Consider the following 41,995-nt stretch of genomic DNA (forward strand, 5'->3'; position numbering starts at 1 on the left):
GCGGCGCAGCGATGCAAACCATGAGGAGAAGCTGTTGGCACGATCCATTCGCATTCCCCCATTTCTTCTATCATATCATGTAAATATCCGATGATTAGGAGGCTGTTCAAAAGTGCCATTTTTCCCAACCGAAGTGAATCTGTATCACACCCGCATACACAATCCTGATAATGGGTGCCGCATCCGTGTTGGCACGAATGTCGTCGTTGGCCTGTCCAACATGTCCAAAAAGACGCAAGGCTTCGGTCAGCAGTATGCCGATTTCGCCATAGTTGACCGACCTGAAGGCTTTATTGATGACAGTGATAAGATGGATTCGAATCGGACCAAGGGACCGCTGCCCTAATCGATAGGGATTTCCACCTGGGCTTCCAACTTGCGGACAATGTGGATTTCAAGCAGGCCATTCTCAAACTTAGCCGAAATTTTGGCTCCGCCGACCGATTCCGGCAATCGGATCGCTCGCTCGAAAGTTCCGCTGAAGCGTTCGGACGCAATCAATTGCATGTCCGAATAGAACGGGCGGGAAGTTCCTCTGACATACAGAGAATCTCCCGCTAGCGATAACTGGACATCTTCCTTCCGCACTCCAGGGATGTCGATTAAAATAATGAATTCCTGCGGGTTGCGGAAAATATCCGCCTTCGGATACAGCGTCTGTACATTACCTTGCCCCGCCTCGTTGAATTCGTTCATAAACTGCTTTGCATACTCCTGATCGAATACGCCGGACCAAAACGTTTTTCCTTGATATTTCTGCGCCATCTCGAACCATTGCCGCAGCTTGTCGAAATCCATAGGAGACAGCACCCTTTCCCAAACGGTTCATTGGTATATTCGGGATGGCCCCGTAGTACACTTTACAAAGCTTTGCGATGGGGGGGCTGAGGATGAATTCACCGAGTACAATAATTAATATTTATATTTTCAAAATTAATTCCTTTGAAAATGCATCGGCTGTCAACATCGGCCAAAACTTCCTGGCGGATTGGACGAATTCAGACAAGCGGAGCCAAGGTTATGGACAAAATTACGGGGACGGAAGCGCCTTTCATTCCCTTCGGTCTTTCATCGACGATAAAGATTGCATTGACTCTCCGGCTTTCAGTCATTCAGCTGTAAAAGCTCCGTAATTTGAGCAATGAAAAGGAGGACGCCAGGTGAACTTTGCCCCTATGGTTGTTAATTTGCTGGCCTTTAAGGTGAATGTACTCGATCGTGCCAGCCAGCTCAGCTTCGGACCCAGTCTACAGGTCGATACCTTTCTTTCGACAAAACGGAATATGGGCTTTGGCGAAGACAACGGCGATTTCTCGCCGATCTACTTTCCGCTAAATATTATATTGGATCAAGATCTGATCGAATCGAATGCGATAAAAACGAGTGCGATATAAAATGGTGTAAAACGCACAAAAAAAACGGCATTTCTGCCGTTTTTTGTGCGTTCAAATGCTTAATGTTTCGCCGAAGCTCTTCTTGATTTTCGAAGCATTTTGATCCCCCATCATTATGGATCTTCGCTTTCCTATTCCGGAATGACACCTATCGTCCCGGTCTGTGGTATGACAAAGGACCAATCGGCATCCTTATACAAATGATGTACGATGCTGCGTTTAAGAGTCAGTTGTTTGGGCATGATATCCAGATCATGGATGACAAAGTAATTATCGTTCAAATACACCGTACCTGCTTTATCGGCGGAGACACCGCCGCCAACAAGCACGGAATACTCTTTGCCGTTCTCGTCAATCGCCACCCAGGCATCCCTCGAAATGTCATTATTAACCATACCTCCGAGCGGAATAGTTGCCCGTACTTGATCCGGTAGGGAATTATCCGGATAAGGACCGATTTGTAGTCCCTGGAGCAGAAGCTTATCGCCTGAATCCTCAAATATGGCGGGATGTTCCGCCGTAGTTTGCGCAGGGTCAAACGTAACCGAAGCTGTATTATTCTCCCGTATCTCGTAGCTGTTAAGCACGAACCGGATCTTCTGCTTGTCGTAGTCGAAATGATTGAATTGATAGAACCACTGAGTCACTCCGCTCCAACGTTCCAGTTCGGACCGGCGGCGGAGTTCGAACAGGATGCTGTCTCCGATCACATTCCCTTGTTCATCCTCCAGATGAAAGTTAAGTTTATGGAATCCGCTTTGTCCGTCTACCGCTCTTCCGGCTGCATCCGGAGTCAGCTTCGTAGTAAATTCAAGCGATCCGCCACTCGGTGTCCGGGAAGCCCCCTGCATGTGGATCTCTATACCGCCTGGTGTCACATACGTTTGATTAATCGCGGTAAGCAGCGTTTGGGCTTTGGCTTCGGTTAGATCGATCCCCATCTTCATCGTCCAATCCCCCTGTATCTTTTTTATCGGAGGCCCCTCATTTAATTTATCCTTGTATAGGCTTAATTCCTTAATATGCACATTAAGCTGCAGTTTGTCGGCCAGAACAGGACGCATAAAGATGAACTCGATTTTGTTGGTCGTCCGATTCCCCCCCTGCCTCATATCATAGGAAACATCGGCAAAGTTGCCATTATCGATAAAATACACATTGAAATCGGCACTAGCGTAATCGATTTCTCCGATTTGGACATTTCCTTTATCGTCATATACATCGACTCCGATAATCAGTCGGGTTGAGTCGGCGATGACTTCGTTGACCTTCAACATATAACCGTGATCTGTGGCACTGACGCCCGAAATTTGCACAAGACCTGTTTCTTTAACATGCTTCATACCATTGTCCACAATGCTATCTTTCGCAAACAGCGACCGCACCATCTCGGCGAGGGTGGGCTGCGTATAGAGCAGCGTGCTGCCCGCAAGCACGACGACGGCAGCCGTCGCCCCCCAGAATTTGAGGTGTGAGCTGCGTTTTGCGGCGAGGCTGCGTTTTACCTGGGCGGCAATGGACGTATCGAAAGGGTTGATATTGCCGCTTTCCCTCGCCATAGAATGCGTACCGGCTCCCTGTGCCTGCTCGATTTCGGTTCCTTCCAACGCCAGCATCACCCGGTCGGTAAATTCGTCCGAAAGAGTATGCGGAAACAGTGCATCCTCCCAATTATTGTCCTCCCTCTGATTGCCGCCCTCCGCTTTACGATGGACTTTTTTCGTTTCGGTACGCTTCCAAATTGTCATAGCGTTGTCCCTCCTTGGTTACTACGATTTTTCGCAGACTGTTTTTGGCACGAAAGACAGCGTTGGTAACCTGCCGGATCGACATGCCGGTCATATCGGCGATTTCCTTATGACTGAGTTGATTGGTGTAGCGTAAAATCAGTACGAGCCTATAATGCTCGGGCAGCGTCTGCAGCAGACAGTCCAGCTCGGTACGGAGCTCCTTTTGCAGCAGCTTTGATTCCGGTGTTTCGCGTACGTAGCTATCTTCCCGCATCGAGTCCGGTTTTCTTCGGTACCCTTGATCCTTCTGCAAATTAATGGCGATCGTATAAATCCACCCTGCAAAGCTCTGTGCCGGATTATGCGCTGCCAGCTTGCGGTAAGCCTTGACCAGCGTCTCTTGGGTTAGGTCCTGAGCGTCCGCCTCGGATGACCCCATCTTGCGGAAAAGTCCGTAAAGCTTATTCTGATAGCGCCGGACGATGTCCGCATACGCCTGCTTATTGCCATTCAACACGGCTTCAATAATGGAATGATCGTCTGTCTGCTCCACGTATTCCCCTCCTCAATCAGTCTGACTTTCGGTATGTCCGTTCTAAGACCCCCCGTCCGCATCTTTTCTCTCACTTGATTTCAAATATTTTTGCCATGTCTCCCTCAGTAATTTCTTATAACGGGGGAGCAGTCCACAAAAGAAGGCCATACCGGGAAATTACCCCAGCCATGGCCCTATTGTTTATATATCCCAAGAAATCGGGGAAATGGCCGCTCTCTCAAAAATAAGCCGCCAGAAAACTCCTTCGGTTATTGCAAAAAGGAAGAAATCATCCCCTATATATTAAATAAAAGCATGAGACGAAGCAAATGAGGGCTGTCTAGTAATGCATGGCCGTTTTCTCACTTTAAATAGGTGCTTACTGATGCGCCGTTTTCCTTTGTGACTAAAGTTCACTTGCTAGGGGAATTGCTTCATTGTGCAATTTGACACATCAACATGAAGCTGTATCAAACATGACCGCTTACTTTAAAGTGAATAGCAATTCAGGCAAGCCTCCGAATAAACGAATCGATGATGCGAAACACCTGTTCCGGATCCTGCATATGAAGCGGATGGCCAACACCTGTCACCCTGACCGTTTCGGCCCGCTTCATAATCCGCAGCACCTTCTCGAGATCTTGGTCCGACATAAGGCCGCCTTGCTCAGGATCACCTTGAATGAACAGCACCGGACACTCGGCTTTTGAAAATTCAGGAAGCTTGTACGCCTCATACGTTTCGTCGAAACGGTGATTGATCGCATCAAGCATATACGGATCATTTTGACTTAAGCTTACAGCCATAAAATCGAACCAGACGTGATCTTCTCCAAATACTTCCGAGGCTGGAACCGGATCAGACCGGCCCGCTACGGGGATCGAAATTTTCTTGAGCTCAGCGGCAATCGCCGAAGCATCGCCTTTGGCTGCCAGAGTTCTCCAATGTTCCGTCATTTCGCGCTGGCCCAGTGTATGCTCCTTTAATACTTCTGTGGAAATCGGAGAATCACCGACCAGAATGGCCTTTACTCGTTCCGGATACCAGGCTCCAAGAAGCAAAGCTATCATCCCGCCCAAAGAATGACCATAAATGAGGGGCGGCTGTCCAATGACTTCATCTATGAACGCCGCGATATCCTCGACATAATCCTCCAAACGGTAACTCTTATCGGGGGCACGATCCGATTTCCCATGTCCGCGCAGATCAGGCGCAAAGACATGATAATCGCTTAAATAAGGTATGAGGCCTTCAAAGCTTTGCCAGCGCGAAGAACCGCCATGAAGCAGGAGCACCGGCTCTCCGGATGCGTTTCCACATTCTGCATAATGGAATTCCATCGCATGAAACACAAACTTATTTTCTTTGATCATCGGGACGATACCCCTTCCTAGTCGCAAATATGGTATGTAAAATACGAATGTACCTCGAACTCTACGAATTGCTCCGAACCCATTCCCAAACCTCGCCGTCATCCGGGTCCTGTACAGTCCCCGAGCATATAAAACCATTTTTCTTCAGAATCGATGTGGAAGCATTGAAATGAGGCAAGGTCCGTGCCGTTAACATAAGCTTCGGATCTTCCTTTCCCGCAATTTCGCATAAACGCTTACACATCAAAGTTCCAATGCCTTTAGCTTCATAGCCCGGAAAAGTAAAATAAGCAAGCTCCACTCTCCCATTGTGAGGGGAGCCCTTGAAAGAACAAACTCCACAAATGTTCCCGTCACCATTAGCAAAGTAGCTAATCCATGGCGGGTTAAATCCAATTTGATGGTAGTAAACTCTCTGGTGTTCTAAAACCATAGCTGCTTCCGAATTTTCTTGTAAACCGAGCCGTTCTACGGTATCCTCGGCGGTTATCGCTTGTAATATCAACTTCATCGTGAGTCCCTCCTATTTGTATTTCCCATATCCAAAACTGAACTTTACTAGTCAGGGTATCAAATCTCAGGGCACATCGCATAGTGCCCATTCGGGTACTTTTTGCTGTTCCGCTTCTGTCATTTCACCGCCGTTTAGAAGTAAAGCTTTTGAAATTCACCCGGCGACAGCCCCGTCGCTTCTTTAAATACCCGGGAAAAATATTTGGCGTCCTGATAGCCGACAAGCTCGGCTACTTCATAAGCCTTGAAGCGATTTTTCAGGAGCAGCTCTTTCGCCTTGTTGATTCGCTTTTCCTTGAGATATGCCGTAAACGATATTCCCATTTCCTTTTGAAACAACGAGCTCAAATATTCCGGAGTGATGCGCAGCGTATGCGCCAATTGCTCCAGCGTAATACCGCTGCTATATCGTTCGTGAATCAGGCTGAGTGCTTTATTGACAACGAGGCTGCCGGTGGCCGGTATCGTCCGGGAAGCTAAGTCTACGAAGCCCCCGCCACCTTCTTCATCGTCCCTGCTCGCGTGGGCAGGCATGTTTTTTTCAGCGTTACGAAGTACCTGCAGCACGTCATCGGCAGTCACCGGCTTCAGCAAATATTCGATGATGCCGCCGATTTGCAGTGCCTTCCGAGCGTATTCAAATTCGGAATACCCGCTCAAAATCACCGTCAAGGGAGCAATGCCTCCTTGCTTCAACGACTCGAGCATGTCGATTCCGCTCATCTTCGGCATCCGTATATCCGTAAAGACCAGATCCGGTCTCAGGCGCCGAATCGTTACCGCTCCCTCCTCCCCGTTCTCGCACTCTCCAACAACCTGATACGAGCCGCCCCATTTGCGGATCAACCGGACAATCCCTTGACGAACTTTAGGTTCGTCCTCCACGATGACGATTCTCATCGCTTCGCCCCCTTGACCTTGTCATGAATACGGGATTTGCAGAATGACCCTGGTACCCGTCCCAATCTCACTCTCGATGGTACAGCCTGCTTTGTCACCGTAGTACAGCTGCAGTCTATCTAGCACATTTCGAATGCCGATTCCTCGCCCTCCCGCCTCATGATCGGCACTCTCTCGCGAGAGCAGGCCGCTGAACACGGCCGGTTCCATCCCGCATCCGTTGTCCTCGATCTCCACATGTAGCGTATCCGGGCAAGTCAGCGTAAACCGGATATGCAGCTCTGCCCCCGTCTTTTTCCCGGCGAATCCGTGTACGATGGTATTCTCCACAAACGGCTGCAGCAGCAGCTTGTAAATCTTCGCTTCTGCCAGTTCCGGATCCAAATGAACGAAATAATTGAACGAGCCGTTAAAACGATACTGCTGCAAAAACAAATATTGCTCCAGCCAATCGAGCTCCTGTGCCAGCGTGACCAGCTTGTTGCTGTTGCTGATGCTGTACCGCAAAATGTGTGCCAGCTTTTTCAGCATCCGGCTGATCTCGTGCTCCTCTCGGTCTATGGCCATCCAGTTGATCGAATCCAGCGTGTTGTACAAAAAGTGCGGGTTGATTTGCGCTTCCAGCGAACGAATTTCCGACTCCTTTTGCTTCTCCAGCGCCGTCTTCGTACGCTCCATCCATTCATGAATCGTCTTCATCATCCGATTAAAGCCGGAGGCGATCAAGGCGATTTCATCTCCGGTACGGTCTTCGATGGTCACATCCAGATTGCCGTTCTCAGCCGCCTTCATTGCTTTCACGACCGTATGAATCGATTTCGTGAGCAGTCCGGAAAAATAGACGATAAGCAGCAGAGAGACGGCAAAAATGACGATCCCCGCCCATACCGTGAGCTTCTGCATGGCGTACATTTCCCCAAACATCTTCTTCTCGCTCGTCACATTGACGATCGTCCAGCCAGTCTTCGTATTCGTGTAGTAATTCAAGATAGACGGCTGGCCGAGGATGGACGCCGTTTTTGGAAGCAGCCCGTCTCTCCCGGTGCCGTTTGCATCCCAAATCCGGGAAACCGAACTCCCGATCCGCGACCTCTCTGGAAACGTAACGAGGTTCCTGCCGGAATCGATCAAAAAGTTCGTGCTGCCGATACCGTCGCGGTCCTCGTCCAGAAGCGAAAAGCTGCAGGCATCGGCCAGCACCGCTTCGTCCAAGGTCATGACCATGTAACCGAGCTTCTCCAGACGCTCCGAGGAAATGCTGTACATCATTCGCGCAATGTGAAACATGTAGGGAGTGTCTCCGTTGTCCGGATTCGGGCTCCCTTTTTCAGTCGTTGTAATGAGGGGAGGCCCCTTCTGCATGCCGTTTAATTTCATAATAAGCAGATAAGGAGCGACGCCGCTCTCCGTCCCCCATAACATTCCGGCTTGTTTATCGTATGTAGCGAGAATGTTGCCGTTGTTATCGAAGAAGGTGAACCCGCGGATCCCTGTTTTCGAATTCGTGTATCCGGTCATCAAGGATTGAAGCGCATCCGAATAAACGAGCTGATCGAAATCCGAGCCGTGCAGCAGTTTTTTGGTCGACCGGATGACCTCCTCATTCATGATGAATTGATAGAGCACGTTCTCATAATCGGACAGCACGGCGGTTAAATTTTTATCCGTTTGGATCAAGCTGTAATTGACCAGCTCGTCGATTTTCGCTTTCATCGCCTGCGTCGAATTCCAATATGTGATGTATTGCATGAAAATCGTCGGCAGGAAGGCGATCAAAACGAACGTGATGATCAATTTATTTTTGTAGGTCAGCTCGGGCTTCTTCAGAAGCCGCATGCGCATCACCCCTCGGACAGCCGCAGCCTTCAGCGGGTTCCCGCTTTTGTTTCCATAATGGACGATGGCGCATGCGATTGCATGCGCCGATCGTGCTTTTTTATACCGTTACCCGATCATCTTCCTCTTCGGGATCGAGAACCTATTGATACGGATTGGTTCCGCCCTGCTTTTCCAGCTCTTTCGCTTCTTGAATGTTTTTGTTCATGAGGTCGGCGGTCATCCGCAGCGCGGTGCGGCTGTCTTTGGATTCTTTGGAAATAAGATTCCACACCATATCGGAGTTCGTATCGATAAACGTGAGGCCCGGCTTGCGTAGTGTAGGCTTGGCGCTGTTTAAATAGAAGATGGACTGGGTATGCTTGTCTCTCCACTCGGGCAAATCTCTGCCGAACGCTTGCTGTACCGCCGGATCGTTCAGCGGCGAGATAACACCTTGCTTAGACAATTCAATTTGGAATTCGGTCGACAGCAGATAGGCGATCACCTGAAATGCCAGGTCCTTCTTGGTCGATTGATTCGTAATAAACATGCCGTTCGTATTCGGCTGAAATTTGACCTTCGGGGCATCCGGAAATACCGGAACCGAGGAAATGTCGAAGTTAATACTTTTGTTTTCGTTGATCAGCCTCGTTGCATTTTCCAGCGAATCGATGATCATCGCGACATTCCCCTTGGAGAATTGGTTCGTTTTGACAAGCTGGTTGCCGGGAATGTCGTAGAACCGCCGGATGTTGTCCACAAGCCTGGCCCAATTGTCGTTCGTCATCGCAGCCTTGTCCTCATTCGGGTCGAGCCCGGATTCGCCCAGCTGGTTGAATCTCATATAATGGGCGGGATTCATCTGAAACCCTTTGTAGGTGATGTCTCCCTCTTGACGGGTCAGCTTCTTGGTCAGTTCATAAGCTTCGTCCCAGGTCATGCCGTCCTTCGGATAATCGACGCCGAATTTATCGAAAATGTCCTTGTTATAAATGAGCACCCACTCGTTGTTGTTGTAGGGCAGCGAGTACAGCTTGCCTTCCGAGGCCGCGATCGAACGGTGCATCTCGGACGAATACAATTTGCCCGTATCGAAGTTGTATTTCTTGATCAAATCGGTCATATCGTATTCCATCTTGAACCTGCCTACATGCCGGTAGGAGTTGCGCCGAACCTCATCGAAAATAATGTCGGGGATCGTGCCCGCCGCGACCAGATCCTCATACCGCCTGCCCGGATTGTCCCATGCTACATGCTTGAAGGTGACGTCCGGGAATTTCTTCTTGAGAAACTGTCCGACCTGCTTCTCCCAAATATCTTCCTTAACGTAAAAGGCCGGCCACGCCGTAAAAATGAACAGTTCGTTGTCCGGGGCTTGCTTCGGCGGAGCCTCCTTGACCTCGGTGCTTTGCTCGCCGGGCGTACAGCCGGCAATGGCCATGGCGGCCATCGCCGTCGACAACAAAGCCTGAATCCAACGTTTCTTCACATCACTACCTCCTCGATCTTGGCTATGAGTTCATCATAAGGGACCAAGGACGGCGGTGATAATTCTAAATATTTAAGAAAGGTGGAGTGGTTTAATATCATTTTCGGCTTTCGATGATGTGCTGCATGCCTCAATGACTACAGGGGGAGCCCCTTTGCCGGCACGCACCGTAACGTAGGGCGGGCTTACCCGTTCACTGTTCATCGTGCACGACGTTACCCAATCCGGCAGCTTGACCACGATATCGGTATCCCGTTCGGCCATCAGCTCCGCACGGAGGATGCCGGCTTCCAAATCCCAATTCATGCTTACTTGGCCTGTATGGAATCTCCACCCGGCCAGACGTCCTTTCCGCAGCCGCGAAGGAAGCGCCGGAAGCAGCTTGACGAGGCTTGGCGACACCTGCAGCAGCATCTCCTGCACGGCGTTCACCCAGCCCAAATTAGCGTCGAGCTGAACCGGAGCCGCCGGCATATGCATCGATATGCCCATCCCTCTCCAGTCGTTATGAAGCGTAAACAAATTCGGCAGCAGGCAGGATCTGGACAAGATGTCCAAGCTTTCGAGCGCGGCGTCGCCATCCCCTAGTCTTGCATAGATGGCCGCCATATGCGCCAAAGACCAGCCGCTTTGCGCTCCGATCTCGCGCAGGCGGACCGCCTTATCGAAGGCCGCGAACAAAACCGGGTCGCTTTCGCGCGTCACTTCGGCCCCGGGAAATACCGGATACAAATGAGACAGATGGCGGTGGGCATAACGGTCCTCGAAATCCGGATGAATCCATTCGCTCACCGCTCCGTCCCGGTTGATCCGGTAATCCGGCAGCCTGCCTATCATTCGTCCCCATTCAACGATCTCTTCGCTGCCCCCGCCGGCCGCCTGCTTCGCTTCGATCAGATGCTTTAGCAGCTCCTTCAAGATCGCCACATCCATGGTCGCATTGATCGTCGTCGGCATCGGATGGGCGAGCGGCTTGCCGTCTGCCGGCATGTAGTTAAGCGGCGTATTCTCCGGAGATACGGAGGGGTAGATTTTGTACTGGCCATTGTCTTCGGTAACGAGAAAATCCTCGTATAATTGCAGCGCCTCGAGCATAAACGGCAGTGCCTGCCGCTTCAGAAACCCGAGATCGCCGGTAAACCGGTAATGCTCGTCGTAATGGCGCGCCAGCCAGCCGGCAGCCCCGATCCAGTTCAGGATAACGGGGACGATCTGATTCGGCACGCCGATGCCCGGCGTAGAGCCGGCCGGGATGTAGATGCCCCGGCAGCCGTACAGCTTGCGGGCGTTGTCGCGGAAATCGTCCATCAGCCCTTCGTAATAGCGAAAGAGCGAGGGAACGAGCTCCCCGAGACCTCCGACGTGAGCATGCCAATACATCATCTGAATGTTCTCGTTGGCCATATTATGGCTCCATACGAGACGGTAATCGCCGCCCCATAAGCCGTAAAGCCCGAATGGGCTCGCTTCCTCGTCGTCAGCGCTGCCGCTGATGAACAAGTATCTGCCGTACGCCCACATTTTGCGGATCAGCGCCGCGGGGGCTTCTCCGTCATAGGCTTCTAGCAGCAGCCTTTCATTGCTGAGACTGTGTTCCTCCGGACGGATGTCCAGCTCAAGCGCCGCCGAACGGAACAGCCGCCTGTGATGCGGGACGTGGCGCGCAAGCAGCCGTTCGTAGCCGGAGCCTTCGGAGCCGTCAGTACTCGCGGAGCCATCGGTATTACCGGAGACGTCGGAGCTGTACGCTACCTTAACAAGCTCATCGAGCTGGGGCTTGAGTCTCGCCCAATCTGTGCTGCGCTCGCCGAAGACGAACACTTTCACCAGGACCAGCACGCGTCTTGCCCCGGTAAACCGAATCGCGCCGTTTGCAGCATGGGCCTCGCCGTCTTCGGCGCCGACCCGCAGCACGGCTCCGAAATCCATACCGTCGTCATTCGCGCCGGCGTACCAGACATACGCTTCTGAAGAACCCGTCTGAACGGTGCTCTCGAGCTCCTTATATTCCGGCGTATCGGCCCAGCGGTCGCTTGGATGCAGGCCAAGGCTGATTTCGCCGGCAACCGCAGCATCCTCTTCGCTGCCCAGCTCCAGAACGACCGCTTGGTCTGCTCGTGAAACGAACAGCCTCCGCTTGAACCTTCGTGGGCCGTCCTCCCAACGTACTATGATCTCTCCCGTGTCCATATCGAGCGTACGGCTGTACTTCCGAAATGCTTCGCCGGACGGCATGATGAGCTTGATGGCGGCAAGCGGAAAGCGGGAGGCCAGCTTCGTCTCGTATCCTAGCTCCTTAAGTTCGTTCGCGAGCTGCCAGCTGGCCTCGAGATAGCGCCGTTCATCCATCAGCCGACGCGTACGCGCCAGCACATGGCTGACATCCGGCAGCTCATCCTTGCGCCCCCAATGCCACAGCCCGGCATGGTTCAGCAGAATCGTCTCATCTTGAACGCCGCCGAACACGGACGCCCCTATGATGCCGTTGCCGGAAGGCAGCGCTTCGCGCCACATGTTCCGCCACCAGGAGGCGGGGTAGCTCATCACGAGCTTATCGCCGCTTGGTTCCTCCATCCGCTCTCCCATTACTTCACCTCGCGGGCTGCAGCGTCTGAAGCGGAGCTGCCGTCTACCTCGCGCAGCCGCTCGATTTCTACACTGGCAAGCAGCAGAGGAGCAACTCCCATCAGCACATCGCTGACGACCGCCTCGCTTAAATAATATTCATAGGACCCGTCGCGGTATTTTCGTCCACCCAGTCCCGCCCCGTGGCAAATGCCGTGCAGATGGACGCCTTGTTCGTCTTCGGTGACGAATCGCTGCAGGATGCCTTCGTAAGCACGCTCCACCGCTTTGCGGTCGATCTCCGCCAAGTAGCGGAGCCGAACACCTTTAGCCAGCGCATAGGTCAGCATGCAGGAGCCCGAAGCCTCCAAATAATTGCCCTCGCGGCCATTGCAGTCCATCACCTGATACCATACCCCGCTCTCTTGATCTTGCACGCGCAGCACCGCATTCGCCATCCGTTCGAAAATGCCCATCAGCTGCCCCCGCTTCGGATGATCGACGGGGAAATGCTCCAGCGAGTCGGCGAGCGCCATCGCATACCAGCCCATCGCCCGTCCCCACACATGCCGGGAGCGGCCCGTTACGCCGTCACACCAGCGCTGCTCGCGGCTTTCGTCATAAGCATGATGAAGCAGGCCTGTCAGCGGGTTACGAGTCCGGCGTTCGACCAGCAATAGCTGGTGCGCCGTTTCGCCGAACCATGCGTCTTCGCCGGTTGCGGCGGCATACTCCGCCATAAACGGCGAAGACATGTACAAGCCGTCCAGCCACATCTGGAACGGATAGATTTTCTTATGCCAAAATCCTCCTTCGTCCGTCCGAGGCTGGTCGGTCAACTGTGCGATCAATAGTCGGGCCGCCTTGATATACTTCTCCTCGCCGCTGTCCCGCCAAAGACGCAGCAGGTTTTTGCCTTTATTGATATGGTCCAGGTTGTAATCTTCCAGGGTATAGCCGCGAATCGAGCCGTCCTCACCGACAAACACATCCATATGCCTCTTGACGAACTCACGGTATTTGGCTTCGCCGGACCAATCGCCGTGCCTGCCTAGAGCGGCCAGCGCCATGCCGGCCACATACCCCCACTTATTCGCGATGTTGGGATGATACCCGTTCACACACCGCGAGGCAATCGCATCGGCGATCTTATCAGACATACGTCCGGTCTTCACGTTCACTGCTGCTCTTTGCATAGTATCCACAACCTCCCTATTCATCCTTCAAACGCAGGCAGCACGGTAAAATCGTCAGGAAGCTCGACCACATACAAATTGCCGTATCCGTTTTTGTCGCTCGTAAACAATAGCCGTTTCCCTTCCGCGTCGAAGCGCGGATGGGCGTGCACCTTCTGCGAGTGGAAGCTGCAGCGCAGCTCGCACAGTGTTCGCGGACCGTCGAATACGCCGCCGATTTTACGCCATACGCTTAGCGTCTTAACAGCCCCCTTGCCGTCCACGACCGCCTGACCGAGTCCGTCCGCATAGCCGTGCCACGTATCGAAGCCGAACTCCGTCTCCTCGAGCCCTGTGTTGTCGTAGCGGATGCTGCCGAAGAAATTCATGCCGTTCGCGCGAAAGCCATGATACCCGACCGTCACGCCATCCGGATAAAAAAATTCATGTCCGACCTTCTCGCCGGGCTCAAGCCGCTCGCGAATTTTCCAGGCCTCCCCGGTCCGTAGATCGAGCCCCCATATCCGGTGATCGACGAGATGCCATGGCCCTTCGTGACAAAAGGTCATCAGCCACGGCTCCTTTGGAGAAGCGTTAATGTGCGTAATAAAGCTCTTATCCTCATAAACCAGCTCCGCACCGTCACCCTTGGCGTCGATCTTTACGATCATGCTGTGAGGGGCCGCTTCCATCAGCTCGCGATGGCCCACGTATCCATTGCCCAGATCCAGCCGAATCCGGTGCGACAAATCCTCCTGTACGCAGGTCAGCACAAACAAGCCGTCGGCCGTCGTACTGGCGTTGCCGAGATGATAGCCTTCCGGCGCTTCATAGACAGGCTTTTCCTCCAGAGTGGCAAGATCGAGCCGGATCAATCGCCGTCCGACCTTGACGACGGCGGCGCTGCCGTCCGGCATCAGGCAGGCGTCGAGATGATCGTTGTCGGGGTAATCGGTCAGCTGCGTCATTTCGCCGCTTTCCACATGCAGGCTGTACAGGTTCGCGCTGTTGCCCCTGTCCGATACGAACAATAGCCTAGTTCCCCCGTCGTACCAGCCGTTTTCGGTAAAATATAAATGATGGCTGTGCGCCTTATAATCGGTGAGCTGAACGACTTCGACCCCGGTGAACCGGTCGATCGACGTTTTCCGTTCGGAAGGCCATACCGCTCCTTTGCCTTTTGACGTTTCCCGGTGCATCCGTTCGTTCACAGCCATGGCTGAAGTCCCTCCCATTTGACCGACCAGCTTCCGTCTTGCGGAAAGCCCGGATTGCCTGCCTGCGGTCCGCCTTCCCAGCCTGCGGCCATGAGAGCCACCGCCGCCAGCAGGCCGCCGTTCCCCGGCAAATATGCCGACAAGCCCGGCCGCTGATAATTGTGGCCGTTGGTCAGGAACGTATTCTTCGCCGCATCCATCATTAGAAAATCGACCGCCAAATCGGGTTCCCCAAGCCGGGCCGCCGTCATGGCGCACATCGGGAAATCCCAGCCCCAAGCCGAGCCCCATTTCCACACTTCCTTGACCTTGTACAGCGTGTTCAGCATAACCCCGCGGTCAATCAGCGTACCCGGCAGTATGCCAAGAGCTCCGAGCATCGACGGATGGTCGTGGTTTTTGGCGGTAAACGTATCCGGACAGTTCTCGTGAGAGAGATAGACGCCGTCCGCCTGCCGCGGCTTGGCCATCGCTCCCGCCACCTCGCCCCACTTCGGATCGGCCGCAAGCTGCAGGCGCTCTGCCCAACGAACGGCGATTTCAAGACCGTACTTCCAGTACTCCAGCTCGTACGGAGGATTTTTGCTGTCTTGCATCGCATGACATTCCTGCGCCGGAATGAGCGGAGGCCCCAATTCGTAAACCCGTTTCCCCTCATTCCAATGGGCGAAGGATACCATGAAGTCGGCGGACTCGAACACGACATCCTTGAATCTTTCCAGCGTCTCGCGCGTCGGATCGGCCTTATAGATCAGCTCGGCGAGAGCGATCGGATGCGGCTGCTGCCAGATCAGGCCCGGGGCGACCGGCGAAGGACATGGCTTGCCGTCGAAGCCGACCATTTTCGGCCAGCGCGCGCCCGCATACCCCTGCGACTTCGCCAAATCCCTTGCAACCGGCAAAATGCCGCGGTACCAGTCCATGCTGTTCAGCAAATAGCTCTCTCTTCTCCAAAGCGGGAAATGGGCGGCATGCCACCAGTGCATCTCCAAATGCGATTTGCCGAACCAGCTGTTGTACATATGGCCGGTTTCCTGAGGCGGCAGCGAGCCTCCGCTGTGCATCGCGCAGAGGAACTGCGACAGCACGACGCGGCGTTCCAGCTCGAACGCTCTCGGATCGGCGCTGCCGGCAAAGTCGATAGCCGCGCCGCTGAGCCAGAAAGCCTCCCAATGCTCCTCACTGGCGTTGACGATATCGCCGAAGGACGGCGTCTGCGGCGTTTGCAAAGCGAAGCCGATCGAGCATTCGAGCGCCGCCCCAGTGTCCGGCAGCAGCGTAAATTCATGCGCACCTGTCCGCTCCAACCGGCCGGCGTTCCAGCTCCAGCGGACCTGATAGCGGTCGTCGTCCATCGTGCGGGCCAGCAGGGCGCCTCCTGAAACCGCTTCCACAAGCTCGGTCGTGTGCCGCCCGTCATTATCCCAATCAGGGTATACGGACTTGGCCCAAGCCGTATTCGTCATATCTGGCGCAGGGAAACGAACGTACACCTGCAGACGGCGCATGCGGAGCAGCGGCGACTCTACTTTCAGGCCGATCGTATCGAACTCCGGATGGCAAGCCGTCGTCACCTTGACGGGCACGCCCTGCACCGTATATTCGCTGCACAATATTCCCGTCCAGAGGTTCAGCTGCTGATGGATCTCGCTCAGGTCCTCGGCCTGCACCTCCGTGCCGTCCTCGCTGACGAACCGGAACGAGATGCGGCCGAGCTGCAGCCGGTGCGGATTTTGCCGGAGCCAATGATAAGCCTCCGCCTTGTCCCCGGGCTTCATCGGGTACTCGACCTGACGGCCGTACGTGTCGAAGGACTGATACGCGGCGTCGCCTTCCGTAAACCGGCCGCGCCCCCCCGAATAGTGCCAGCCCCAATTGGACTGTGTGCCTAGCGGAACCTCGTACTGCCCGGGGAACGATTGCAGGCCGGTAATATCGGCGGTAAACGCGAACTCCCCGTTGCCGACGGAAAGCGGCGACAACGGATCCCATTTATTCAGCTCGGGATGGTGCCTCTCGACAATATTGCGTCTGTCCATGATTCCTCCTCCGGATTCGAAGCGGACGGCGCCCGGTACGATGCCGCTGCCCAACCGGTTTGCGGCCGCGGCTATTCGGGCAGAGCGTCCATCCTCGTTCTCATCATGTCCCGGTATTTGCCCGGGGTAATGTCCTTGAATTTGCGGAAGCTGCGGATAAAGCTGTTTTCGTGCTGATAACCGACCATGACGGCGATATCCGAGATGCGGTTGTCCGTCCTTACGAGCAGCTCGGCGGCCCGGTCCATCCGCAGCTGGGTCAAATAGTTATAGATCGTTTCTCCGGTTTCCTGCTTGAACACTTGACTGGCCAGGGAGCTGCTGATGCCGGCGGCTTCCGCGATTTCGGGAATGCCGATCGGCTCGCCAAGATGCTGTTTCATGTAATCGATCATCCGGTGGCACGTAATGAAATCTTTGCTTTCGATCAGTCGCCGGAACTTGCGGGCTACCGTAATGGCCAAGCCGCTCAGCTCGCCGGAAATGTCGCTTAAATCCAATGTATCGAATTTCTCGCGCAGCGGCTCGAACATGACGTCGGCTTTGGGCTGCAGCCGCTCGATCTCCTCGAAGACCGATAGCAGGAAAGCAATTGCGGCCGAAGGATACGAATAGCTGCGGCGTATATTGGCGGTAAGCCGCTCTACCGCCTCCAGACAGCCCTGCTCGTCTCCGGTTTCGATCATCCGGACCAGCGCTTCGAGCTCGCCGTCCTCCGGCTGCTCTTCCGCTTCATGCCCCGATACTTCGCTGAATCCGATCACCCGGCCGTACCCTTGATACAACCGGTAAGTGAGCGCATTGTCCGCTTCGAGCATCGCCTGCCTCAGCCGGGTCGTATCGGTCTGCGGCGTGCTGACTCCTGCCGAAATGCTGAATTTCAGCAGCCTGGATACGACCTCAAGGCATTCGGCCATTCTTTTTTCAGGCTGAAGCTCCGCCTCTCTAGGCTGAAGCAAAATAATCATTTTGTCCTTGCCGAAATCCGTGCAAACGATGCGCCATTGCGGCTCGAACAGCTCTGCGGTGATGTTGGCCAAGGCGAATTTCAACAGCGACTGGTCGCTGACCGTAAAGGTCCGGGACCACTCTCCGTAACGGTCGATCGATAATACCGCCGCCGTCACCGGCTCGGTCGTCCATTCGGCGAAATAGCGGTTCCATTTTTCCTTCAATTCTCTCCTGCCGCTGAGCTTGCCCGTGTAGGCGTCATGTACGAATTTGGACGAAGCCTCCGACATCGTCTCTTGAACGAGCTGCGTCATCCGGGCATGGCCGCGAAGCAGATCGCCGGCCAGCTTCTCCAGATCGATACCTTCCACCGAGCCGTCGGTCTTGCCGCCATAGGAACTGAACAGCTGCTTTAAGCGCCGGACCGGACGGAATGCGGCTGCATTGATATACAAGATGGTCGCTCCTCCGAGCGCAAGCGCTGCAACCGATACCGAAAGCACAACATTGCGCACCTTTTGGGATTGGGCGAGCAGGCTTTCCTGATCGACGATGGAAATGTACTTCCAGCCTGTCGTCGGGGAAACGATCCGGTTGACGAGCAGCTTGCGGTCCCGATGGGTAATGTCGCGGCCCCCGTCCTCCTTCAGCTCGGCCAGCACCTGCCGGATCGCTTCCTCGTCGAATTCATAATTCGAAACCGAATACAGCACTTCATCGTTCTCGTCGAGAATGTAACGCATCCGGTTCAAATTGTTCATCGTCTGCGGATTCAGCTTGGCGAACAGCTCTTCGGATTTGAGATTGACCGCCACGATGCCTTTGAAATCGCCTTGGATCGCAATTTTGCGGAACAGCGTCACTTCGGAGCCTTTGCCGCCGGCCCCTTCGGGCACCTCACGCTTCTTGATCACCATCGTCTTGCCGCCGAATTCGTCCTTCACGCCGATCCAATCCGAATCGACGAACGTCACCTTGCTGGAGCTGTAACCCTGCGGCAGTCCGACAAAGCTCTCGTGCGCAATGTCGTAAATATAAATGCTTTTGATGAATTTGGAGTTGCCGATCAGCGTCGACAGCAGCTCGTAGATCGCCGAAATATTGGCGTACGAATTTTGGACGTCGCTGGTCAAAAATTTATACACATTGCCGTTCAGCGCCACCTGGATGGCAACTTGATCGCTTTCCTTGACCGAATCGTCGATCACGCTCATGTTCAGCTGCAGCATTTGCTTTTGCGGCTCGCTGAGCTCATCCTGGAGCACCGATTTGGATGTGTAGTACGAGGTCATGCTTACGGCCAAAATGATCAGGAAGACGGAAAAGGTCAAAATCAACACGAGTCGTGTCTGCGAATGGGCCAAATTGTATTTCAGCCACTTTGCGAGCGGTTGTGCCACGTAAAAGTCCCACCTTATAAAGAGGTCTTTTCATTATAACGCGAACCGGCCCGCGTGACACGAACCTTCGGAACGATTTCGACCCCGACTTCCTGCAAGCAAGCGGTCAGCTCCCGATGCCGAGCGCGTCCGCCATGCGCTTCGTTTCGATGCCGGCCAGCAGGACGATGCCGATGCCGTGCGTATCGTTGAGATTCCATCCCAGGTCGTGTTTGTAATAGGCATTGGAATACGACCAGCTGGAGCCTTTGCATACTCCGTACAGATTGCCCCGCTTATCGATCGCCCGCTCGATGAGGCCCCGCCAGCCGGCCAGCGCGGCCCGTACATATGGCTCACGGTCCTCGAGCCAGCCGTGCCGGACGCCGAGCGCATAGCCGTACATGAACATCGAGGTACAGGAAGATTCCTCGTAAGATTCGGGATCGGTCAGGACTTGGTGCCATAAGCCGTTCGCACCCTGCAGACGCAAGTAGCCTTCGGCCAATTCCCGGTAAAATGCCAGAATGGCGGCGTGATGTTCATGTCGCTGCGGCAGCACCGAAAGCAGCACGGCCAAGGAAAAGAATACCCAGCCGTTGCCTCTGCCCCATGTCGTCCGGGACGGCATGCCTTTCGCCACATCGTAAACATGCGACATGATTTGCAGCTCGGGCATAAACAAATACTTCTTGTACAGCAGCAGCTGACCTGCGGCCTCATCCAGGTACCGGCCGTCCCCTGTCAGCTCCGCATAGCGGCACAAGAACGGTACGCTCATGTACATATCGTCGCACCACATCGTGTTGTGCATGCTTGGCGAAACGCCGATCTTGCGATACAGCGCACCGTCCTCCATACGGGATTGCTCGTGCATGATATAACGGGCGATATCGTCCGCCGCCTCGCGCATGCCTTTGAGCGGACGAACGGATTCAGCCGCAATCGCCAATGCGCCGAACGAGCCGCAGTCGTCGAGACTGTCGATATGCGACAGCTGGTTGTTGAGGCCCGCTGCCCCGAATTTCTCCCGGTCCCACAGCGAATAGACATAGGTCGACGTTGCGAATTCCACGTGTGCGGCGACGTAATCCGCCAGATCGCTGCGCTGCAGAAGCCGGCTCGCTTCCAGCAAGCCGTTCAGGGTAACGCCGAGAGGGTAGTTCCAGCGGCCGAACAGCTCATTATCGAGAAATGGCCGAACGTGCTCCCCCGGCAAATCCGTCGTCCAGAAGAAAGCTCCATGCTTGCCCTGCGCGGTGCGGTCCATGGACAGGTAGTCGGCCGCCTCAATACGGGCTTCGGCCGGGAACGGCCCGAGGCAAAGCCAGCTTCCGTCATGACCCTGCACAAGACGCGGAGCGGCCAGCTTCGCTCCCCAGGACAGCTCCTTGATTTCGAAACCCCAGCTTTGTACGTCGCAAGTGCATTGCACGACCAAATCGCCGCTGCCTCGGGTCATATCGAGCTCGAAGGAAAATGCGCCTGCCTGCTCGACCCAGTACAGACCCGCCCCGTTCCACTCAAAGCGCAGCGGACTGCAGGCCGTGCCCGAGACCGTCACTTTGCGGACGGTCGCAGATGGAGCGACAACCTTCGTCCACGCAAGTGCGGTCATTCCGGGCTGAATGCCGTAAAGCCGTTCCATGCGGACCGCATTCGTTACCCGATTGTGTTTAACCGGAAGCCAGCCTGCTCCCGTCGCCGCTTCCGGCAGCGTCTCGGCGGGGATCCGATTCAGCGGCGCATCCAGCGGTGCCGTATACATCCAGCCCTCCTCGCCTTCCCGCTCAACCGACGGTGCCAGGAAATGGTAAGGCTTGTTCTTGCGATTACTCGTTCCGAATATCGCACCGCATTCGCCGTCCGCCCCCTTGCCAAGCTCGAATACAAAATGATTCCAGCCCCGCGACAGCGCAAGCTTCAGCTTCAACAGCGGCCCTCCCTCCGCCGATTCTTCCTCGGCGCATGAGCCGAAACGTTTTTCTCCGTTATGGTACAGCCGGACCGGCCCCAGGCAGCGAAGATGGAACACAAACTCCTGAGGCTCGTCGATCCACAGCTTCGCCCAGGCGTAGCCGAGCTGGCCGCTTTGCATCCCCGGAAACATGCGTCCGTAAGGAACTTCGTACGTATGATCCTCCCGCTTGCGGATGGCACTCGCTCTTGTCAGCCGGTATACGGGACCGTGCGGCGGATTGGAGCCGACGTAGCGCTGTGCAACGGTTGTCAGCACATGGACGAAGTCCGCCCCTTCCGTTTGAGCTGCGATGCTCTCCGCCGGATCAAAATATCGGCCGTAAGGCGCCGTCATCTTGCATCCCCCTTCTCCCCGCCGGCTGTCCCGGCTGCGGCCTCGGCAGCGCCGAGCAAGCTTACTCCGCCTAGAACCTCCGCTATCGGAATCGGACGATGCTCCTTCACCGATCGCCATACCGCTTCGCCCGTCGCTACCGAATACGCTCCGTCTTCGGCGCCGGACAAGATGCGGTACGGCCGCACCGGATCTTCGCCCATGAACAGATCTTCAAGCAGCAGCGGGTCTCCCCCGCCGTGGCCGCCTTCCTTGTGCACGACATGAATCGTTTCTTTGGAGCCGAACAGCGGAAAATAATCGATCGTCTGCACCGGCGTCGGGAAAGGAGTTCTGGCCGGCATGTGATATTCGACCGTTTCCAGTCGCCCCTTCGTTCCGTTAATGGCGAGCCGGTACCCTTCATAGGGCAGCGAGAAGTTGACCGAGTAGCTCAGCAGCGCGCCCCCGCTGTATTTGACGGCTGCGGTATACGTATCCTCAATATCGATGGACGAATCGAAAATGCATTGATCCGGCCGGTAGTCACTGTACGGGAAAGCTTTCTTGCCGGCATCAAGCGAGCCCAAATGGTCGTCGGGCACCGGCGCCCGCTTGCTGCGCGCGTTCCAGCGCGAATAATACGAGCACTTGTTCGTCAGCTCGCAGGTGCTGCAAAATCTGCCGTCCTCTTTATTCGGATTCGCTTCCGCTTCGGCGCCGTAGTAATTCAAAGCTCCGTATGCAAACACTTCCACCGGCTTCTGCCCGATCCACCAGTTCACCAAGTCAAAATGATGCGTGCTCTTGTGTACGGATAAACCGCCGGAAAGCTCGCGAACCCGGTTCCACCGTTTGAAGTAGGAGGAGCCGTGATACGTATCCAAGTACCAGTTCAGATCGATCGAAGTAATCCGCCCCAGCTTGCCTTCCATGATGATTTCCTTAATCTTCGTATGAACCGGCGCGTACCGGTAGTTAAACGTAACGGTGACGTTCCCTTTGCTTGCCCGCTCCGCTTCCAGCACGCGCCGGCAATCCTCGCCCGTCGTCACCATCGGCTTCTCGGTGATGACGTCCAAATCGCGCCGCAGCGCGGCAAGCACGTACCGCGCATGCGTATCGTCACGGCCGGCGACGATAATGACGTCCGGCCGCGTCTCATCGACCATCCTGTCAAATTCGGACTCGCCATATACCGGCACGTCCGCATGATCCGGATATCTCGTCCGGTACAGCTCGAACCGTGCCGGGTCCCGATCCAGCAGGCCGACAACCTCGCAGCTCCCCGCAAACGTCGTCAGAATCGGCTTCGCGAACATGCCGAGCGCGCGGCCGCTGACGCCGCATATCGCATATTTTCGTCTTGTCGTCATTTTTTCACCTTCGCGTACCATTCCTGCACCCGCTTCGTAACCGTTTCTCCGCCCGCCTTGTTCCATCTGTCGACGAACTCGTCGAACTTATCGAGCGGCCACTCTCCAATAACAATTTTGGTTAAATATTCCTGGAACAGCTTATGCGACTGAATGTCCGGGAAGCCCTGGTACACCGTATTCGGCAAGCCGTCCCCGGCGATGCGGCGCGCATCGGCCGTGCTGATCGCGAAGATGTCCTGAACCATCTTCTGCTGCTGCTCCGGAATGGTCAGCTTGATCCGATTGTCCATATCTGCTTTCGTCGTCAGGTTGCGCATGCCAAGCGCGATCGGCTTACTGTCTTCCGGCGGCAGCAGCACCTTTTTGCCATCGACGACTTTGTGCTGCCGTCCCTCGATGCCGAACCGGACGAAGTCTTCGTTAGCCGGATCATAGAAGAAATCGAGCAGCTTGAGTGCGGCTTCCGCTTTCCCTTGCGAAGCGATCGGAATCACCCATTCCGGCTCGCCCATGCTTTTTTGCGTGACGAAGCCTTGGAATCCTTCGACCTTCGGCATCGGCATACCAACGACATAAGCGTCCGGGGCACCCTTCAGCATGGCATTGTAGCGGTCCATAATGTTGGCCGGAAGGTGGTACCAGCTGCCGACGAGGTTATTGTTGATTTTGGCCTGCCAGACGTCGCCTTTGTTCAGAAACGTCTCGTTGTCGAGCAGCTTCTCCTTATACAATTCGCGCATGTAGCCGATCGCGGCTTTCATGTTTTTGCTGACGCCGGCGTATTGAATGCTGCCTTCGTAAATGTCCCACTCGGGATTGCCCTCCCACATAGCGACGCCGTACATGCCGAAGAGATGGTCCATCCACTTGCCGTGTTCCCGCCCCGACGTCGGCAGCTCATCCTTGACGCCGTTCCCGTTCGGATCTTTGTCGCGGAACGCCCGCAGCACTTCCCGATACTCCTCCGCCGTCTTCGGCACGTCCATTCCGACTTTGTCCAGCCAATCCTTACGGATCATGGGCGCCCGCTCAGGTACAAGGAATACCTTCGGAATATAATAAATGCGGCCGTCGGGTGCGGCGGAGCGGACGATGTCCCAAGCCTCCTGCGGGACGTTCTTCCAGACATTCGGTGCGTATTTCGGGAGCAAATCGTCCAGCGCCAGAGCGCCGCCTTGGTTAATGAGCGTCTGCTCCACGCCGCCGATCGGACGAAGAATGTCCGGCAAATCGCCTGAGGCGATCATCAGGTTCAAATATTCCGAAGCTTCCGAGCCCGGAGGCGTTGTCGACAGCTTATACTCCACACCGGTTTTCTCCGCGACGTACTTCACGTGCGGATCATTGCTGTCAGGCATGGTGCCAACGCCCATATTGCTTTTGTATACTTTGACTTGAACGAGCTTGCCGGCCTGAGCGCTGCCGGCAGAGTCAGCGGTATCGCCTTGATCGGCGCAGCCTGCAAGTACGGATATCGCCGATACGGCAGCGAGCGTGATCATTCCCGCCTTTCTTGCCGATTTCCCCCAAAGTCTTCGCATCATATGACATCCTCCTCTTTTTATCGTCACCGGCGGCTGCCGGCTATTCCTTAATCGAACCGAGCATGGAACCCTTCACGAAATATTTTTGCAAATACGGGTACACGAGCAAAATCGGAACCGTAGCGAACAAAATGGTGGCCGCCTTCAGCGTCGTCGTGTTGAAATCGTAATCACCCATAAACAGATTCACTGCGGCGAGCTCCTCCGGCGACGTTAAATAGGCGCGAAGCTTCATCTGGAGCGGCCATAAATCCGGATTGCGGATGAATAGCACCGCCCGGTTGAACGTATTCCAGTAGCCGACTGCATAAAACAGGCTCACGGTCGCCAGCACGGGCTTAGACAGCGGCAAATAAATCCGGAACATAATGCCGGCGTCGCTGCAGCCGTCGATCCGGGCCGAGTCGTCAAGCTCGGGCGGGATGCCCATAAAGAACGTGCGGATAATGATCATATCGAACGTCCCGATCAAGCCCGGCAATATCAGCGCCCAAAGCGAATTCATCAGTCCCAGCTCGCGTACGGTCAGGAAGAACGGAATCATCGGCGCATTGAAAATCATCGTTATGATGATGCCCAGCATGATCGGTCTGCGGACGAGAAACTCCTTTCGCGACAGCGGGTACGCCGTCAGCACCGAAAACAAGAGGCTCAGCGCAGTTCCGACGATAGTAATGTACACCGTAACGCCGAACGATGTCCAAAGCCCTTTATTTTGTAATACGTGAACCCAAGCCGCGGTCGTAAACTCAACAGGCAGCAGAAACACGATTTTGGAGTCGGCGGCGATCGGCGAGCTCAGCGAAACCGCCAGCAGATGGACGAGCGGCATGAGCATCGTAGCGGCTGCAGCCGCCAGAAACACATAGTTGAAGAGGCGGAATACGTTGTCTCCGATAGATGCTTTCATCACCACAACCCCTGTTCCGTTTTCCGGGCCATCCGGTTAAATATCCACAAGAGCGCGAAGCCGATCACCGACTGGAACAGCCCGATCGCAGTCGTCACGCTGTATTGCCCTTGCAGCACGCCCGCCCGGTATACATACGTTTCGATGATATCTCCGACCGAATACGTCATCGGCGTGAGCAGATTGTAAATCTGGTCGAAGCCGAGCTCCAGGAAATTGCCGATGTTCAGCAGGAACAGCACGAGGATCGTCGGGAACATGCTCGGCAGCGTAATGTGGATCGTCTGCTTCCAACGGTTCGCTCCGTCCATAACCGAGGCTTCATACAAATTCGGGTTGATACCGACGATAGCGGCGAGGTAAATGATCGTCCCCCAGCCGACTTCCTTCCATATTCCCGACAACACGACGATCAGGCGAAAATATTGCTCCTGCTGCATAAACAGGATCGGCTCATGGCCGAACCACCCGCGGATCATATTGACCGCGCCTTGATTCGACAGCAGTTCGAACACGATGCCGCCGACAACGACCCATGACAAGAAGTGCGGAAGGTAGAATAAGCTCTGCATGACCCGCTTGGCCAGCATCAGCCTCACCTCGTTAAGAAGCAGGGCGAGCACGATCGGCGCCGGAAAACCGATGACGAGCTTGTACAAGGCGATCGTCGCCGTGTTGCGGAGCACGTTGTAAAAATCCCGGTATTCGAAAATAAACTTGAAATTGTCGAAGCCTACCCACGGACTCCCCGTAATGCCTTTAAAAATTTGATAGTTCTGGAATGCGATGACGCTTCCCGCCAAGGGTACATATTTAAAAACCAAATAAAATATGAGCCCGGGAAGAATCATCACGTACAGCATCCAGTGCTTTCGCATATTTGCGAGATAACGGCTTGCCAACGGCCTGACCCCCTTCGCTTGGTGTACCGTCATCTTAGCCGCTGATGCCGCCTGCAAACAATCGTTCAATCGTCCACGGCATGAGCAAATCCGATTTTTCGCCGGATTGGCGCGGTTTCAGGGGCTGCTGTGAGGGTTCGGTTAGCTCTCTGGAGTATCGGTTCATTGCCGTCCCAAGGCAAAAAAAGCCATGATCGACGTCACGAAGCGATCGTGGTCGGCCTGGCTTTTCTGCTCATTACAAATCCTTAAGTCTTGATTATCTTACCGGAATGTTTCCGCTCACGAACTCCATCAAATCTCCCTATGCTTCATCTTTTCAATGATATGGTCGGCGGTTCGCGCGGCGAGCGCCATAACGGTATCGGTCGGGTTGGCCCCCCCTGACGTCACGAACAGGCTCGCACTGCAAACAAATAGGTTGGGAATGTCATGAGTTTGCCCGTAGCTGTTCGTCACCGACGTATCGGGATCATCTCCCATCCGGCATCCGCCCATCAGATGGGCGGTATCGTCGGTCACAAATTCCGGAGTGCCGCCGGCTGCTTCCATAATCTCTTTCATCTTGGCGACAGCATGGTCAATAAGCCGCTTATCGTTCGGCCCGTACGAGAAGGAAACATGTGCTAGCGGCATGCCGTACTCGTCCTTCTCTTCCGAAAGCGTGACACCGTTGGCCGGATCGGGTAATGTTTCGCCGACGAGCGTAATCCTGCCGTAAAAATTATAATCCAACATCGCTTGGCGTAGTTCTCGGCCCCAGAGCTTGGCGGATTTGGCAATCCCTTTGGCCATCTCCACAGGCCGCGACCCGTGAGCATGCAGCGTATACCCTCTCGCAAAGCCGCGGGCAGGATCCGTCTCGTAAAATTCCTGCGTCGTAGCTAGCACCGGCGTCCCTTTATACAGCCGAATCTCCTCCGGAAATTTTCCGTATAGATCGTTGCTGCTATGGACCATTATCGCTTTTCCGACCCAGCCGCTGGAATTGGCCAGTCCGTCCGGGAAACGGGCGTTCGCCGAGTGAAGCAGCAGCCGAGGCGTTTCGATGACGAAATTCGCCAATATGACGACACGCGCCTTTTGCTCATACGTTTTCCCGTCATGAACGAACGACACGCCAGTTGCCCGGCCATCGTCGTTCATGAGAACCTGTGTCACCATACTATCGGAGATTACTTCGGCGCCTTGCTGAATCGCCTTGGGGATATGGTGGACCAAGGTGCTGAACTTCGCATTCGGCATGCAGCCTTGATTGCAGAAGCCGCGGTTGATGCACGGCGGCCTGCCGTCGAACGGCGCGGAGTTGATTGCCAGCGGCGGAACCACGCTGCGGATGCCGAGCTTTTCACAGCCGATGCGGAACATCTCGGCGTTGGCGCTGAGGGGTTCACGTTCAGGGTAAGGATATGGGCCGTGAAAGGCACCCCAAGGAAAGTGTTTAGGTCCGGATACGGCGATTTCCTTTTCGATTTTATCGTAATATGGGGCAAGGTCTTCGTATGAAATCGGCCAATTCTCCCCTACGCCGTCCTCCATTTTGGTACGAAAATCACTCTCGTGTAAGCGCAGAAACACACCGGTAAAATGGGTCGTTCCGCCGCCAATCCCTCTGCCCGAGTTGTTATGGCCAAGCTGCAGGGGATCATTTCCGCTAACGATTCTCGTATCCTGCCATCCCAGATGTGTCATCGACAGCTCGTCGCTGGCAAAATCCGTCTGCGGATTCCAGAACGGCCCCGCCTCGATCACCACGACCTTTAGCCCTGCCCTGCTCAGCTCATAGGCTAAAACACCTCCGGCTGCTCCGGCCCCGACGATGCAAACATCCGCATCATCTGGATATTTCCGGTTCTGAAGACCGCTGTGCCTATGGTTCTGGTAATGATCGATATGGTGCATGACAGTATCGCGACTATTTCCCATCTCTTCTTGCCTCCCACGGATCCGTCAATCCGAACTCCGAACGAACATACCCGCGCGGGTAAGCCGGACCGGCATAACCGATTTCCGACCATATCGATGGATGTGAATAATACGCCGCCACCGACTCGTTCAAGATCTTGTTCATAAACTCGGTAATGGGGAAAGACGAGGAACCTGCCGGCAAATTGATATTTTTCGTCATCCACTGCTTCACAAGCTGATTTTGTTCGCTTTCTTCCAGTCCGGCAAAGGTTGTGCCGTAGCGCTCGATGCATACTTTATCCAAGATATCCAGTCCGCCTCGAATCAGTTCGGATCGCTTCGGAACGCCGGCCTTGCGCTCCGATTCGCCGATGTCGGATTTCAGAGCAGAATCCAGATGATGGACGACATAAGCGATAACCTCGTATCGCCGCTCATCAAGCAAAATCTCACATAGTCTGAACATATACCCCGCCTCTTGAGCCGTAAGAAAATCGATATGGATACAACGACTCCGTCTCCAATCGTTGAATGACGATTTCCCGGGTATGAGGATCCCAGTGCTCTTGCTCACGGAGCACGTCGAAGCTTGGATAATGCAACTTATATTCCGGCATGCATTATCGCCCCCAGTACAATGCAAACAGCCCCAGCACGCTTATGGCCGAAATCAGAGCGGGTAACGTCAGCGGAGGGCCGATCATAAAGTTGCGCATCTCATATCCCCCAACACGCTCACCGACGCCATGAATATGCATGTACGAACCGTATACTCCCGCCGCAATGCCGACGGACAGCAATACGGTCAATGCGCCGAGAAGCCAAGCCACGTTGTAATAGGCATAGAAAACCATGCTTAATCCGAACACCGGTGTTGCAATCACAGGAATCCACATCGACCAATGCCTGAAGTTTTGACGATAATGAAATAGCGTAACCTGCACGAATACGACGAGAAACAATAAACCGAGCGCGAATATGAACACTCGCTCCAACGACCATCCGTTCCAGCCCAAAGTATCCAACCTCCGTAACATGGTGTTTATTGGAATATGGATACAGTATTCCTAACTGTTTGGATTTTAACTCATGGATATCCAAATATAGGTAGCCTCCGATGCTACAGCTATTTAGGCAAATTGGGTTCTTTCCCTTGCGTGTCAAATGTCCAAGCGCTTGAGTACCTGATTGCGTACAATGACATCGTAACATCATTCAAAAACGAAAGGAGGCGTTGAATCATGGCATTCGCAGGTGCAACAGCAGTTGCAGGCACTGGCTTTGGCGGCGGCTTTACTAGCATTGGAGTCATTCTTGTTCTGTTCATCCTTCTGGTCATCATCAGCCGTGCTTTCGTACTGTAATCGACCGTTCTTCTGAAATGTAAAGGGACTACACCTGACATGGAACAGATATTGCTCTTGGATATCCATGCAGGGGTGGTCCCTATTTTAGAAAGCTCATCATAGATCACGAATATGATTGATCACATATTCGGCATCTCTTCCTACACCGCCGATTAATGCCGACCCTCTTCGATACTGCCATGGCAGCCCTAAGAAATACAACCCATCTATACGTGAAACGCCCCTGATATGCACAGGTTTGCCCTTCCCGTCCAGAACGTCAGGAATCTTAATCCAACTGTAATCCGAACGAAACCCCGTTGCCCAAATCAAGTTCCTCACCTGGGCTTTACTTCCGTCTTCAAAAATAACCGTTTGATCTTGAACTCGGGTAGCCCTTGGCTTGACCTCCACCCTGCCCTCTCGAATCAGACTTCTTAATTCAAGACCGAATATCGGATCAGGCTGCCGGCTGATCAAATGACCAAACGCGCTGTGAATAGTAGCCTCAAGCATACCTAACTTGTCGAACCACCAAAACATGCTTTTGCCGAATGCTTTTAACGGGAGGAACTTCATCTTATGCCCTACAGATAAGAGAACGTCTCTATCCTTCGATAGTTCCACGGCGATTTGCGCTCCGGAATTTCCTGCTCCGACAACCGCCACAGATCCTTCCTGCAGATCAGAGGGGTTCAGGTACTCCGATGTGTGAAGCTGTACAAGATCCTTGTCTATAGAAGCCGCAAATTCAGGAATTCTGGGCTTCTGAAACGGGCCTGTCGCCACAATTACATTTCTAGCTCTCCATTCCCCGCCACTCGTTTGAATCCTAAAGATGCCTTGCTCTTTAGTAAGAGACCGAACCTCCGTCTCCAGGCGGACAGGCAAGTCAAACCGCTGCACGTATCTCTCCAAGTACTCCGCAATCTCATCCTTGGCTGCATAGCCGTCCTGCTCACCTTCAAGCGTAAGCCCCGGAAGCGAACTATACCTTCTCGGAGTAAACAGTACCAAGGAATCGTACCGTTTCCGCCAAACATCGCCGACTCTTTTCTCTCTGCCAACGACAACGAAATTGGCATTCGTCATTTTCAAATAATATGCCGCGGCAAGGCCTGTCTGACTGGCACCAATCACGAGTACGTCAACATCTGTCTCCATTCCTATCCCTACACTTTCATCTCTTCATGCTGTATGACCGAGGTTTCAATTTGGATCGTAGTATGCTGAATTTTAAACTTATCCGCAATAAGCCGAATGGCTTGCTGTAAAATCTGTTGATCATCTTTATCGTCTTCTATCAATAGGTGACAGCTCAAGGAGTCTAGTCCCGAGGTAATCGTCCAAATATGAAGATCGTGAACATCCTTGACCCCATCTATGCTTTCCAACGTCCGCTTCACTTCGGCTTGATTCACCGTAATTGGGGTGCCCTCCATAAGAATATGGAGCGTATGCTTAATTACACCCCATGCCCCTTTCAGAATGAGAAGTGCGACAAGTACGCTAATAATCGGGTCTGCAACGTACCAGCCGAACACCATCATGACCAATCCTGCGACTATAGCTCCAACCGAGCCTAAAGCATCACCAAGCACGTGAAGATATGCACTTCGCAGATTGATGTTGTTTTTCACATCCCCTTTCCTCATAAGCGCCACAGCGCTAAGCACGTTGGCAAGGAGACCAATAAGAGCAATTAGCATCATCGACCCGCTTGCTACGGTTTGCGGCTCCAAGAAGCGCTCATAAGCTTCCCAGATGATGAAACCGGCGACAACAAACAAAGTGATCCCGTTAAACAGTGCGGCCAATATCTCGAACCGGTAAAAGCCGTAGGTCTTGTTCGGCGAAGCCGGCTTGGCGGCAAACCACACGGCAACGAGACTTAATACCAACGAACTGGCATCGTTGAGCATATGGCCGCTGTCGGATAAGAGGGCCAAACTGTTAGTAAATAACCCGCCGAAAAACTCCAAAAGCATAACTCCCAAAGTAATGATTAGAGCGATAGTGAGACCTATCTTATTGCCGTTTGGATCAAAATGATGGTGATGCCCGTGGTGGCCGTGGCAATGGTCATGATGGTGATGCGAATGGTCGTGATCGTGATGCTCGCGGCTATGGTCATGATTGCGGTGACTTCCCATATGAACTCGCCTCCTAACTATGCTCACAGTGGTTGATGGCTTGGGTTAACAAGGAAATAACGTGACTATCGTCGCACGAATAAATCATGGACGTACCTTCACGCCTGGATTTAACCAGCCGCATTGTTTTCAGAAGGCTCAACTGGTGAGAAACAGCTGACTGGGAAATGTCCAATACTTCCGTGATGTGGGTAACCGAACATTCCTCTTGGGAAAGCATATACAGAATACGGATCCTTGTCGGATCAGAAAGTGCCTTGAATATTTGTGACACATCCTCAACAATTTCCGGAGTGAGGAATGAGTGCTCCTTTGCTTCCATTTGTTTTACACCTCTACATGTTATTCAATATATGAGCATGTGCTCATATTTGGATTATGACTTAAGAAATTATTTTTGTCAATCCGGTTCTGGTCAATTCTCCAGAAAGCTGAACAATTGAAGGGGGTGACCTCGTCTTCTTGTACGGAGGCTTGGTTTGGCTGGTGCGGTTAGGTCGTTTGACGGCACGCATTTGCATTCAAAGCGCCCATAACCGCCCCTTCGCGGCAAAGATGTCTGTACTTATCCAAGCATTTACTGCTGATAGCCGATGAATGAGCAGAATGTCTGAACATTCGAATGCATCCTCCGATCAAGTGCGCCATCCGAAACAAAAGAAATTAAAGGTACAACAAAAAAACTTCCGGAGTGTACGCCAGGAAGTTTTTTTAGATTTATTTTCAAGTGGATTCGGAATGCTGAATCTTACTTTGATAATACGCTTCCAATCTTCGTACGGACTCCGGCCAACCGAAGCGTGCAACGACTCGTGAACGCCCGCCGCTTGAGAGCTGCTTCGCCAATTCCGGGTTGTTCTTTATTCGTGACAGTGCGTCAGCGAAAGCTCTCGGACTTTTGTAGGCTTCCACCAACAATCCGCTGCGGCCATCTTCGACAACTTCCAATATGCCGCCACGGGCTGATGCCACGAGGGGAATCCCGGACGCCATTGCCTCCGAATTCACACAGGCAAACCCCTCTTTATACTGAGTCGGACAAACAAATATATCCGCAAGATGATACATGTCATGAATTCGATTCGGGGAAATATATCCGGTAAAGTGTATGGGAACGCCCAAACTTTTAGCGAGCCTTCGAACTTTTTTGATATAACCGGTCTCTTTCTTTACTCCAGGCCAAGAGGCGCCGACGGCGACGATGGCAACCCTCTTATCCTCCTTGCGAAGAAGGGCAGCCGCTTCAACCAAGGTATGCAGCCCTTTCCGCGGTACGATTCTTCCGACAAATAACAGATTATACGAAGCGGATAATCCATACTTTTTGCGAATTTTTGTCTTATATGCTTCAGATCTGGGACGGAATTTTGCGGTGTCGACGCCAAGCAACATAGGTTCAAATTTTGCCGCATGCTTAGGGTATCGGGCTTTGAACGTATCGGCTAGAGCGGAAACGACACATGTTACTCCGTCAGCATGTCTCAGCACGTTATTTCCTTGGCGCTTACTTAGTTTGGATAAAAAATGGAGGGAGTGCAGCGAGAGCACAATCGGTGTTCCGGGGAAGGCTTTCCGAATCACAGGAAGAAACGTCGGCCGGTTGTCTACTTGAATAATATCGAAATTGCGTCTTTGAAGCTTCTTCATGGCCAACCGGATATAGGCTTTACCATTCTTATAAGGAATTCGGTAGTACAACAATGTACCTTTAGCCGATCTGCTCACTCTAGGTAATCTTGGATGCGCGGAGCTTACAATCGTTACATTGTGTGTTCGGGCCATTCTGGAAAAGAAATTGTGCATAACGGTTTCAACCGATCCTCCTTTTATGGGAGGCAGCGGCAGCTTATCGGGCGCAATGGCCAAGATCCTCATCGACTCATATCCTTTCTTGTGAATACGGCCTGCCTTCTTTATTACTCTACTATTTCGTTGCCGGTATTGCCGCGATACATGTGGGTGTGCGGGGTGCTTCCATTTACTGTCGTATATCCCTCGAAATAATGAATATGGCCTCCGTTCGGTAACGGAATGGCTGGTCCTGTTGTGCCTTGTATGATATGAGCGTGGCCATCGTCAATTGAGGTTTCTGCATAATAAGAATGTACATGCTGAACCCCGGTTGCTGCGAGGAAAGTCAGTCCTACATATCTGTGATTGTGACCTACATCCAATGATGTTACCCCCTCAAACTGATGAATATGAGGCACCGCTCTCCCATTCCATGATGTTATATACAACTTGTGAGAATGCTTGCTACCCGAATTACCTGAATTACTTGAATCACCCGAATCTAGAATAAAGCCCGAGATTGGAATTCCCACCGTATTACTTCCCTTCAATAAAATAATGTCAGTTCATTCTATGAAGGTTTATACTCGGCGGAAATGGTCATTGTCCTATGGTCATTCCCCTATAGTCATTGGTCTTCCGTTCTATGGTTTGTTCCATGATTGTTATATGTTCCCCGAAGCGGCAGCAATTACGGCCTTTGGCTTGAGCGCCAATAACCATTTGGTATTCACATTCATCGGCTCCTCTGTACATTAGGGATAAAACAGCCTGTATGATTATGATGGAAATATTCGAATTCATACAGAATCCGCAGTTCGTCAGAAGCTAACAGCCCCCTTCAATTCTATTTCAATAAAATAGACTCGCGCGGCATTCAATCCACAGTAGCCAAGCATATGATATAGAAACTGGCACAAGGAGATTTGTTATGAAATCTAAAAAGAATCGTATCCATCTAAACTTACGCAAGGGGGAAGGAGAAATGTTGGATAGCTTATATAATGAATTGGAACTATTAAACGAATCATTGGAAACCTATGAAATAGATAGCAAAAAGCAATTATTGGCGCAGAGTCAATCAAAAACAGAAAGAACGCTGCGCAAAACCTCAAAAGTAAAACGGCAGTAACCTCACTTATGGACAAAAAAGCAGCCTTACGGCTGCCCTTTTTACATAGTTCTCATTGATTGGGTTAATTGTCGACTGCATTCATGATATCGATGTCGTCGCTCAATGGGCGGACTCGGCATCATCGACATGCTTCACATGTTTATACGAAATCGCGATAAACAGCACGGAAACAAGCACAAATATCGAACCGGTAATAAACGGCACATGAGGGTTATAGATCTCGGCTAGTTTGCCCGCCATAAACGGAGCAATGGCACCGCCGATGAATCGTAAAAAGCTGTAAGCAGCCGATGCCGTAGATCGTTCTACCGGAGCAGCATTCATGACGGCCGTTGTGATTAATGTATTGTTATTCCCCAGCAGTGCCCCCGCAAAAATAACAGCCGCGATGATTACCCACTGCGTTGATGTCCAAATACCCATGGCCAGCAGCACAAAGGCGAACAGAACTAACATGAAACACATCGATTTAATGGTACCGAACCACTGCTGAAGCTTCGGCGCCACAAATACGGAAGTGACGGCTAGCAAGATTCCCCATCCCAGAAAAACAAACCCGAGCCCATGCTCATCCAAGCCCATTACGAATGGCGCATAGGCAAGCAGGGTGAAAAATCCGAAGTTGTATAGCGCTGCGGCAATACCGAATACTAAGAGAGACTTGTGCTTAAGGGCCCGGAACGGATCGAGCAAAGATGACTTCGACTTTACGTTTTTTCGATGTTCGGATTTCGGCATCAACGCGCTGATTCCGATGAACGCTACGATCATTAACGTCGCAACACCCAGAAACGGGCCTCTCCATGAAATGCCGCCGAGCCATCCCCCGAGCAAAGGTCCGACCGAAATGCCCAAACCGATTGCCGCCTCATACAGAATGATGGCTTTCGCTGTACCGCTATTGGAGAGGGATACGATTGCGGCCAAAGACGTAGCGACAAACAAGGCGTTACCCAGCCCCCAACCGGCTCTTAGTCCTACCAGGTTCCAGATGCCGTTCGAAAATCCGCCCAGCCCCGAAAACAAAGCGATGACGACAACACCGGTAAGCAGCGTCCATTTGACGCCAAGTCTTGACGAAACCGTGCCGGTAATCAGCATCGCCACCGCCATTACCGCATTGTAGCTGGTGAATAATAAGGTAACTTCACTTTGGGAGGCGTTCAGGTTTTTAGCAATTGCCGGCAGGATCGGATCGACAAGACCGAGACCCATAAAAGCAATAATGCAGGCAAAGAAAACGGCCCAAACCGCTCTAGGCTGCTTTAAAAGATTTGAGTGATGAGCAGATGGGTCTGTTACCGCAGAATGCGATGTAGATGACATTATGATTTCTCTCCTTTATGGAATTAATGATTATACAGGTACAAATTGAACGAGTGCCTATTCATGATTTCGCAGGCTTGCATGATGAGTTCCCCCCATCAACATGTCTTGCCTTGCAAACTAGTTGTATTATCCAACTACATGATTGCATTATACAACTATTGTCGTGCGTGTCAAGACATTATTTATGGTGACGGTTGCAATTTTATTGGAGATTTGTTTTGTGATACCATAGATCATAATGAATATGAATTCGTGAGGTAGTCATCATATGGATGAGCACTCTTTGGAAACGATCGAACTGGAGATGGCCATTCTCGTTCGGCGGGTCACATCGATTACAACTTTCAACAAAATCGGCAATCTCGACCGTTCCGCCTATCTTTTGCTCCATCAAATTTCTTCTCACGGATCTGCCGGTGTAAAAGCGCTGGCGGATGAATTCCATTTGGATATCTCAACAGTTAGCAGACAAACTGCCGCCCTTGAACAAAAGGGATATGTTCACCGAACGCCGGATCCGTCGGACAAGAGGGCCTTTACGCTGCAAATCACGGAATTGGGAACAAAGGAGCTGCTCGAGCACAAACAGGCGCGGTTGGCCCGAATTACCGAGCTTCTGAAACATTGGTCCGAGGAAGAATGCCATTCGTTCGGGGAACTGTTGAAGAAGTTTAATCGGACTTTTGTCTAACGGAGTAAAACGAAGAAGCCCTCAGCTGTCAATTGCCGGGGGCTTCTTTATTTGTGTTCTCGCCGTTCCTCTATAGTTAACTTCGCTTATCCGTGCAGTCCCCCTTCCAGATAAGCCCGCTGACGGTACGCGCCGACCGGAAGTTGGATCAGCGTCGTGTCCCCGATTTTACCCAGCTTGTAGAGCTCGTCGCAGTAGCCCGCATGAAATCCAAGCAGCGGACGACCTCCCATTCCCTTCGCGGCGGACGCCAGCAGCAGCTGTTGGACGAGTATGCCCGCTTCCATCTGCTGGATGCGATATCCACGGTATCCGAGCTCCGGGATCAGGTGATTTTTGTCGCCGGCCACATGCAGGCAGATCGGGATTTGGAATAAATTAAGATTGTGCAGGAACATTCCCAGCTGCAGCCGTACCCGATGATCGCCGCGAAGAATCTGCCGCAAGGAATGGTCGGAGCTTTCATAACGGTATGCGCCGTCCGGTAGCCCTTCAATGCCATAGAAGCTGCCGTATAGTGACACACGGGGCCCGCTCTTCCCCCTCCTTCCGTTCAAATCGTTCCGGTACGTGCAGGAAGCCGCCGCTTCTTGCAGCAATGCGCTCAGCTGCGGCAACGGTACCTTTGTCAGGACGAATTCCGACTCGGGTGAATATCGGCTGCGGCATACTGACGCCAAATCATAAGACTCCTGCGGTACTTCCGGCAAGTAGGCTGCGCGGATTCCGCTAGTCGCGAGCTTCTTCGCTCCAACCTGCCGAAAGGAATCCGGCGAATGCTGCATGGACGCTTCGTTCATTCGGATCAGCTGCGAGTAGTCTTTCACTCGTCGAGAACGTACATAATGCTCATGCCGGAGGACCGACAGTTCCTTGCACAGCATTGCTGCAGAGACATGCCCTACTCCTAGACCGCCATCACCGCCGGGATTCCACGCGGTTGCTCCGCTCTCGGAAAGCGGGATGACCGCGTACACGCTCTCCTCCCGATCGGAAATCCCGAGCAAGTGATTGACGGCACGATCTAGAAATTGATAGTGTACCCCAACATCAAACTCGAACCGCTTCGCCACTTCAAGCAATTGCCCGATCAGCACGCCGGCGTCCAAGCCTTGCAGCCGATATGCGAAATGATGATATTTGAAAAAATTTTTCCAAAAGACCGTCGATACGAATACCGTGCCGAAGCATGCGGATAAGTCGCAGCGGCCGCCGAGCGCCCTGGATAAATAGGAATCGAAATTACCTTCGCGGAGCAGCACCAATCGATGGTGCGCCACATCGTAGTGGTATACTCCAGGCGGAGCATCGTTCAGCTTCAAATAGATGTACACTTCGCTCGGATACAGCCCGCCGCCGGAAGGAACAAACCGCCTTATCAATTGCTGTGGAGAAGCCTTCCCGCCCCATCCATTCGCAGTCTGGTATGTTTGGTTCAACCGCGCAAGCCCGAATATGTACCATAGAAAATGGCCGATCCCTGTAATGTCGGGGAAGGTTGGCCCTGATTTTCCAAGTAAGGTCAGCGGTACTTCCGGGGATAACGGTATCGCCGGCAAGCCGCGGTACAGCTTATAGGGAAGAGGCGCATCCGCCCAATCGACCTCCCACCCCGAAGGCCCCGATTCATGCGCACTCGCATGGAGATGATGCACAAAGGCATCCAGATTCATGTTTTTTCACTCCTCGGGCGGCTTACGGGAACGGATGAGGATGCGAGTTGAGCTGATCCTCGCGCAGCGGCTGCTTCACGTATCCGAGCTTCGCCGGCACGTCCAGCACTCTCTTTAAGCCTGTCAGCCGGGTGAGATGATACCCGAACGTCATCGGCAGCATCCCCGGAATGAGCACCTTCACGCAATGCAGCCGGTTTCGCCGTAATTCCGGCGTCGTCTGATCCACGACGATCACGTCGAGGCCCAACCGGCGGAATGCTTGAAGCACCTCCTTCAGGTCGTCGGTCAAGTCCCGATGGTTCGTTCTCGGCTTGAATTCATCCTCGAACGCTCGAAGCGGACGGTCCTCCGCAAGCAGAAATTGCAGCCGTTCTTCAGCCTGAGGCAAGCCATAGAGCATGGAATGGTCCTCCATTCCCCTCACTAGCGTCGGATCGCGGAGCATCCGCTCATACTCCTCCCGATTCGCGGCGAGCTTCTCGTCCAAGGTCAGCATCATCCCCGAAAGCTCATGTACCGCGCCTTTTGCCGCCCGAACCGGATCCGGATGCGCCCCTGCAGCGCAGATGAGATTGAGTCCCTTCGACTTTTTATTTTTCGCCAGTGCCCATACGCTCGGGATCCCGTTCTCCATAGTCGCGTTATAGAGGTACGTTTCGAATCCCGCGACGGCATTCAGGCGCTCCAGCATCAGAACCAATTCCCGGTCATTCGCGGAGCGCGGGTCCAAACGAGGGAGCGGCAGCCGCGCATACCAGGTCAGCAGAAACGAATCGCGCTCCACCACTTCCATAATGCCGTAGAAAATCGCTTCCTCCAGGCTTCCGCCCAGCGCGCAGCCGTTGGAGGTCTCGTAGACGAAGCCCCGATCGCAGCTTGAGCTGTAGTAAGCGAGCAGCTGCGGAACGAGAATCGGACGTTCCTGCAGAAACGAGTAGCCCCAAACCCACTCGAGCTGCCGGTCAGGATCAAACGGTTCGAACGGAAACCCCGGCTTCTCATACTGTTCCTTCGCATACAGCCCGACGGTTACAGGATCGAGTGCATGGTCCGCCACATGGCGGTAGGTATCTCGAATCATCGTTCTCTTGCCCCTGGGGGCCATTCCGCAGTACCGCTCCAAGCCTTCCAGTATTGCGGCCAGCTCGCTATCCGCATAAGAATGCGTTCGGCCGGCCGCCGCTTCATCCATATTCATCAGCGGCAGATTGACGCTTACGTCGGCAAATGGCGAGACAAGATCCAGCATTTTACCGTTCAGAAAGCCCGTTTTATAATCTAGATAGTCAACGGCTAATACTGCCTTAAGCTCTTCCAACGACCGGCAGCGATAAATGCGCTCGCTGATCTTCGGACTCGGCTTGAGCGTAATCCGGGCCGCCTCCGGCGAATCGTCGGGCAGACGCCCGCAAACCGAACATAACGGATCGGGCAAAATGAAATGACTCGAGCATTTGAGCGTCTTCATATTCACGAAGATCATCCGTTCATCCGTGCGGGCCCCGGCGCCCTGAAGCTCTCTTTGCACCTCAGCCGACAGCAGGTGCGCCATCTGCAGCAGCCCCGTGCGCGAGGCCCATGCGTCACTCGGCAGTCCCCCGGATTGCCCCAGCCGCCTCCGCAGCATCCACATCTCTTTGCGGTCGCGCCCCGCGATCAACTGCCGGCTGTCGGCGCATTGCGAGCATCCCGGCGCCCCCGGCTTGACCAGCGGCCCGATCACCCCTTCGCCAAATGCGATGAATCCGCGGATCCACCGAATGCCCGCCGTCCGGAACGCCGCTTCCGCTTCAAGATGAACGGAAGGATTCCATGCATCGTCCAGCACCAGCGCGAAATCCGTCGCTTTCGGCACGCCTGACTGGAGATCGGCCAGCCGTTCGATCCGATATAAGGCCGATAGCAGCTCGCATGCAAGCTCCGCCAACACCCCATGTCCTACAACGGTGACTACCGCGCTCATCCTGCGTCCCCCTCTCGAACAATTACGCCGAAGACCCTTCCCGGTAAATCCTTGAGCAGCGGTTCCACGGCCAGATCGATAACCTCGAGATGCTTGCCGTTCCTTGTTAACACCTGAAGGGAGCTGCGCAAAAGGTCCTGAAGATGGACCGTTTCCGAAGAAGGAATCGGCAAGGTGACCGGAGCCTCATTCCCAATGTGCACCGAAGCGGCCTCCAGCACGTTCGCCGCACGGCAGGCAGGGCCGTTCTGCACCTTCAGCAGCGCCGAATGCAGCGCCCTTCTGAGCGATAAAGTCAGATTCAACCCGATGCCGCCATACCAGCAATCGCGGGTTCCGACCCATACGGAACGGAAGCCGGATACGTCCTCCCCTAAGGCAATTAGCGGTTCACCCTGCAAGAAGGTTAACGCTTGCAAGTAATACCGGCAGCGCACGTCTTCCACCTTGCCGAGCCGAAGCCTATGGACATATGGCTTACGAGCAGCCACATAGCTGCCTAACGTCTCGGCCAAACAGGCTTGCAGTCCGCGCATGACGGCTTCCTGAGCGGTCTCTCCCGCTCCGGCGCAGGCGGAGCGCTGCGGTTCGGGAAGTACGCCCGTTAGCCGCGATGCATAAGCTTCGATCCCGCACAGCCCAGCCTCCCGTCTTGCTTCCTCGTGCGTAAGACCGGAACAGACGAGGTCCGGCAGCAATCCGGCTGGTCCCTCTGTCAGCGGATCTACCGCTTGAACGCTGCATTGGGAGAGCGGCAGCTGCTTTAAGTCCCCTTCCTCCCACAGGTGAAGAATTCCTGTATGCGCCGATGTCAGCCGGTTCAAGTACGCAAACAACCCGGTCGATACACCTCTGCCCGAATCCCGTTCCAGCTGTGCGCCCCAATCTTTAACTGCGGCGGCCTCGGCGCCGCGCAAATCGCCGCTCGCGAGGGGATGAGGGCTGACGGGATGTATGCTTCCTTCCAACGTTTCCAGATCAAGAAGGTAGACAGCATCACGCAGCTCCGGTTCAATCACCCCAGTAACCGACTTCAACAGCTCGAACGCGAGCACATTGGCCAGCATCGCTCCCGAAGCGGATGACATAGCGTGCCGCTGCGGATCTTTCTCGAGCGCGACCCGGTGGATGCGGCGCCATGCCGATTCCCAGCATGCATCCGACTCCGGATGCACGAGCGGTCCCGCCATTCCGGTATGGTGCAGGCATACGGCCGGGAGAAGAAGCTTGCGCTCCTCCTTGCAAACGCTATTTAGAAGCCGCAGCTCCCGGGCATCTCCCTTCTCAGATGCGTAAAGCACCGCTTGATACGGCTGTACGAGTTCCCGCCAGCCGCTCGCTCCATCCCGTTGAAGCGTGACTTCCTTGACCTCGACCTCCGGATCGGATTGCCGGGCATGCGCCTCCAGCTCAGCCAGCCGCCGCTTATGGCTCGGTGCAGAGTCCATAAGCAGCACATGAAACCGCGGCAGCCCGGACTCAAGCAAAGCCGCCGCCAGTGCAGCGAGAATCGGCCCAGACCCAGCCACTAGCACTTCGGCTTGCCGATATTGCTGAAACCGGAACGCGCCGGAATCGGCAAAGCTGTCCAGGAAAGCGATTTGCGGGGCATATTTACGGACGATCCCTTCCGTCAACCGATGCGGACGGTCTTGGCTCATATCTCGCAAGAAACCCTTCCCATACAGCGCCTCCGCAATTTCATACACCCGGCGTATGTAAGGCTCGGACAATCCGTTCGTCAAGGCCTCCATCGTGTTCTCCCCATTGAACATAGGGATCAGCTTCTCAATCCAGCGGTCGATCATTTCACCTTGCATACGGAACGTTCCTACGTTAGGGCTTGCTGAACAAGATTCGTTCCATTTACACCCAACGTAAGTCTCTAAACCCAAGC

37 protein-coding genes (1 of these 37 running past the window's edge) are annotated in these 41,995 nt (G+C 53.7%); 6 read left to right on the plus strand and 31 right to left on the minus strand.

The features are described from left to right. On the minus strand, positions 1-48 hold the 5' portion of the coding sequence (locus ACFFK0_RS25460; protein WP_377473233.1) for a hypothetical protein. The gene continues 441 nt to the left of window position 1, outside the view; the window shows 48 of its 489 coding nt (coding positions 1-48); the start codon lies at positions 46-48; the stop codon falls past the left edge of the window. 64 nt (positions 49-112) lie between these two features. On the opposite strand from ACFFK0_RS25460, the gene ACFFK0_RS25465 reads away from it, so the two are divergent. Next, on the plus strand, positions 113-346 hold the full coding sequence (locus ACFFK0_RS25465; RefSeq protein WP_377473235.1) for a hypothetical protein: 234 nt from the start codon (positions 113-115) through the stop codon (positions 344-346). On the opposite strand, the gene ACFFK0_RS25470 is transcribed toward ACFFK0_RS25465, so the two are convergent. Next, positions 343-798, minus strand: a complete 456-nt coding sequence (locus ACFFK0_RS25470; RefSeq protein ID WP_377473237.1) for an Hsp20/alpha crystallin family protein — start codon at positions 796-798, stop codon at positions 343-345. The genes ACFFK0_RS25465 and ACFFK0_RS25470 overlap by 4 nt on opposite strands. A 92-nt stretch (positions 799-890) precedes the next feature. Between ACFFK0_RS25470 and ACFFK0_RS25475 the strand changes: the two genes are divergently transcribed. Continuing rightward, positions 891-1,133, plus strand: coding sequence for a hypothetical protein (locus ACFFK0_RS25475; RefSeq protein WP_377473240.1), 243 nt, complete (start codon positions 891-893; stop codon positions 1,131-1,133). A gap of 27 nt (positions 1,134-1,160) precedes the next feature. After that, entirely contained in the window at positions 1,161-1,394 is a 234-nt protein-coding gene (locus ACFFK0_RS25480) for a hypothetical protein (protein ID WP_377473242.1), read from the plus strand. A 131-nt stretch (positions 1,395-1,525) separates the two neighbouring features. Here ACFFK0_RS25480 and ACFFK0_RS25485 read toward each other — a convergent pair whose 3' ends face one another. From ACFFK0_RS25485 to ACFFK0_RS25580, 20 genes are all read right to left on the minus strand, one after another. Then, positions 1,526-3,142 (minus strand): DUF4179 domain-containing protein, encoded by a 1,617-nt coding sequence (locus ACFFK0_RS25485; protein ID WP_377473244.1) that lies wholly within the window; start codon positions 3,140-3,142, stop codon positions 1,526-1,528. Then, positions 3,099-3,677 (minus strand): RNA polymerase sigma factor, encoded by a 579-nt coding sequence (locus ACFFK0_RS25490; RefSeq protein ID WP_377473246.1) that lies wholly within the window; start codon positions 3,675-3,677, stop codon positions 3,099-3,101. Before ACFFK0_RS25490 ends, ACFFK0_RS25485 begins: the two co-directional genes overlap by 44 nt. A gap of 488 nt (positions 3,678-4,165) precedes the next feature. Further along, on the minus strand, positions 4,166-5,032 hold the full coding sequence (locus ACFFK0_RS25495; protein ID WP_377473249.1) for an alpha/beta fold hydrolase: 867 nt from the start codon (positions 5,030-5,032) through the stop codon (positions 4,166-4,168). A gap of 61 nt (positions 5,033-5,093) precedes the next feature. Beyond that, positions 5,094-5,543 (minus strand): GNAT family N-acetyltransferase, encoded by a 450-nt coding sequence (locus ACFFK0_RS25500; protein ID WP_377473251.1) that lies wholly within the window; start codon positions 5,541-5,543, stop codon positions 5,094-5,096. A gap of 134 nt (positions 5,544-5,677) precedes the next feature. Then, positions 5,678-6,445, minus strand: a complete 768-nt coding sequence (locus ACFFK0_RS25505; protein WP_377473252.1) for a response regulator transcription factor — start codon at positions 6,443-6,445, stop codon at positions 5,678-5,680. Positions 6,446-6,466: 21 nt separating this feature from the next. Continuing rightward, a complete protein-coding gene (locus tag ACFFK0_RS25510; RefSeq protein WP_377473254.1) occupies positions 6,467-8,281 on the minus strand; it encodes a cache domain-containing sensor histidine kinase in 1,815 nt (604 codons plus the stop codon). A 142-nt stretch (positions 8,282-8,423) separates the two neighbouring features. Next, positions 8,424-9,752 carry an ABC transporter substrate-binding protein gene (locus ACFFK0_RS25515; protein ID WP_377473256.1) on the minus strand — a complete coding sequence of 443 codons (1,329 nt, stop codon included), beginning with the start codon at positions 9,750-9,752 and terminating at the stop codon, positions 8,424-8,426. A 72-nt stretch (positions 9,753-9,824) separates the two neighbouring features. Next, positions 9,825-12,338: a glycosyl hydrolase family 95 catalytic domain-containing protein gene (locus ACFFK0_RS25520; protein ID WP_377473258.1), complete on the minus strand. Its 2,514-nt coding sequence runs from the start codon at positions 12,336-12,338 to the stop codon at positions 9,825-9,827. Further along, a complete protein-coding gene (locus tag ACFFK0_RS25525; RefSeq protein WP_377473260.1) occupies positions 12,338-13,513 on the minus strand; it encodes a glycoside hydrolase family 88/105 protein in 1,176 nt (391 codons plus the stop codon). Before ACFFK0_RS25525 ends, ACFFK0_RS25520 begins: the two co-directional genes overlap by 1 nt. A gap of 20 nt (positions 13,514-13,533) precedes the next feature. Beyond that, positions 13,534-14,709 carry an oligogalacturonate lyase family protein gene (locus tag ACFFK0_RS25530; RefSeq protein WP_377473263.1) on the minus strand — a complete coding sequence of 392 codons (1,176 nt, stop codon included), beginning with the start codon at positions 14,707-14,709 and terminating at the stop codon, positions 13,534-13,536. Further along, positions 14,700-16,748, minus strand: coding sequence for a glycoside hydrolase family 65 (locus ACFFK0_RS25535; protein WP_377473265.1), 2,049 nt, complete (start codon positions 16,746-16,748; stop codon positions 14,700-14,702). Before ACFFK0_RS25535 ends, ACFFK0_RS25530 begins: the two co-directional genes overlap by 10 nt. A 71-nt stretch (positions 16,749-16,819) precedes the next feature. Further along, the gene (locus ACFFK0_RS25540) at positions 16,820-19,099 is read right to left on the minus strand and encodes a helix-turn-helix domain-containing protein (protein ID WP_377473267.1); all 2,280 of its coding nucleotides are present in this window, start codon (positions 19,097-19,099) and stop codon (positions 16,820-16,822) included. A 106-nt stretch (positions 19,100-19,205) separates the two neighbouring features. Beyond that, positions 19,206-21,392 carry a glycoside hydrolase family 88/105 protein gene (locus ACFFK0_RS25545; protein ID WP_377473269.1) on the minus strand — a complete coding sequence of 729 codons (2,187 nt, stop codon included), beginning with the start codon at positions 21,390-21,392 and terminating at the stop codon, positions 19,206-19,208. Further along, positions 21,389-22,747, minus strand: coding sequence for a Gfo/Idh/MocA family protein (locus ACFFK0_RS25550; protein WP_377473272.1), 1,359 nt, complete (start codon positions 22,745-22,747; stop codon positions 21,389-21,391). Before ACFFK0_RS25550 ends, ACFFK0_RS25545 begins: the two co-directional genes overlap by 4 nt. Continuing rightward, the gene (locus ACFFK0_RS25555; RefSeq protein WP_377473273.1) at positions 22,744-24,294 is read right to left on the minus strand and encodes an extracellular solute-binding protein; all 1,551 of its coding nucleotides are present in this window, start codon (positions 24,292-24,294) and stop codon (positions 22,744-22,746) included. The genes ACFFK0_RS25550 and ACFFK0_RS25555 overlap by 4 nt, the downstream gene beginning before the upstream one ends. A gap of 40 nt (positions 24,295-24,334) precedes the next feature. Beyond that, on the minus strand, positions 24,335-25,204 hold the full coding sequence (locus tag ACFFK0_RS25560; protein WP_377473275.1) for a carbohydrate ABC transporter permease: 870 nt from the start codon (positions 25,202-25,204) through the stop codon (positions 24,335-24,337). Beyond that, entirely contained in the window at positions 25,204-26,139 is a 936-nt protein-coding gene (locus tag ACFFK0_RS25565) for an ABC transporter permease (protein WP_377473277.1), read from the minus strand. The genes ACFFK0_RS25560 and ACFFK0_RS25565 overlap by 1 nt, the downstream gene beginning before the upstream one ends. Before the next feature lie 261 nt (positions 26,140-26,400). Further along, positions 26,401-28,008 carry a GMC family oxidoreductase gene (locus ACFFK0_RS25570; protein ID WP_377473309.1) on the minus strand — a complete coding sequence of 536 codons (1,608 nt, stop codon included), beginning with the start codon at positions 28,006-28,008 and terminating at the stop codon, positions 26,401-26,403. A 13-nt stretch (positions 28,009-28,021) separates the two neighbouring features. Then, positions 28,022-28,480 (minus strand): gluconate 2-dehydrogenase subunit 3 family protein, encoded by a 459-nt coding sequence (locus tag ACFFK0_RS25575; protein WP_377473278.1) that lies wholly within the window; start codon positions 28,478-28,480, stop codon positions 28,022-28,024. A 154-nt stretch (positions 28,481-28,634) separates the two neighbouring features. After that, positions 28,635-29,030, minus strand: a complete 396-nt coding sequence (locus tag ACFFK0_RS25580; RefSeq protein WP_377473280.1) for a hypothetical protein — start codon at positions 29,028-29,030, stop codon at positions 28,635-28,637. 225 nt (positions 29,031-29,255) lie between these two features. Here ACFFK0_RS25580 and ACFFK0_RS25585 point away from each other — a divergent pair, with 225 nt between their 5' ends. Beyond that, positions 29,256-29,378: a YjcZ family sporulation protein gene (locus ACFFK0_RS25585; RefSeq protein ID WP_377473282.1), complete on the plus strand. Its 123-nt coding sequence runs from the start codon at positions 29,256-29,258 to the stop codon at positions 29,376-29,378. A 99-nt stretch (positions 29,379-29,477) separates the two neighbouring features. On the opposite strand, the gene ACFFK0_RS25590 is transcribed toward ACFFK0_RS25585, so the two are convergent. The 5 genes from ACFFK0_RS25590 to ACFFK0_RS25610 form a co-directional block, all read right to left on the minus strand. Then, entirely contained in the window at positions 29,478-30,524 is a 1,047-nt protein-coding gene (locus tag ACFFK0_RS25590; protein WP_377473284.1) for a flavin-containing monooxygenase, read from the minus strand. A gap of 8 nt (positions 30,525-30,532) precedes the next feature. Beyond that, on the minus strand, positions 30,533-31,513 hold the full coding sequence (locus ACFFK0_RS25595) for a cation diffusion facilitator family transporter (RefSeq protein WP_377473286.1): 981 nt from the start codon (positions 31,511-31,513) through the stop codon (positions 30,533-30,535). Positions 31,514-31,526: 13 nt separating this feature from the next. Next, on the minus strand, positions 31,527-31,835 hold the full coding sequence (locus tag ACFFK0_RS25600) for an ArsR/SmtB family transcription factor (RefSeq protein WP_377473288.1): 309 nt from the start codon (positions 31,833-31,835) through the stop codon (positions 31,527-31,529). Positions 31,836-32,236: 401 nt separating this feature from the next. Then, complete coding sequence (locus ACFFK0_RS25605) at positions 32,237-33,388, minus strand: glycosyltransferase family 4 protein (protein ID WP_377473290.1); 1,152 nt, start codon at positions 33,386-33,388, stop codon at positions 32,237-32,239. Between the two features lie 41 nt (positions 33,389-33,429). Then, complete coding sequence (locus ACFFK0_RS25610) at positions 33,430-33,837, minus strand: YmaF family protein (protein WP_377473292.1); 408 nt, start codon at positions 33,835-33,837, stop codon at positions 33,430-33,432. Between the two features lie 398 nt (positions 33,838-34,235). Here ACFFK0_RS25610 and ACFFK0_RS25615 point away from each other — a divergent pair, with 398 nt between their 5' ends. Further along, positions 34,236-34,436: a hypothetical protein gene (locus ACFFK0_RS25615; protein WP_377473294.1), complete on the plus strand. Its 201-nt coding sequence runs from the start codon at positions 34,236-34,238 to the stop codon at positions 34,434-34,436. A 102-nt stretch (positions 34,437-34,538) separates the two neighbouring features. Here ACFFK0_RS25615 and ACFFK0_RS25620 read toward each other — a convergent pair whose 3' ends face one another. Continuing rightward, a complete protein-coding gene (locus tag ACFFK0_RS25620) occupies positions 34,539-35,765 on the minus strand; it encodes an MFS transporter (RefSeq protein WP_377473296.1) in 1,227 nt (408 codons plus the stop codon). A 271-nt stretch (positions 35,766-36,036) separates the two neighbouring features. On the opposite strand from ACFFK0_RS25620, the gene ACFFK0_RS25625 reads away from it, so the two are divergent. Next, entirely contained in the window at positions 36,037-36,459 is a 423-nt protein-coding gene (locus tag ACFFK0_RS25625) for a MarR family winged helix-turn-helix transcriptional regulator (protein ID WP_377473298.1), read from the plus strand. Between the two features lie 86 nt (positions 36,460-36,545). Here the strand turns inward: ACFFK0_RS25625 and ACFFK0_RS25630 are convergent, their stop codons facing one another. The 3 genes from ACFFK0_RS25630 to ACFFK0_RS25640 are packed head-to-tail and all read right to left on the minus strand — an operon-like array spanning position 36,546 to position 41,993. After that, complete coding sequence (locus ACFFK0_RS25630) at positions 36,546-38,132, minus strand: SagB family peptide dehydrogenase (RefSeq protein WP_377473301.1); 1,587 nt, start codon at positions 38,130-38,132, stop codon at positions 36,546-36,548. A 22-nt stretch (positions 38,133-38,154) separates the two neighbouring features. After that, entirely contained in the window at positions 38,155-40,098 is a 1,944-nt protein-coding gene (locus ACFFK0_RS25635; protein WP_377473303.1) for a TOMM precursor leader peptide-binding protein, read from the minus strand. Then, positions 40,095-41,993: a putative thiazole-containing bacteriocin maturation protein gene (locus ACFFK0_RS25640; protein WP_377473305.1), complete on the minus strand. Its 1,899-nt coding sequence runs from the start codon at positions 41,991-41,993 to the stop codon at positions 40,095-40,097. The genes ACFFK0_RS25635 and ACFFK0_RS25640 overlap by 4 nt, the downstream gene beginning before the upstream one ends. Positions 41,994-41,995: the final 2 nt, after the last annotated feature.

It is taken from the genome of Paenibacillus chartarius (assembly GCF_042432825.1).
In the GTDB taxonomy this organism is placed as follows: domain Bacteria; phylum Bacillota; class Bacilli; order Paenibacillales; family NBRC-103111; genus Gordoniibacillus; species Gordoniibacillus chartarius.

Coding starts and splice junctions, on each gene's coding strand:
- ACFFK0_RS25485 (WP_377473244.1), bottom strand. CDS start 3,142: ATGACAATTTGGAAGCGTACCGAAACGAAAAAAGTCCATCGTAAAGCG.
- ACFFK0_RS25615 (WP_377473294.1), top strand. CDS start 34,236: ATGAAATCTAAAAAGAATCGTATCCATCTAAACTTACGCAAGGGGGAA.
- ACFFK0_RS25600 (WP_377473288.1), bottom strand. CDS start 31,835: ATGGAAGCAAAGGAGCACTCATTCCTCACTCCGGAAATTGTTGAGGAT.
- ACFFK0_RS25550 (WP_377473272.1), bottom strand. CDS start 22,747: ATGACGACAAGACGAAAATATGCGATATGCGGCGTCAGCGGCCGCGCG.
- ACFFK0_RS25535 (WP_377473265.1), bottom strand. CDS start 16,748: ATGGACAGACGCAATATTGTCGAGAGGCACCATCCCGAGCTGAATAAA.
- ACFFK0_RS25505 (WP_377473252.1), bottom strand. CDS start 6,445: ATGAGAATCGTCATCGTGGAGGACGAACCTAAAGTTCGTCAAGGGATT.
- ACFFK0_RS25510 (WP_377473254.1), bottom strand. CDS start 8,281: ATGCGGCTTCTGAAGAAGCCCGAGCTGACCTACAAAAATAAATTGATC.
- ACFFK0_RS25495 (WP_377473249.1), bottom strand. CDS start 5,032: ATGATCAAAGAAAATAAGTTTGTGTTTCATGCGATGGAATTCCATTAT.
- ACFFK0_RS25625 (WP_377473298.1), top strand. CDS start 36,037: ATGGATGAGCACTCTTTGGAAACGATCGAACTGGAGATGGCCATTCTC.
- ACFFK0_RS25525 (WP_377473260.1), bottom strand. CDS start 13,513: ATGCAAAGAGCAGCAGTGAACGTGAAGACCGGACGTATGTCTGATAAG.
- ACFFK0_RS25595 (WP_377473286.1), bottom strand. CDS start 31,513: ATGGGAAGTCACCGCAATCATGACCATAGCCGCGAGCATCACGATCAC.
- ACFFK0_RS25605 (WP_377473290.1), bottom strand. CDS start 33,388: ATGAGGATCTTGGCCATTGCGCCCGATAAGCTGCCGCTGCCTCCCATA.
- ACFFK0_RS25470 (WP_377473237.1), bottom strand. CDS start 798: ATGGATTTCGACAAGCTGCGGCAATGGTTCGAGATGGCGCAGAAATAT.
- ACFFK0_RS25635 (WP_377473303.1), bottom strand. CDS start 40,098: ATGAGCGCGGTAGTCACCGTTGTAGGACATGGGGTGTTGGCGGAGCTT.
- ACFFK0_RS25585 (WP_377473282.1), top strand. CDS start 29,256: ATGGCATTCGCAGGTGCAACAGCAGTTGCAGGCACTGGCTTTGGCGGC.
- ACFFK0_RS25570 (WP_377473309.1), bottom strand. CDS start 28,008: ATGCACCATATCGATCATTACCAGAACCATAGGCACAGCGGTCTTCAG.
- ACFFK0_RS25630 (WP_377473301.1), bottom strand. CDS start 38,132: ATGAATCTGGATGCCTTTGTGCATCATCTCCATGCGAGTGCGCATGAA.
- ACFFK0_RS25555 (WP_377473273.1), bottom strand. CDS start 24,294: ATGATGCGAAGACTTTGGGGGAAATCGGCAAGAAAGGCGGGAATGATC.
- ACFFK0_RS25475 (WP_377473240.1), top strand. CDS start 891: ATGAATTCACCGAGTACAATAATTAATATTTATATTTTCAAAATTAAT.
- ACFFK0_RS25590 (WP_377473284.1), bottom strand. CDS start 30,524: ATGGAGACAGATGTTGACGTACTCGTGATTGGTGCCAGTCAGACAGGC.
- ACFFK0_RS25565 (WP_377473277.1), bottom strand. CDS start 26,139: ATGACGGTACACCAAGCGAAGGGGGTCAGGCCGTTGGCAAGCCGTTAT.
- ACFFK0_RS25620 (WP_377473296.1), bottom strand. CDS start 35,765: ATGTCATCTACATCGCATTCTGCGGTAACAGACCCATCTGCTCATCAC.
- ACFFK0_RS25520 (WP_377473258.1), bottom strand. CDS start 12,338: ATGGGAGAGCGGATGGAGGAACCAAGCGGCGATAAGCTCGTGATGAGC.
- ACFFK0_RS25560 (WP_377473275.1), bottom strand. CDS start 25,204: ATGAAAGCATCTATCGGAGACAACGTATTCCGCCTCTTCAACTATGTG.
- ACFFK0_RS25545 (WP_377473269.1), bottom strand. CDS start 21,392: ATGACGGCGCCTTACGGCCGATATTTTGATCCGGCGGAGAGCATCGCA.
- ACFFK0_RS25500 (WP_377473251.1), bottom strand. CDS start 5,543: ATGAAGTTGATATTACAAGCGATAACCGCCGAGGATACCGTAGAACGG.
- ACFFK0_RS25530 (WP_377473263.1), bottom strand. CDS start 14,709: ATGGCTGTGAACGAACGGATGCACCGGGAAACGTCAAAAGGCAAAGGA.
- ACFFK0_RS25575 (WP_377473278.1), bottom strand. CDS start 28,480: ATGTTCAGACTATGTGAGATTTTGCTTGATGAGCGGCGATACGAGGTT.